The organism is Enterobacter sp. UPMP2060, from assembly GCF_053709655.1.
Genome location: NZ_JBSKJQ010000002.1, coordinates 171,302 through 228,972 on the forward strand (window position 1 = coordinate 171,302; position 57,671 = coordinate 228,972).

Genomic DNA, 57,671 nt, shown 5'->3' on the forward strand with positions numbered 1-57,671 from the left:
CTTACGCTGATGCAAAAAGAGGTGGCGTCCGAGATTTGTGCGCTCTTTGAACGCTACGGCGTTGCGCCTCAGTCCGTCGTGATTGAGATTACCGAAGAGCAGGCCTTCTCAAATTCAGGCAGCAGCATCCACAATATTCAGCAACTGCGGGATTACGGTTTCCGGATTGCCATAGATGATTTTGGTACCGGCTACGCCAACTACGAGCGCCTCAGACGCCTGCAGGCAGACATCATTAAAATTGACGGCTGCTTTATTAAAGACATTTGTACCGATGATATGGATGCGATGATCGTGCAGTCGATGTGTAATCTGGCGAAGACGAAATCGCTGTGCGTCGTAGCGGAATACGTCGAAACACCGGCGCAGCGCGAGATGCTGCTTCGCTTCGGCGTGGATTACCTGCAGGGCTACCTGATAGGCAAACCCAAACCGCTGGAAGAATTGCGGGCATAAAAAAACCGGGAGCCAGGCTCCCGGTTTTTGTTTAACGCTAAACGTTAGAGTACCAGTGCCGCGATAGAAGCAGACAGGACGCTCACCAGCGTAGAGCCGTAAACCAGCTTCAGGCCAAAGCGAGAAACCACGTTGCCCTGTTCTTCGTTCAGACCTTTAATCGCGCCCGCGATAATCCCGATGGACGAGAAGTTCGCGAAGGAGACCAGGAACACGGACAGAATGCCTTCCGCGCGCGGAGAAAGCGTGCTGGCAATTTTCTGCAGATCCATCATCGCAACGAATTCGTTAGAAACCAGTTTGGTTGCCATGATACTGCCCACCTGCAGCGCTTCGTGAGCCGGCACACCCATCACCCAGGCAACCGGGTAGAAGATGTAGCCCAGAATACCCTGGAAGGAGATACCCAGCACCGCGGCGAACAGGGCGTTCAGTGCAGAAATCAGCGCAATGAAGCCGATCAGCATGGCGGCAACGATAATCGCTACTTTGAAGCCCGCCAGAATGTACTCACCCAGCATTTCGAAGAAGCTCTGGCCTTCGTGCAGGTTTGACATCTGAATGTTCTCTTCGCTTGCGTCAACGCGGTACGGGTTGATCAGCGACAGAACGATAAAGGTGCTGAACATGTTCAGAACCAGCGCCGCAACAACATACTTTGGCTCCAGCATGGTCATATACGCGCCCACAATAGACATGGAAACGGTAGACATTGCGGTTGCCGCCATGGTGTACATGCGGTTGCGGGACATTTTGCCGAGAATATCTTTATACGCGATGAAGTTCTCAGACTGACCGAGGATCAGGGAACTGACGGCGTTGAAGGATTCCAGCTTGCCCATGCCGTTCACTTTGGATAACAGGAAACCAATTCCACGAATAACGAACGGCAGAACGCGGATGTGCTGCAGGATACCGATCAGCGCGGAGATGAAGACGATAGGGCAGAGAACCTTCAGGAAGAAGAACGCCAGACCTTCGTCGTTCATTTTACCGAAGACAAAGTTGGTCCCTTCATTGGCGAATCCGAGCAGTTTTTCGAACATTTCGGAGAAGCCTTTCACGAAGCCGAGGCCTACATTGGAGTTCAGGAAGAACCACGCAAGTAAAACTTCAATGACCAGCAGCTGGACAACATAACGGATACGAATTTTTTTGCGGTCTGTGCTGACCAGCAATGCAAGTGCAGTAACGACAACAAGTGCCAGGACAAAATGAAGGACGCGGTCCATATTTGCTCCAAATATGAGGCAGGTTTAATTTTCGTGCACATTCTATGTAACAAGCGAAAAGAAAACGAGATCGAGGACACACTATAGTTACATCCTGTGACGAGTCTCAAAAATAGTGATCCACAATACATTTTTGTTATGTTAGGTAAATGAGTGAAAAGTTAAGTTTGTGTGCTAGTCTTCACAAAAGCGCGCGCGATTTTAGTTTCTGTTAGATCGCCCCACTTACCCGCCCGTCTATCGTTCAAAGCTATCAGAGAAATCACTGTAAACATCACAAATGATCTTGATAATCATTCTCATTTTGATAGCATTAAACATAGCAAAGGCTATATTTCAGAGGCAGAAATGACAAACAGTCGCGTAGAGGGTAGCAGTGGCAGAGCCGCGCGCAAGTTGCGGTTCGCATTAATGGGACCTGCGTTCATCGCTGCCATTGGCTATATCGATCCAGGTAACTTTGCGACCAATATTCAGGCCGGGGCCAGCTTCGGCTATAAGCTGCTGTGGGTGGTCGTCTGGGCTAACCTGATGGCGATGCTAATTCAGATGCTCTCCGCAAAGCTGGGGATTGCCACAGGTAAAAACCTGGCAGAGCAAATTCGCGACCATTATCCGCGTCCGGCCGTCTGGCTCTACTGGGTCCAGGCGGAAATCATCGCCATGGCCACTGACCTCGCTGAATTTATCGGCGCAGCGATCGGCTTTAAGCTGATTCTGGGCGTGTCGCTGTTGCAGGGGGCGGTACTGACCGGGATTGCCACTTTCCTGATCCTGATGCTGCAGCGTCGGGGTCAAAAGCCGCTGGAGAAGGTTATCGGCGGTCTGCTGCTGTTTGTCGCGGCGGCCTATATCGTCGAGCTGATTTTCTCACAGCCGAATCTGGTGCAGCTCGGTAAAGGTATGGCAATACCAAGCCTGCCAACCTCGGAAGCGGTGTTCCTGGCCGCCGGGGTATTGGGGGCGACCATCATGCCGCATGTGATTTACCTGCACTCCTCGCTGACCCAGCATCTCCACGGTGGGACGCGCAAAGAGCGTTACTCCGCCACCAAATGGGACGTGGCGATTGCCATGACCATCGCGGGGTTTGTCAATCTGGCGATGATGGCTACCGCAGCCGCCGCTTTCCACTTTAACGGCCACACCGGTATTGCCGATCTCGACCAGGCCTATCTCACGCTGGAGCCCTTACTGAGCCATGCTGCCGCCACGATATTTGGTCTCAGCCTGGTGGCTGCCGGTCTCTCTTCTACGGTGGTGGGCACGCTGGCAGGCCAGGTGGTGATGCAGGGGTTTGTCCGCTTCCATATTCCGCTGTGGGTTCGTCGCTCCGTCACCATGCTCCCGTCATTTATCGTGATTCTGATGGGGCTTGATCCTACGAGAATTCTGGTCATGAGCCAGGTGCTGCTGAGCTTTGGTATCGCGCTGGCGCTGGTGCCGCTGCTGATCTTTACCAGCAACAAAACCCTGATGGGCGAACTGGTTAACTCAACGCTGGTGAAACGGACCGGGTGGGCAATCGTGGTGGTGGTAGTGGCACTGAACCTGTGGCTGCTTATTGGCACCGCATTGGGGCTCTAAAAGAAAAAGGAGCCGGGAGGCTCCTTTTTGCATTAATGGTGACCGTGGCCATGACCGTGGCCGCGTCCTTTCCCGCCGCGATCCCAGCCGCCGCGACGGTCGTCACGATCGTTCCAGCCTTCACGGTAGCCGCGCTCATACGCGTTGTCTTTATACCAGCCGCGGTGTCTGCCGTTATCATGTTTCCACCAGCGGTCTCCGCGCCACTCATAGTGACGGTTCCAGTAGTCACGGTCGCGCCAGTAGCCACCGTCCCAGTATCTGCCGTAGTCGTCACGATCGCCAATTTGTAATTTTACTGATGGCAACAGGGTGATTTCGCCCGCATTGGCGATCAGCGGGGCTGAAGCCAGTAATACCGCTGCAAGAATCAGTGACCTGAACATACTCTTTCTCCTTCACGATCGGGGCCCTTGTAGGGCCTGTTAACGCAATATTACGAGTTGGTAAAGCCTCGTTTCATCGCCTCAACTCCGAATTCCTGAGCGAGAGCACTTTTTGCTAAAAGTGATTCTATTTTGAGCTGTTCAGAATCGTGTCAATACGGACAAGTTCTTCCGCAGAGAAATGGCGGTTTTCCAGCATCCCCACGGCATCATCAATCTGGGCCGTTTTACTTGCCCCAATCAGCACTGACGTCACGTTCTCATGGCGTAATACCCAGGCCAGCGCCATCTGCGACAGCTTCTGACCGCGCTCTTCCGCCATGGCGTTCAGCTTTCTTACCTTCTCCAGCTTCTCTTCGGTGATCTGGTCAGGGTTCAGGAACTGACTGCCGCTTGCCGCGCGTGAGTCTGCCGGAATGCCGTTGAGATAGCGGTTAGTCAGTTGTCCACCGGCCAGCGGCGAGAAGGGAATGCAGCCGACCCCTTTTTCCTGCAGCACGTTTAGCAGTCCCTCTTCCGGCGCACGTTCAAAAAGGGAGTATTTCGGCTGGTGGATCAGGCAGGGCGTACCGAGATCGTCAAGGATATCAATCGCCTTGCGGGCCAGTTCTGCAGGGTAGTTGGATAACCCGACATACAGGGCTTTTCCTTGGCGCACCGCATGGTCAAGCGCTTTCATGGTTTCCAGCAGCGGCGTTTGTGGGTCAGGACGGTGATGATAGAAGATATCCACATACTCCAGCCCCATGCGCTTCAGGCTCTGATCGAGGCTTGCCAGCAGATATTTGCGTGACCCCCAGTCGCCGTAAGGGCCATCCCACATGGTATAACCTGCTTTGGTAGAGACGATCAGCTCATCGCGCCAGGGCAGGAAATCCTCCTGCAAAATACGACCGAAATTACGTTCGGCCGATCCCGGTGGCGGGCCATAGTTGTTGGCAAGGTCGAAATGCGTAATGCCCAGATCGAACGCGCGCTGTAAAAGTTGACGGCTGTTTTCGATAAGCGTGGTGTCGCCAAAGTTATGCCACAGCCCAAGCGAGATGGCGGGCAACCTGAGTCCGCTTTGCCCGCAGCGACGATACTCCATTGTCCGATAACGATTTTTGTCCGGCTGATAACCCATTCTAATGACCTCTGGCGCTGAAGAAAAAATCAGTGTATGCGTTTACATTAACGCGAAAAAAAGCAGCATAGCGCAGCCTTTTTTGTAAAGCATTCTTTCCATGCTCTTCTTATCGCCAATTCTGGACAGTCATCACGCTTATTTAATACTCAAGGTGAGGTCAACATTAGAAGGATACCTGTTCATGCGTACCCCATACTGCGTCGCCGATTACCTGCTGGACCGTCTTACGGATTGTGGAGCCGATCATCTGTTTGGCGTGCCGGGCGACTATAACCTGCAGTTTCTCGACCATGTGATAGACAGCCCGGATATCTGTTGGGTGGGCTGTGCCAACGAGTTAAACGCCTCCTATGCCGCGGACGGATACGCCCGATGTAAGGGCTTTGCCGCGCTGCTGACGACATTTGGCGTAGGAGAGTTAAGTGCGATGAACGGCATTGCGGGCAGCTACGCTGAGCACGTTCCGGTACTGCATATTGTGGGCGCGCCGGGTACGGCGTCACAGCAAAGAGGGGAGCTGCTGCACCATACGCTGGGCGACGGTGAGTTTCGTCATTTTTACCATATGAGCGAACCGATCACCGTTGCACAGGCGATCCTGACCGAACAAAACGCCTGTTATGAGATTGACCGGGTATTAACTACCATGCTCCGGGAGCGTCGCCCCGGCTATCTGATGCTGCCTGCGGATGTGGCAAAAAAAGCCGCCACGCCTCCTGTAAACGTTCTCACTCTCAAACACGCGCATGCCGATAGCGCCTGCCTGAAGGCGTTCCGGGATGCCGCTGAGAACAGGCTGGCCATGAGCAAGCGTACTGCGCTGCTGGCCGATTTCCTTGTCCTGCGCCATGGCCTGAAGCATGCCCTACAGAAATGGGTCAAGGACGTGCCGATGGCACACGCCACCATGCTGATGGGTAAAGGCATATTTGACGAGCGTCACGCCGGTTTTTACGGCACCTACAGCGGTTCGGCGAGCGCCGGTGCGGTAAAAGAGGCGATTGAAGGGGCAGACACGGTGCTGTGCATCGGGACGCGATTTACCGATACCCTGACCGCCGGCTTCACGCATCAGCTAACCCCGTCACAAACAATTGAAGTTCAGCCTCATGCCTCACGCGTCGGTGACGTCTGGTTTACCGGCATCCCCATGCTTCAGGCAATCGAAACGCTGGTAGAGCTGTGTAAACAGCACGTGCACGATGCGCCGGTACCGTCGTCTCAAAGCGCGATGGAATATCCGCAGCCGGATGGCTCGCTGACGCAGGACAATTTCTGGAAAACGTTGCAAACGTTTATCCGCCCTGGAGACATCATCCTTGCGGATCAAGGCACCTCGGCCTTCGGCGCGATCGACCTTCGTCTTCCGGCTGATGTGAATTTTATCGTCCAGCCGCTGTGGGGATCGATCGGCTACACCCTGGCCGCAGCGTTTGGCGCGCAAACCGCCTGCCCAAACCGGCGCGTGATTGTGCTGACGGGGGATGGCGCGGCGCAGCTCACCATCCAGGAGCTTGGCTCGATGCTGCGGGATAAACAACACCCGATCATTCTGGTCCTTAACAACGAAGGGTACACGGTGGAAAGAGCGATTCACGGGCCGGAACAGCGATATAACGACATTGCGCTATGGAACTGGACGCAAATCCCGCAGGCCCTGAGCCTTGATCCTCAGGCCCAGTGCTGGCGGGTCAGTGAAGCGGAGCAGCTGGCGGATGTCCTTGAGAAAGTGGCGCACCACGAGCGGCTCTCGCTAATTGAGGTGATGCTGCCGAAAGCCGATATCCCGCCGCTGCTGGGGGCGATTACTAAAGCGCTGGAAGCGCGCAATAGCGCCTGATTACTTGTCGTTTCGCCAGGCCATCATCATCGGTTTGCCCGCCAGCAGGAGCCAGGCGGGCAACATCACGATACAGAGCAGGGGGAAAAGCGTCGAATCGGGTACCACTACCGCCGCCATAAACAGGCTGAGCCAGGCGTCGCGCGTGACCACCAGAACCAGCCCCAGAATAGAGCAGGAGACGGTAATGGCCGCAGGCACCGCATCGACGTGTTCGTGCAACATCAGCCCCAGCGCTACACCGACAAAGACCACCGGGAAGATGCGTCCACCGCGAAAACCGCAGGCTGCAGCCACCACCAGCGCGGCCAGCTTAATCACGGCAAACAGCAGATAGTCGGAGACGCTAAACACCTGGCTGAAGGCCAGCTGCTGCATCTCATCCAGACCTTTGAACAACGTCACCGTCCCGCCGATTGCCCCTAAAATACCGAGGATCAAACCACCAGCCCCCAGAACTAACACCGGGTGTTTGAGTTTATGCATCAGCCGGTGCAGGCGAGGAAGACACCATACCGCTACCATTCCCAGCGCGATGGCGATCGCGACGACGATGGCGCCGCTGAAAATATCGGCTATCTGCATTTGCCCATAGTGGGGGAGGGTGAGTGAGAAGTGGGGATGGAAAAACAGGCTGGTCGTCAGCGCGCCGGCGGCTGCTGCCATCAGCGGAGCAAAGAGTTTATCCCACATCGGGACGTCGTTATTGCCGCTGAGCGTCTGAGAAAAGATCAGTGCGGCAGCGACGGGCGTGCCGAAAAGTGCCCCGATGGTGCCTGCGGAGGCGAGGATGGTCCAGTCCAGCGCGCCGACGCGGGGCAAAATGCGTGAACCGAGGAAAACCGCCAGGCCAATATTCACCGCCATAATCGGATGCTCCGGCCCCAGGCTGACGCCGCCGGCCAGACCGATAATCAACGCAATGAGCAGTCCGGGCAGTGCCGAAGGGGGAACCGGGGCGCCAATCAGCGGTTCCTGCGCCGGATCGGGGCCGGCATGGCCGGGACTGAAACGGATCACCAGGCCTACCGCAATACCGGTTAACGTCAGCATCACAACGATCCAGGCAGGGGAATCAGCATTGACCCCCAGTTTTGTCGGAAGCGCTGTCCACAACATGGCTTGCAGCACCGACGCGACTTTCATCACGACAATGAGCACCAGACTTGAAGCCACGCCAATAATTAGCGCCGGAATTGCCAGCAACAGCATGGTTCTGGCTCGCGGGTGGAGCATGATGATTTCCTTGTACAAAACGGTATTACGTTACTTTGCACATTAAGCTTTATGGCAATAGTGCAAAAGGTGCTGAAACGGTAAAGTTATTCTGTGACGAAGATCGATAATCCATGGGCATTCACCTTATGGCCGTTGTTGTTATCACGCCTTGAATTTACAGTGTCCCAAAGATTTATTCTGACTTTAGCGGAGCAGTAGAAGAATGACAAAGTATGCTTTGGTAGGTGATGTGGGCGGCACGAACGCGCGCCTCGCATTGTGCGATGTTAGTAGCGGTGAGATTTCCCGGGCGAAAACCTATTCCGGGCTGGATTATCCAAGCCTTGAGGCCGTTGTCCGCGTCTATCTGGAAGAGCATCAGGTGAGCGTTGAAGACGGCTGCATCGCGATTGCCTGCCCGATAACCGGCGACTGGGTCGCAATGACCAACCATACCTGGGCATTCTCCATCGCCGAGATGAAAAAAAAACTCGGTTTTTCGCATCTTGAAATCATCAATGATTTCACCGCGGTGTCCATGGCGATCCCAATGCTGAAGCCAGAGCATCTGATCCAGTTTGGCGGCGCTGAACCGGTCGAAGGCAAGCCGATTGCGGTGTATGGGGCCGGTACCGGCCTCGGCGTGTCGCATCTGGTGCATGTTGCTCAACGCTGGGTGAGCCTGCCGGGTGAAGGCGGCCACGTAGACTTTGCGCCAAACAGCGAAGAAGAGGGCATTATCCTTGAAGAGTTACGCGCTGAGATCGGCCACGTCTCCGCCGAGCGCGTCCTTTCAGGTCCGGGGCTGGTGAATCTGTACCGCGCGATTGTGAAATCAGACGGTCGTCTGCCGGAAAACCTGCAGCCGAAAGACGTCACCGAACGCGCGCTGGCGGACAGCTGCATTGACTGCCGTCGTGCCCTGTCGCTGTTCTGCGTGATCATGGGACGTTTCGGCGGCAACCTGGCGCTGACGCTGGGCACCTTCGGTGGGGTCTATATCGCGGGCGGGATCGTACCGCGCTTCCTCGACTTCTTTAAAGCCTCGGGCTTCCGCGGCGGGTTTGAAGATAAAGGGCGCTTCAGAAGCTACGTGCAGGACATTCCGGTTTATCTGATCGTGCATGATAACCCGGGACTGCTGGGTTCCGGGGCCCATCTGCGTCAGGTTCTCGGTCAAATCCTCTGATGCAGAGCCCTCTCCCGCAGGAGAGGGCCTTTTCTTTACAGGTGCATCAGCTGACGAAACTCTTTCACCTTGCTGCGGCTTACCGGCACCTGAAAATCCAGATCCTTCAGACGCAAAATGTAGGTGTTGTTAAACCACGGTTCGATCTCGCGGATCTTATTTAAATTCACGCAAAACGACCGGTGGCAGCGGAAAAAGTGGGCAGCCGGGAGCTTGCTGCAGAATTCGGTAATGTTCATCGCCATCACGTACGATTCCCGCCGCGTATAGACAAATGTCATCTTTTCGTGCGCTTCGGCGTAATAGATATCGTTGACCGGCGTCACGATGATGCGCTCGTCTTTGACCAGATTAATGGTGTCGTTTTCGCGTACCGTTGGGGTGGCGCTAGCGGGAGCGGTCTGCTGCTGCCATGCGGCCTCCAGCTTTTGCAGCATGCTGACAATCCGCGACTCCTGATAAGGCTTAAGAATATAGTCAAACGCCTCCAGCTCGAAGGCCTCTACGGCGTGCTCTTTCCAGGCGGTAACGAAAACGATAAACGGCTTATGGGCAAACTGATTGATGTTTTGCGCCAGCAATACGCCATCCAGCGACGGGATATTGATATCCAGGAAAATCGCATCGACCCGGTTATGCTGCAAAAATTTCAGTACGTCCAGACCATCATCAAACGTGCCTACAATCTCCATCTGGCTGTGGGTTTTGATAAGCCAGGTGAGCTCCTGCTGAGCCAGGAATTCATCTTCTACGATGATAACTTTCATGGGTTACTCCACCTGGGGCAACAGTGATGTCGTCGTATGCGCGCGCGAGCGCTCATTCGGGACGTAAAAAGCAATTTCGGTGCCCGGCTCAAGACGTTGAATATGCAGACCGTCGCCGTAAAGCAGCTTGACCCGGTGGTGCACGTTCAGCAGACCGATTTTATTCCCCGGCATCTCGTTAGACTCCACACGCTCAATGACTTTTGGATCAATCCCGTGGCCGGTATCGCGCACGGCAATCCGCACCCGGTTGCCGCTTTCGGTGACGCTAATGGTGACGACGCCTTTGCCTTTACAGGGCTGAATACCGTGAACAATCGCGTTTTCAACCAGCGGCTGGATAAGCAGGCTCGGGATCTCGCAGTTGACCTCTTCATCAATATCGTAAATGACCGTGAGCTTATCGCCAAAGCGCGCCTGCTCAATCGCGATGTAGTCCTTGATCTGATAAAGCTCTTTTTTGATGTCGATCTGCTCGTCATCTTTCAGCTCGATGTTGTAGCGCAGATAGCGCGACAGGTTAAAAATCAGCTGGCGCGCGGTGTCCGGATTAAGGCGAATGGACGAGGAGATAGCGTTCAGCGCGTTAAACAGGAAATGGGGATTAATTTTACTCTGCAGCGCGCGCAGTTCTGCCTTATTTGCCATCTCGCGCAGCTGTTCCGCCCGCGAAACCTCAAGCTGGGTGGAGATAATCTGCGACAGGCCGATGGCCATCTCCTGCAGCGTCGAGGTGATCTGATGCGCGTGGCAGTAATAAATTTTCAGCGTGCCCGTCACGACGCCTTTCTCCCACAGCGGGATGACCAGCATCGAGTGGATTTCCGGCGTTCGGTGGGCTTCATCATTGTTTTTAATAATGATTTTACCGTAGTTAATCGCCTGTCTGGTGGTCGGGCTTATGGTGTCATCGTTGTCGCGATAGTTGTGCTCCCCGACGCCAACGTAGGCCAGCACGTGGTCAATATTGGTGATGGCGACGGCGTCAGCGTGGATGTCATGGCGAATGATCTCGCAGACCTGACGCAACGATTCCGCGTTAACGTGGCGGAAGAGAGGCAGCGTTTTGTTGGCGATATCCAGCGCCAGCTTGGCCTGACGGGCGGCGCTGGCCTCTTTTTCCCCTTCAACGCTTTGCACCAGCAGCACGATAAAACCGATGCACACGCTGCCCAGGATCATCGGAATACCGATTTTCGAGACGATATCCAGCCCCAACTCGGTGGTGGGAGCCCAGACGACGACCAGGATCATGGTCAGCGTTTCGCACACCATGCCTGCGACGATCCCGGCGCGCCAGCGCTGTTTTTTCGGGATTTTGCGGCTGATCCAGCCGGAAAGCACCCCGGCGATAATGCTGGTGATAAAGCACGGCACCGCCGTTACGCCACCGATATCAATCAGATAGCGGTGCGTCCCGGCAATCAGGCCGGTGATAACGCCCACCCACGGACCAAACAAAATCCCGCCGGACATGACGGCGATAATGCGCACGTTAACCAGCGAACCCTCTACCGGCACGCCGGACCAGGTGCTGAACAGGGCGAACAGCGAAAAGATGGCGGTAACGGCCAGCAGCTCTTTTGGCGAGTGGGCTGATTTGTGCAGCAGCTCGCGAAACAGGCGAATGCGAATGAGGAAGAACAGGCAAATCAGCATTAATGCCGCACGGTCAAAAACCGCCAGCAGCATAGTGAATATTTCGTGCACGAGTAGACCTGGGAAAACGGGAAAGAACCATGATAAAAAACCTGGCGCGTATTGACCAGCTATCCGTCAGGTTTATCAAATGAGGAAAAACCATAATTTTGAAAGGGGATTATCTGGCGATGACCGAGGCGTCCTGTTTTTTTCTTACCGGCGCATCGTCAGGTAACTGGTTTGATATCATCCTGTTAAATAACAGCTATCAGACAGCCGTTCCCGAAACAGGGGCTTCCGCTTTTAGGCGCAGCCGAGTTCCGGTTTTTAGTCGATCGCTTTTTTTTTATTTCCCTCTCGACAGCATGATTTTTTTCAGGTTATTTTCTAGTCATGCCACATCGGTGGCAGCGTCGCTCGGACGGTCCGGGCGCTAACGTTAATCTGAGGAATCTATGGCTGAATTCAGTCCTGAACGCCGTTTTACGCGTATCGATCGTCTCCCCCCTTATGTTTTCAATATCACTGCTGAACTGAAAATGGCTGCGCGTCGGCGCGGCGAAGATATTATCGATTTCAGCATGGGTAACCCTGACGGCCCAACGCCACCGCATATCGTTGAAAAGCTCTGCACGGTTGCCCAGCGCCCGGATACGCACGGCTACTCGACCTCTCGCGGTATTCCCAGGTTACGTCGCGCGATCTCGCGCTGGTATCAGGATCGCTATCAGGTTGATATCGATCCGGAAAGTGAAGCGATTGTCACCATCGGCTCGAAAGAGGGGCTGGCACACCTGATGCTGGCCACGCTGGATCATGGCGACACGGTGCTGGTGCCTAATCCAAGCTACCCGATCCATATCTACGGCGCGGTGATTGCCGGTGCGCAGGTCCGTTCTGTGCCGCTGGTGGAAGGTGTCGATTTCTTTAACGAACTGGAACGCGCGATTCGCGAAAGCTACCCGAAACCCAAGATGATGATCCTCGGTTTCCCGTCGAACCCAACGGCGCAGTGCGTGGAGCTTGATTTCTTCGAGAAAGTTGTCGCGCTGGCCAAGCGTTATGACGTGCTGGTGGTTCACGATTTAGCCTATGCAGATATCGTCTATGACGGCTGGAAAGCCCCGTCGATTATGCAGGTCCCGGGCGCGCGTGATGTGGCGGTAGAGTTCTTTACCCTGTCGAAAAGCTACAACATGGCGGGCTGGCGTATTGGCTTTATGGTGGGTAACAAAACGCTGGTGAGTGCCCTGGCGCGCATTAAGAGTTACCACGACTACGGTACCTTCACGCCGCTGCAGGTCGCCGCTATCGCTGCCCTGGAAGGCGACCAGCAGTGCGTCCACGAGATTGCCGCCCAGTATAAGCGCCGCCGCGACGTGCTGGTAAAAGGGTTGCATGAAGCGGGCTGGATGGTGGAAATGCCGAAGGCGTCTATGTACGTCTGGGCAAAAATTCCAGAGCCCTATGCGGCGATGGGATCGCTGGAGTTTGCTAAAAAGCTGCTTCAGGATGCAAAGGTGTGTGTCTCGCCTGGCATTGGATTCGGTGATTATGGCGACACCCATGTGCGATTTGCCCTGATTGAAAACAGCGACCGTATTCGTCAGGCGGTGAGGGGTATTAAGAGTATGTTCCGGGCCGACGGCCTTCTGACCTCAAAGAGCGTCGCTGAACATCCCGCGTCGTCATGACATAAAAAAACAGGAGCCGATGGCTCCTGTTTTTTTGACTGCATGTTCTTCACTAGATCATCAGGGCAAAGGTTCCGGCCCAGACTAAAACAATCACCGAAATGCCCATAAAGAAATATTTCACGTTTCATCGCTCCGCGTATCTTGTGGTACGCATTTAAAAACAGAGTCCACCTGATTATAGAGAACTGAAATCCGGTCAAAACGGAAATGAGAATTTTCCCGTTATGCCGTTAACTCCAGCTCAGAATTCTGTGCTTTCCTGTTGCCAGACGGCGCTAATGTACGCTTAAAAATGAGGGGTGACAAGAGGGATTTTTTTAAATAATTTCCGTCACTTACGAGTGTCGTGGAACGGCGACAGTTTGATTTCACTTCGCAATAAATTCACTTTGGGCGACGCATTAAAAGATAGTTACTCAGCGGGAAGACAGGTGATTGAAAAGGTTAGTTTCTTAGCGAAACTAACCTTCATGAAGGGCTAAATATAGAGCGAGGCTTCGCCAAGAGGGCGGGTTTTGAAACGACGATGCATCCACAGATACTGCTCTGGCGCGCGCATGATTTCAGTTTCGATGACTTTATTGATAAACGCGGCCGCTTCGCACTCGTTTTCCGGATAGTTAGCCATTTCAGGGGAGATGTGCAGGCGGTAGCCTGACTTATCTGCTTTTCTCACCATCGTCACGGTCAGCATAGAGGCACCAGACAGACGCGAAATGACAAAGGTGCCGTTAGTCGTAGCAACGTCTTTCACCGCAAAGAAAGGCGCAAAGCTGCTGCCTTTACGTCCATAATCCTGATCGGGGGCAAACCAGACGGCCTCTCCTTTCTTGAGAGCACCGACCATACCGCGCAGGTTATTACGGCTGATCATCGCCTTATTGGAACGCATACGGCCTCGCGTCTGCACCCATTCCATAAGCGCACTGTTGTGCGGTCTGTAGGTTGCCATCATTGGCTGGCAAAGCCCCATCACGCGGCCGCCCAGCTCCAGCGACATAAAGTGAACGCCGACGACCATCACGCCGCGTTTTTGCATCTGCGCGCGTTTAAGGTTATCCAGGCCTTCCACGTCAAACCATTTGCGGACACGTTCATCTGGCCAAAACCATGCCATGCCGGTTTCAAGCAGCGCCATGCCGATAGACTTGAAGTTTTCAGCGATGAGTTTCTCACGCTCCTCTGCATTGTACTGCGGAAAACAAAGCTCAATATTTTTACGCGCGATGGATTCGCGACGTTTCAGGAAAACGCGGGAAGCGCTGCCCAGTTTTGACCCCAGCAAGCGCAGGACAGGGTACGGAAGTTGAACCAGCAACCAGAGTACGCCAAGGCCAAACCATGTAAACCAGTAACGCGGGTGTAAAAACGCACGTTGAAATTTGGATTGAGACAAAATAGTAGAACCTATGTGAAGCCTGTAAAGGTAGCGCAGAGTTTGCGATACGACGTGCCGATAAGACCGTTCTTCAAGGTGATGGTTGCAGGCTTTACCGAACTTTACGGCGGCGTTGCCTGGCCACTGCTGATTTGGGCGGGCGGCGTAATGTAGCACCGTTATACGATATGTGCTATTACTCGTTTTTGATTAAAAAAGCGGCGATCCGGGAGGTGTTTGATTTTACACTGTATAAACTCCAGAAGGGAGAGCAGTTCTCATGCCTGAGGGGAGAACTGAAGTCTTTGCGCAAGGAGGAGTGGGCCGACAAAAGAGCAGCAGTGTTTATTTTCGGACCCGCATCTACATTTTATTTTCCTTCGAATAATAAATAAGAATTTTCTTTGTGAAAATTCTTATTTATTATTCATGTTATCAATCAATTCGTCACTCTTCTTCATTCATTAACCTCTGTCATTTATCTGCTTGCAATAACCTGTTGCCGTTCCTTCATCTTTTTTTAATATCATGTTGTGATGCAAATCAAAACAAGATGGTTTTATTAGCATCTCTCTGGCTGCGATCCTTTTTACGGTGCAAATATTCGCTTTGTGTGAAAAAAGCAGTGTCTTTCCCTGAGCTGAACGGATAATCCGTAATAATATCTTAGTGGAAAATTCTTAATAAATTTCTCATTGCGGATAAATGATCTGTGTATTTGATTTTGCATCGATCATTATTCTAATATTGCGCATCAAGAACGATACCGTGAAGTTGGCGTAGCAAAAAAAAAGAGGGATGATGAGATGGCTGACAGTTTTCAGAATGAGGTGCCTAAGGCACGTATTAACCTGAAGCTTGACCTGCATACAGGCGGGGCAAGCAAGAAAATGGAATTACCGCTGAAATTACTGGTTGCGGGTGATTTCAGTAATGGGCAAGAGTCTGCTCAAATATCTGAGCGTGAGAAAGTTAACATCACGAAAAATAATTTCGACAGTGTTCTTTCTGAATACTCCCCAAAACTTAATCTAACCGTTAAAAATACGCTCTCTGATGATGGTGGTGAGGAAAATGTTCAGCTGACTTTCCAGAGCATGAAAGATTTCACGCCAGAGCAGGTGGCTGCTCAGATATCCGCATCAGCAGCAGCGAAGGCAGGCTGGTCATCAGCGCGAAGCAGGAAATTATTCTCACCAGCGGAGGCGGTTATATCCGGATAGCGGACGGAACGGTGGAGTGTGCGGCGCCGGACAAAATCATCGAGCGCGGGGCGGTGTGGCAGAAGTTTGGTGGACAGAGTATAAGCCAGGCAATGCAGAGCTGGGAAAACACTGATTTTGCCATAACGCCTGAAGTCAGAAGGTTATCGGATGACTCGCCGGTGGCCGGTCTGAAGCTGGGTTTAACAGGCGGGGATGGCACGCAGCAAAGTTTAGCGACCTTCGCTTCAGGGACCACAGCGGTGCAGAATAATGTAAATGTCGATTCTCTCAACGCCTCTTTGCTGGATAAAACATAAGGCGCTCTGTTATTTCGGAATATATCTTCAGGGAAAGCACAAGGTTGATTGCCCCGAATGTCTTTCTGAAAAGTATTTTCCTGAACGGAAAAAGGACGGAATTTATGGCGAATGAAAATACCACAGGTAATAACAGCAGCCTCTCTATGACCCGTATAAAACCAGAATGGGATGACAGTGGAAAGGTCTACTGGCCCGGCATACAGAATCAAAAAAAATCAGAGAATGCTAAAGCCGTTTTGCTTCAGCCGCCTGTCAAAGCGATCCCCGTTATCTTCCTGCCTGGGATGATGGGGACTAATTTGATGGGTACTGACGAAGGAAAGGAAAATGATATCTGGCGTGGCGATAGTTTGGGAGGAGTATTTCTTAAATGGGCACGCAAGGATGGTACTGAACGAAGAGAGTTGCTTAATCCCGACACCACAAAGGTGGATGACCGTGGGGATATTAACCAGACCATCTATTCTCCGATTTCCGATGATGGGAAATTATTTACAACCCGCCGGGAGCGGGGCTGGGGGGAGGTTTTATCCTTCAGCTACGGTAAGTTTTTAAGTGTTTTACAAGGTGCGCTGTTGGATGACTGGCAGCAGGATCTTGTTAACTACGGCAAATCAGCGCCTGATAAAAAGGGGGTACTAAGCCAGCTGGTCGGCAAATCTCTGTCTGGGGGAAAAGATGCCGAAATTACCGGTGAATCTGTCCTGACCCAGGAAGAACTGAACCATTTTCAGAACTTTTTATTCCCGGTTCACGTTTATGGCTATAACTGGCTGCAGGATAATAAAACCTCGGCGGAAGGGCTGGTCGCCTTTATCGACAGGACGATAAGGCTCTATAAAAATCACTGCGGCCACGGCATGCCTTTTCCTCCCGGGCAGGAAAAAGTTATTATCGTCACCCATTCCATGGGCGGGCTGGTGGCGCGCTACGCGTCCCAGGTCAGCGGAGCAAAAGATAAAATTTTGGGGATAGTGCATGGGGTGATCCCCGACCTTGGCTCACCGGCGGCGTACCGCCGCATGAAGGTTGGCGCGAAACAGGAAGGCATGGCCGGGGCCGTGCTGGGCAATACGGCAGAAGAGCTGATGCCGGTCCTGGCCAGGGCTCCCGCACCGCTTCAGCTCTTGCCCTCGGCGAAATACCTTGCCGGGGCTCCCTGGCTGACCGTGGAAGGGGCTGGCGAAGACGGTTGTGATGTAAAACTGCCGCAGACCCGCGATCCTTTCGGTGAAATATATCTGAATAAAACTCTCTGGTACCGTCTGTATGAATCCGACATTATCGATAAGGATGAGGCAGTTAATCAGAGTAACTGGACTAACTATGTACGTTTAGTTGATAAGCCTGTCCGCAAGTTTATTTCTCTAATGGATAGTAAAGGCTATCACCCTAATACTTACGCTTTTTACGGCCATAAAATCGACTCCGACGGTACTTTAGCGTGGCGGAAAACCTCTATCACCTATCCGAAAAATATGCATGAAAATGACAATAGGCTACCCAACAACTATCGGGACATCCCCCTGCCATTTAATCGTTCCCAGCTTTATGTGGTCACCTCGTCAAAAACGCCGGGTGATGGCACGGTGCCAGTGGAGTCGCTGAGTGCCATATGCCGCAACAGCGAAATCAAAAGTGTTATGGCAACCGGCGTTGACCATCAGGGAGCCTACGACGTCAGCAGCCTGAAGGATATTAAAGACAGGCCAGCCCTGCAGTTTACCCTAAGGGCCATTGTGAAAATGGTTCAGGAGATCCCTATCCCATGAATGCGATTCGGCAGCTTACAGCGCTATCTCTTATGGCGGGCAGTATATTTTTCATTGCCCAGGCTACGGCAACCACGCCAGTGCAGAAGGACAGTCCAGTGATAAATACTTTGTTTGCGCAAACCAAACCACAGTGCATCGGGCGCTATGTGATTGACGTTCCCGAGTCGTTTAACAACCGGCTTCACGATATGATTTTTATCGATGATTTTAAAATTGAAAGTAAACCTCTCTATCCGCCTGCATTTAAACAGCGGGTGCAATTAAGAGAGCAGGAACTGCGTGATGCTATAAATAAGCATGAAAATGAGTCTGTAAATGCACCGTTTATAAAAGAAAAAATTGAGTTGCCTGATGGTAAGGGGGTTATTTTTGACAGAAATATTTCAGGAGAAGATGACCTCGGAAGAGTTTTAGAGTCACATGTATTTGTAAATGCAACAGCTTTTATTATTACGACGGAAATAGTTGATTTATCCAGTCCTAAATATAGTGAAAGAAAAAAACATACACTAAAGCTGGTTTTACCGAGGCTCAAATGAATGAGAAGCCAGCCAAGCTGGCGGCCATGCAGTCTTTGATATCACGGTTAAGCGGCAGAAAAGATGAGGATATTCCATCTGCTAAAGGTGTGTGTATACCGAATGGGTTTATCCGGGATGATGGCGGAAAGCATAAAGAAAGTCTCACATTTCGGTATGAAAATAATGATTTTGTTTTTGGTGTCGATATGGATAACACAATTAAGGGTTCGGGAGACACCCTGTTTAACCGTGGTGCGCAAATTAATGAGGCACTTAAAACATCAAATCAGTACACCATAAAGAAAGTGGCACTCTCACCGAACGGTATTCCGGCGGAGTCATGGCTATTTGGTGGTGCCCAAATCATCATAAATCCGGCAACGGGAAAAGATGAAAAGAACACATTCTATAATTTTATGCTTTATGCTAATGAGCGCGATGCCACACCGGATAAGCCGAATCTTAACATTGGGTTCGGCAGTGAGTATAAAAAACGCGCTACAGCGAAGCGCAGATGATTGAAATCTGGGACAGGCTAGTGAATTCCCTTCGTTATAAGTAGCGCTGGTAAAATTAGTCATGCTTTCCGTATACATTCACAATATTTGAAAATAGAGGATGCGCAATGAGTGTCGGTTACTTTTTACGAGTCGGTGATAGCACCACCTGTGGTGGGAAGATCCTTACCGGCGATCCAACATTTCAATGGTATGGCGTTTCTGCTGCAAGAGAAGGAGATATGGTTAACTGCGGTAAGCACCCGGGAACATACAAAATCTTAGGCGGAGTTGCAGATACATTCGATGGAGGCTCGGTTCTGGCGGGGTCACTCGATAGCTTTAGTTCCTGCCCATGTCACGCGAAATTTATCCCTGGTATTCCGGATAGCTATTCTAAGGCCTAAGGAAGGTATGGGGAATTAGAAAAAACATCGCCACTGAAAAAATTAAAACAATGCATCCCTCTAAGGTAGAAGATAAAAAGGAATGATTAATGAAGGATAAATCTCAATGTGGCTTATTGCTTGCCGGCCTGATGTCTCTGATTTTCATTACTGCTTGTCAAACGAAAGCGGTCACCGTTGAACGTAATAAAAACATTCAGATAGTTAATCCATTCTCGGGTTCAAGCCCTGATGGGCAATGCTATAAAATAACTGCTGAAAATAAAGATTATTATGGACGTCTGGATAAAGATGGTCATCCATTACGAATTTCCGAAATTGAAAATAAGGATATCAAAATTAGCCTGAAATTATTAAACGATAGAGATTGCAAAGAAAAAGGAATCTAATGTTCACTGGCAGTCAAGTAATGAGCAGGGCAGAGATCCGTACTGAGCGGCAGGCAGTCCGTTGAAGGAAAATGAGAAGTTTACAACGTGGAATATAAACTAGTTTACTTCGATTTATGTGGCGCACTATCAGGTACATTTTTAGATAACAAAGTTGATTTCAAATACATTTCCTCAATGGCGAAAAATTTCCCTGTTACTATAATTGAAGAGCTTTTATTTGAATAAGTTGCCCCATTTTTTTCACGAATCTTATGATCCCAGCACCTTCGGTATGGAGTGGGTTTGAAAAAAAAAGCGTTATGGATTGATATTTGCGACTATAGAAATAAAACGGTTTTGCCGAAAAGTGTAAGCATAAGCTTCTCGTGTATATTCTCAAAATAACTTACAGAAAAGAATGGCTTACTCTGAAAAATGAAGCGCTACAGCGCTAGCTCTAAAATAACGTATGGTTAATATTTTATTTGATTTTTTAATGAATGGCATGACATTCAGTTAATCTGGATCGTTGTGCATGATTTTTTAATTTCTTTTTTAGTCTTTAATAACACATACAAATATCGAGTTTTACTATGGCATGGCCTATACCTGATATTCCTGATAAAAAATCTCTTCCACCACCAAAGTTCTGGTTCTGGATAATAGTATTGGTACTGATGTTGATAGTGGGGGCTATTTCCAGCTTATGGATCTGGAATAAGGCAACTTATGCTGAAGTTCTCTTCTACGGTGCTCTCCCCGCATTGTTGATTTGGTTATGCTTATTCGGGGTGCTGTTTAATCGCTACGAGCAGTCTGTCGAAGCTAGTCGGGCCTGGGATTTCGAAAGAGAACAAACCAAAGCTGAATGGCGCAACTGGAGTCGACAGCAGCTTGCCGTGGTTGGTAATGTTTTGTTTTCTCCGGAAGAGAAAGGAATGGAGGCACTACTGGACGAGTTGGAAAAGGTTCCTGCATTTCCTAAAAAAGCTCGCCCATTATTCAACTCCCAGCATAGCTTTCAAGATTTTATGAAGGAAACAGACAGAAAGCTGGAGTTACAACATCCCGGATATCGTTATTCCCTGCACTCTGTTTATGTTTACCAGTCGCCAGATAGGATTGATGAAAAACGCATTGAGTTAATTTCTCAACAATGGGATCTCATTCCCAATTTAATCTATTCCATGAAGACTCTAGATTCTTTCTATGATGAAAAGAATTTTGATGGGCTGGTATTAATGATTTGTCTTCAGGACTGGCCTCATCGGCGCAGCGGGCAGTCAAGTGAGTTTATTTCTGCTCAGCTCCTTACGTCATCTGCTTATGCTCATCAGCATTCATTGCCTGTTATCGCTGGCATAACTCGTACGATGCCACTGGAAGAGGGTAAGCTTAACAATGAGTTAGATATGTTATTCGAATATGTTCAGCCCGATAAGCAGAGTCTGGAATACGTTTGGCTGTTGGGAGCGGCTCAAAAAGCTGCTACAGAAATAATGCAATATGCAACTCTTCATCACTGGCCGCTGCCGGAGAAAAGACCTCTGCATTCTATCGATCTCTCCTTTGGACCTCCCGGAGAGATGGCCTTGCCACTTTCCCTCGCGATGCTGGCTCCGTTACCTGAAGTGCTCACGCCTGTGCAGCAAGACGCGTTAACACTGCGAGGTACTTTACCGTCCACGTTTATCACAGACACGCAGCAGCAGCTTGCCCGCCTGGATAAACTGCCTCCTGACTGGAATCTTTCCTACAGCCTTCAGCTGTTAAAGCAGCTCCAGACATTATGGCCGGAGGAGGCGAAACCGCTCACAATGCAGTGGCAGCAAAAATTTAACGCGGCAGCGTTACCTGTCGACGCAATGAACAGCTGGTATCAGGGAATGATGACGCTTCAGCAACTGAGTCATCGGCTGAGTAGTCTGGACGAGCAAAAAGGAAAATACATCACGGTAAGCGAGCTTAAATCGGTAGTTTTTTCGACTATACAGTCATTTAACCAGACGATACCGGCTGAAGAACAACTCAGGCGCCTGTCACAGCATCCAGCAGGAGATGCGCTTCCTGAAGCAGAAAAGACTCAACTGGAGTTGCGTCTTAAACAGCTGGCAACGCGTTACGCTCAAATAAAACAGGATTCTTCTGCTCAGTGAATTCTGGCGGTAGACAGACGAATGTGCTGGAAAAAGCGGGAGGGTAAAGTGTCCCCTGCAGACTTCGAATTTTCGTTTTAATTTATTGATAATAATATAATTTAGTTTGTTCGATTAATTCATGTGCCCCCAATAAGGCCCCCATCTGTAGTAAGTCAAAACTAGAAAGTTGAAGGGGAATTTTTACGTCCATCTGAAGTGTTTTGGATTGCACGGTAACCTGGCTGTTTACGGAATCGTAGTGAGCACCATCAGCGTTTGAAAATGATACCATAACCTGGCTCCTTAGAGTTTATTGGGCAAAGCCCCTAGATAGTGTCGGGCGATGGTATCGTTCAGTTTATCGACTAGTTCAGGTCTCTTGAATACGATGTGCGCTGTTCCCTTCTGAAAATATTTGATTGCAAACATCTCATCCTCATAGTGATTACTGTGCCTGTTTTCATGGATATGATCGCCGAGACGATGGGTAACATCAGCTCGATTGTCAGGAACAGGCTTTCCGTCTAGGCTCATCAGCATGCGTTCAAGATCCGCCAGACGATCACGTTGCCATCCCCAGCTAAGCCCAAATCCCCAAAGATCATATTTCACCAGCCCTGTAACGATGATCTTTTTCCCAAACTTACACGGGCTGTTACTCTTGTAGTCCCAGCTCAGACCTTTAAACACATTTATCGCCCCGCGTTCAAATACGTCACCTTTACTAAGATGCAGCTGCTCGAATGTGTTGAGAATATTCTCTTCGCTGATAGCCGGAATATCATCCTTCTCCAAGCTGTTGTACCACTGGTTACGGGCCTTGGCATCCATTAGTGAGAGTATCCCGGACTTCTTCATCAGCTCTCGCCATATGCTGCGATCTAGATTGCGGGTAATGGCCTTCATTGCTGTTTCTCTTTTTTCCATCAACCAGCCGCCGCAGCGGAAGTCCTGCTTCATGGCCCAGTCCAGAGCGGTTTTCCCCCCGATACTGCGGGTCAGCATTGAAATATCGTCAAGCTGCTGTATCAACGTTTCAATCTCCGCCAGTGCGGCATTACGTCCGGTAACAATGCGCTCAATACTGGTGGAGCAAATCACGTCGGTATGGTCGGTTAGTACTTCGGGGTCGGTGAGAGTCAGTTGTGACATCATTTCTGTCCTCTATATAAAAGCAAAGCGCCAGTCGGTGAGGACTGGCGCTTATGTGCGTGTGATAAGTCTGGCTCGGGGCTAATCTGTTCTGGCCTGTTGCAGAAGCTGCAGATGGCGGAGATCGCGAACGTCCTGTAATGCCTGTTCAATCCAGGGCAGCAGGGCTGCTGAGTCAGTGTTGTCTTCGTCGTTATCGAAGATAATCTCGCTGCCACAATCAATATTGTCCTGCAGCCAGCCAGTCAGAATGTTGAGACGACCTCAGTGGTTAATTCTGGCATAAGAACTCCTTGTTGTGACTGATGTTGAGTTACCAGTCAAAGGTGGTAAAGCCTGGCAGCACTTCGCCACAGGCATCAAAATGAACAATGCCGATGGCGTAACGACGCATAAGAGTTACCACCAGACGACGAAGGGATTTTGACAAACCCAGGCGTTTTAGCCGCAACACCGGAAATGACCACGCCCCCAGGTGGAGCAGATAGCCCGACCCCGTGTACAGGATCCACTCGCTGTCGCCAAAGTCTTCGTTCTGGTGTGAAAGGGTAAACAGCAGAGTGTTATCGGCTTCGGTGATGTGCGCGGTACTGCACTGGATACCGTTAACGCGGGCTATGGTCGGAAGCGGATCTTCCACGACCAGCTTTCCGGGGGTATCAGCAATACGAAGCGAGTAACCGTTATCACAGACCACATCTATTAGATTGGCCAGTTCAATACCGTCGATATCAACGGCGATCCGGCCCATGTTTAGGGCCTGTACGTTGACAGCATCGGCTTCCACTGTAAGGGACAGTTTCATTGTGGCCCTCCGGAAGACCGTCCACTGATGGCGCAAGTCACCGCTTTATATCCAGTACGTTGCATCATGCCGGTGGGTTTTCTGGCCCGGAGTATGTCAATAGCGCTGATGAACGGAGACTGATGTTGAATGGAGAAACCAGGGCGATCAATTCGTACCAGTTCAGATTTTTCAACGAGAAAATTGAGTGCATCTGCCAGTGAAATCCCGGCGTCAATATGCTGCTGAATGACACCGTCGTTGCCAAACTGTGTGTCGTTAAGCGAAAGGCCGTAATGCCTTTCCAGCAGATACGTAAGAAGTTGCTGCCAGATTTCAACGGGCGTCGGGCGTGACTGTGCCTTCCGCGTCGGGATGGTGGGTAAGGTTTGCATAAAGGTGATCTCTGTTAAATAAGGCGCTGGTGACAGGGGACGTATTACGATGACGGTGGCCGGTGAGTTACGGTGTTTTTCAGGGAAAGCACTTACTGTCGGATGGCGTCAGGTGCGGCCTCCAGTGTGAACCAGTTAATACTCTGTTCTGCGTCGTGATGGCTGGCAGCATGGCGTAATGCCGCTCTGGCCGCTTTTGTCGTAACAGAGTCATCCACATTGTGTACATCGTCTTCGTACCAGAGTGAACATAATACGAAGTCGTCATGTTGATGCTGTTGCAACAGTTCAATAACCTCGCTGATTTTACAGGCGTGCGGCATGGCTATTAGTCTCCGGGCTGTGCTTCAGGTGGGGTCGGGAAAATCGCAATATAGACATAACCGCAACTGCCGAGGGTATCTGCGTCGAGGGTCAGACCTTTTGCATACAGCGTGACGCGGTGCTGATGGCGTGGATTGAGTTCACCGGAAACCAGCATTAACTCGAGCTGTTTGAGAAGTACCGGAAACGACTGATCGAGATGGCGTAAATCCTCATTGCTGAATGTTCCGGTGAAACTGGCCCGGTCAGCCAGATAATGCAGCCGGTTGCCTTCCTGTACCAGCCGTACGCCAAAGCACGGCCTGACGGTAGGTTTAAGTCCCCACCAGGGCTCAGAAATATCATGGTTTACTACAGGTGTTGTGTTCTGCATTGAAGTAATCCTTAACTGTGCGTTAATTCAGGGTAACGCTACGCAATACGACATACGGGCCATTGCGGTCCTGACGACGCTCAGCGAATACGGCCAGCACGCCTGCGATATCCTGTACTTCCCGGCCGGCATAGTGGCAGATACTGCCTGACCACTGGTATTTCCCGGTACAGAAGCGAAACAGGCGGGAATGAGGATGCTGACGGTAAATCGTCATTGCCTAGCGTTTGCTGATGATTTTCATCGCTATTCTCCTTACAGCCAGCCGCGTTCGGCAAAAGAGACAATATCCATCCCGCCGACCACCAGATGGTCCAGCAGGCGAATATCAACCAGGTCCAGTGCCTGTTTCAGGCGTTCGGTGATCCGTCTGTCTGCGTCGCTGGGTTCAGCGAGACCAGACGGGTGGCTGTGCGCCACGAGAATGGCGGCAGCGTTATGTTTCAGCGCAGCCTTCACCACTTCTCTTGGATGTACCTGCGTATGGTTGATGGTGCCGGTGAACAACGTGTCGTGCGCAATAAGCCGGTGCTGGTTATCGAGAAATAGCGCGGTAAATTCTTCGCGCTCCAGTGTGGCAAGCTGCAGGCGCAGCCAGTCACGGACGGCATGGCTGGAGGTGAATGACGCCCCGGGTTCACGTAACTGTCGCTCCAGCAGGGTCAGCGCCGTCCTGACCGTCTGCTGTTCTGTGGGGGCAAGTTCACAGGCAAACAGCGGGAGTTGTTGTTCCATAATTTTGACCTCAGTCAATGATGTGCATAATGGCGTTACACTCCGCGTGGTTCAGCGCGTAGTCCCGCAGGAGGTAGTAGTGCTCCGTCATGGCATCGCATTCGGTGCGCATGGCGTGGTGGCTGTAAGTCATCAGGCAGACGGCTATCCCGGCAGCTTCGCCGCTGAGCTCACCGCCGTTGCCGTTCAGGGGATTGAACAGCGACCAGAGTTCATCGCTCTCCGTTTCCGGGGTCATAAGCGCGCCGCCGTTGCTGAGGGTGTAAAAATTCCAGATGCCGCCGTGGTAGTCCGTGCAGAAGCGGTCCATCCATGCGAAGACAGTCGGCTCAAGAATTATCCACTGCGGTATGTTGCCAAAATGCTGCGGCCAGAAGCTGATGCGCTGCTCGTCCTGTACGCGGGTGGCGGTCAGCGCTGGCGAAGAACTGGCAGGTTGCGGTGGTAACGGGAGTGTATCGTTAAGGTTAATCGTGTTGGTCATGTTAGTTTTTCCTTGTTTATTTATCGGGTTGGGGATGTCGATTCAGCCGGAGTGACGGACAGGACTGCGCATAGCCATCCTCATCACAGCGTGATGGCCAGTGCCCCTCCGGGAGGCTTAAGCTGCACAGGCTGAGTTCACCGGGACGATAAAGAAGGTGAGAGCACCAGGCGCAGAGGTCGTCGTCAGAGATGGAGCGGCAGCCGGGATTGTTCTCCAGGGGGCTCGGATATGGGAGGGCCTGGTGAGCGTTATCAGGCAGCGGTGGCATCAGCTCAGCGCCTGCTGCAGTTCTTCCGCCATCACCCAGAGGGCGCGGTTGAGCTTAACGTCGCCGTCTATGCCATTAACCGCGCGGGTGTGGCTGCGTTTTCCCTTCGCAGTGCGTCCGGGCAGACCCCCTTTCAGCAGGTTCTCCTGGCAACGATTGAAAACTGACCACAGGTCGTCCTGACGGTCTTCATGGCGGCGGGGCGTTAATATCTGTGCCGCAGTGACCGGCTGGTGCTCTTCACCAAAGCGGTACGTCAGCGCGGCTCTGGCAAAAGCCTGTTGTGCCGGAGGCGGGAGTAACAGCGACTGCATGGCATCGCGCTTCTCTTCCACCCAGTCAAATATCCCCAGTACTTCGTAAGCCCCTTCAATGACTTTCTCCACGACGTTGCCTTTATGCGGCACGCGCACCTCGCCAAAACTCTCACCGCAAATCAGCCCGTTCTGGCAGACTGCACGAAATAGCCCCGGCAACATCTGGTATGAGCTGGAGCCGTCATGGCTGTTAAGCAGAATGATTTCCGGTACCTGTTTGCCGGTAATCTGGCCTTCGCGGCGCAGGCGCAACATGTGTTTGGTATGCTCGCGCTTGCTCTGGTCGCGCACTCGGGTCTGGCAGGCAAAGAACGGCTCGAAACCTTCCTGCTTCAGGCTATCAAGCAATGTGATGGTCGGAATATAGGTGTAGCGGTCCGAGCGGGATTCGTGCTTGTCGGTACCAAATACACTGGGTACATGGGTCATCAACTCGTCTTTTGTCAATGGACGGTCGCGGCGTATCTGGTTAATCTGTCCGAAGCGGCTGGCTAATTTCATAGTAAAACTCCTTTGTGGCTAACGGCATAAACGCAGACAGGCCGCACTTCCCGTAAAGAAGTGCGGCCTTTCTGCATGGATTGGATGTTGCTGGGATAATAGGGGAAAAATCTTTGTCGTCGATGAAAGCAAAACTAGCTAATGTCTGTTATGAGCTGTGAGTTCAACTGATGGACGCAACACACTTATTGAACCGTTCTGCAGGTGATTCATAGTCTAGCGTCTTTCTCGGCCTTTCGTTGAGCTGTCTGGCAACACTGTTAAGTCTTTGCTGGCTGTGAACCGATAAGTCAGTTCCATTTGGATAATATTGTCTGAGCAATCTGTTCGTATTTTCATTTGAGCCACGTTGCCAGGGAGATTGAGGATCACAAAAATAAATCTGAATGTCTGTCGCTACAGTAAATCGTGTGTGGCTGGTCATTTCAGCGCCACGATCCCAGGTTAATGTTTTATAAAGCTCAGCAGGTAATTCCCGTGCTTGTCTGATGAGTGCAGATATAACTGTTATGGTCTTGTTGTCTCTGATCTTCGCCAGCATAACAAAACGGGAATGACGTTCTACGAGGGTGATGATATAGAAGTTTTTCGAGCCCTGAATCAGGTCACCTTCCCAGTGACCTGGAATGGCTCTGTCAGCGGCCTCTGGTGGCCTTTCGCTGATAGGTACCGTGTGCGGGATTGACCCTAATCCTTTCCCTTTAAGCGATGACGCCCTGGATCTACGCACTGCTCTTCCGCTTCTGAGGCATTGCTGCAATTCTTTTTTTAATGCTCCCCGGGTTTGTATAAAAAGCGTTTTATAAATCGTTTCGTGTGACACATGCATTTCCTGATTATCCGGATAACAGCGTTTCAGCCAACCGGCGATCTGTTCCGGCGACCAGTCCTGATGCATCTTCTCTGCAATGATTTTACACAATGCGGGGCTTTCAATTATCTTGCAAGGTTTTGGTCTCAGCGCATTTTCCCACGCAGTAGCATCGGCTTTTGCTGCACGGTATTGTTTTGCACCACCGTGCCTCCTGACCTCGCGGCTAATCGTTGAGGGCGCTCTTGATAATTTGGCGGCGATGTCCCTGATACTGAGTTTTGCTACCAGCCCTCTGGATATCTCCTCTCTTTCATCAAGCGAAAGCGCTAATCGGTGCCGTTTTCGCACGGGAGGACGGTAGCCGCCTGTCTGGTGGATAGTGGGCATAATGGAAGAATGATATCTGTCGAACATTCTGGCGATATCATGTAGAGAATCACCTTGCTTATATCTGTCCCAGATAATTGCCTTCTGCTCTGGCGTGTAGTTAATCCGAGTTCTTCGTTTCATGGCAACGTCCCCCTTGATTAAGGATAGCGTTGCATCGACCCATTGAACTCACAGCACAAAGCAGTCAGACAAGCAGTGGCAGGACGCTAACATAATGAGATATATAGTATGGCGAATCCTTCAGAAGGGGAGGGACCTTACGGGGGAGGGGTTTATAATGGCTATTAATACGCAGTATTAATACCTGATTTCTTTGATATTACGATTGATAGCACAACAGGGTCTGACAATCAGTTGTCAGACCAGATATTGTTCAATCGAAATCAGTACTTCATCAGCCAGTCCCCCTGACTGGTGATGATGTTAATCTCTGCCACACTGCACGGGCCTTTAATGTAGACGGCAATCTCTTTGCCGTAAGACAGCGTTGACGGTACCAGCGGGACCGGCTTACTGCCTGCGTAGACGGTGGGCATCTTCTGAATCGGGCAGTTCCCCCGGTTAACGACAATATCCTTAATGGTGATGCTGTCAGCCAGTGACTGAACATGAACACGCTGCTGATGCAGATTCGGATAGTACGGGTTCCTGACCTGCTCAAGACCAATCCTGACCGGAGCCTCTGCGGCATGCGCCAGAGAGGTAATCATCAAGGGAATGGCAAGAGCGCTAATTGCTGTTTTCATTATTTTTTCCTTATATTTTCTAGCGTTGTAAAGGTTTACATGCGGGTCAGACAGCCTGATTTTTCAAACGCAGGCAGGGTCCGGGCGGCATTGCTGAAGGTGAAAGTTGTGGAGGTCAGGCCGGTCGCGGTGATATGAATTCGGTGTGACCGACGGGCAGCGTCCCAGAAGGCTTCGAAGTTACTCCCCCCGGCATCAGACAGAGTGTCGTTAATCAGAAAGATGTCGCCGCTGTCGGTTTGTGCCTGAACGCTGCTCCCATCATCATTGCCGCTGGTGAGCGTTTTGCCATCGGGTGATGTGTACTGGACGAACGCATTGTCCTCCGGCGAGCAGGTCAGAAGCAGTTCAGCGCCATTTTTCCCCTGTATGCGGTATTCCATAACGCCCTGAACCCAGGTACGGGTCCACTGGTTTACGGCTGCGCTGGCCTGCGCTGAAGAAAGCAGCGCCAGCAAAAATGCGATTTTTTTCATGATTATCCTTAATTTTCCGTTTCTGCCAGTACCGTGCGGATGTACTGGAAGTGCGGCAGTGAGTGAATGAAATGTGGGTCGTCGGTCAGGGCATCGATGTGTTTTCTGCGCAGAAACTGCCTCGGCGTCAGGCAGATATCGGTAATGCTTTCCAGCAGAAAGACCTGCAGTTGTCGGGCGTACTCTCCGACCAGATACCAGCCGTTCTCGAAATAAATCAGGCGATAAGGTGCGAACCAGCGGTACTGCTGCCCTTCTGCGGTCAGATCCAGCAGAGTTCGCTCCAGAATGGCCTGTGTGATACGCCAGAAACTGCCGAAGGGACCGGGCTTGCGCTCCGGTGGAGACTGCCAGACGATAAAAGGTGGCTCTACGGAGCTGTCAGTCAGAACCGATATCAGACGGTTATCCATCGCCGGGAACAGCTGCTCCGTGCGGGTTACTCGTGCAAAGTGCTGAATATGCCGGTTGGTGCGCAGGCCTTCATGCTGGTGGGCCAATGACCAGCAACCCTGCTGGTATGTCAGTTCGAGGCAGCTCAGGCGTTCACGAAAATCCCGGCGCAGAGTGCGCTCCGAGATATGAAACTCCTGAGACAACCCACTAACTGACAACCGTTCCCCCATCAGCAGGCGACTGATGATGATCGCCAGCCGTGATGCCATGCGATCGTGCTGTTTTTCTTCCGCAGACATAGTGAAGGGTTTCCGTTGATTACATTGATTTGTACAGATACTGCTGACGCAGACAAGAAACCAGCAGGCAGGCCGGAACCGTAACCCGCCGTGCCGGGCCTGCCATATCGGCAATCAGCCAGCCGGTGCTCAGGGCGATACCAACCGGCCCGGCCAGTACGCTGATAGAGCGGGTCAGGGTCAGATAAGTCACGATGGGGAGCGTGCGCCCCAGTACAACCTTCGCAAGCGTACTGAGCATCACGACCGACAGACGATAGGCTGCAAAACCAGAAGACCGGACTGCAGTCTGTATCGCCATCAGTATCAGCGGCACCGTTGGCGCGGACAGTTCCGTGCCCATGCTGTCAGCAAACTCCCGCAGCTCAGCCGGGGACATTTCGCTGAGGCTTTTTTCGAGCATCTTCATCAGCAGGGAGAGCTCGATGGTTTCGGTTGCCTCCTCTTTTTTGTATTTCACGCCAGTATGGTCACAGACATCGCATAACACTTCCCGGTACAACACGCCTTGCCCGCCCCTGAACATACTGGCAATACTGCTGGCACCAAAGGTCTGGATTTCAGCGGCAATCTCCTGCCAGTAATTACGGTGCGCCGGGTGAAAACGTTTGTAGTTGTCGCTGCTGGACAGCGTTTCCGTCCAGCGCAGGGTTTTATCCCTTGGGTCATGGGTAATGAGACTGACCAGTAAATCCAGGTCCTCATTATCACAACACCCCAGAAACCGCAGGTCAGCATCTTCGCGATAAACGGCCATTACCCCTCCATTCAGGTCTGTATCGTCAGGGTAAAACGATAACAAACCCGCCTGTAAGGACATGGCCGATGTGTCAGGAAAATCAGCGTGTTATACGAGTAATGACGGACAGGTGATGTCCGAAAATGAAATACAGAAGATTATGCTGTGCAGGGCGGAGTTACCGGTGGAATAAACAAACGGATGGCGAGTTGCCCCGTCAGGCGGGTGACGAGCCAGGCGGCACCACCGTTGATTACCCCGCCCAGTAACGGGAGCAGCAGGCTTTCCCTGAGTAACACGTGGCTGCTTTTCAGCAGTAACGCGTCGCGAACCACCGTCAGCAGAGCGATCTCGGCCTGAGGCAGGCTCAGTGTGCGGGTCAATAACCGGGTGATGATGCCACTGATGGCATCCGAGCAGGCATCCCCGGCCAGCGCGCCCCAGCAAAGCAGGCGTACCCGTGGATCTACTGTGTCATGGCCTCCGATGATGGCAACGGCGGCACACAGCCGCATCTGAATGAACAGCGAAGAGCAGACATCGGCGGTGACGGTCAGTGGCAGCAGAGCACCTCCGGCGAGCCCGCAGGAAAAGCCGGAGCCGCAGGCTTTCAGGGACTCGTACAGCACAAGTGATTCAGCCGCATCCACGCGACTCGTTTCGTTCTGCAGGTAACTGTCTGCCAGTACTATGGCAGAGTCCGTGACGGCGGTACCTTCCACCGCCAGGGCATACATCCCCTCAAAGAGATGCTGTAATACAGTAATATCCAGACTATCCTCCTTATCGACAACGCCGGATGGTTGTCGGTAAGGTGATATATATCTGTATTTATTTCATTTGTGTTTTTCTAATCAGAATCATGCGCATTGATTATCAGTCGTTCAATCATTACCCCCATTGTGGTACTGTTTTTTTTCGCCAGATTGGCCAGCTTGCGCTTTGCATCATCAGAAATGCTGATATTGATTGGCTTACGTTTTTCTCTCTTTTGTTTCTCTCTGAGTTTGTGCTGATGCCAGGCTTTCTGCGCTCTGATTATAAACAGTTTTCTGTTACTTTCAGGAAGCGAACAATAATCTAGGGCTGCTATAAATGACGTGCAGCTTTCATTGTCTGTATGAGGCATGGTGAAATAATACGGAAGCGCAAGCATCAGTTCACCGTCTTTTTTGAGATAGCGCCACAAAAACTCTCCCATCTCTTTGTTTTTCTGGTCTATCCACCTGATGCTAGGCTGTTTAGCAATAAAATCATTCCAAAGTTTCTTAAAATAAATGAGGAGGTGTTTTTTATCTTCAACAGGCATAATAACCGAATGAAAACACTCCATGACCATATTGAGACGTTCATCTTCTGAAGGGTAAACATTATCATTTATTATGGTGAAGACTGTTTTCAGCAAAGATATGTTCTCATTATCCAGCGCAAAGATATTGTCATGCAGCAGATGCAACCAAAGCCAGTAACACGCTCTTTTATCCTCGATAAGCCATGTTAAATCCTTTTTTGTCAGTGTAAGAATATCTGCTGACCGATACATGTCTCTGAAGAGGTTCTTTTTTTTGTCGTCGGACATGCCGAGCGATTTAATTGCGTTGTGGAGTGAGTCTCTCAGCGAACCGGTATGAATGTATTTCTCATCGGCCTTAATACCGACAGGCATTTTCTCCATATCTTTGTTGGGATAAATCAGGAAAGGCCTAAAGCAATTGGAAAGTTCAGGGTGATTAATCAGTAAATAATACAAGCAAGCCTTTAAATGTGTCATTCCCAGAGTAGGAAAACTTCCCAGCACAGGATCACTGTCCCGTATAGCCATAAAACCACCACTAAGTAGTTACTATTAGTGGTAATTAAAGTGGCTATACGCGTGATTGTCAAGTGTTATTCAGGTGATGCATTTATCCTCTGCGTGTACTCAGGGCGTACGGTATACAAGAAAAAACACCCCAAAAACCCTCTGTAGCTCTAGTGGGCTCCTTTGTGAGTATCTCACGGCTTTCTAAATGCGCATTCCCCTTATCTACATCACTCCGGGGCTCCATACAATCACATGCCAGCATCAACAGAAATGAGTTGGATCCCCTCCGTCTTTACGACCTTACCCTGTACATGATTTTGGTATAAGTCTTTCACTGACGTGATAAACCCGGCTGGCATCAGCTGGTTTCTGCGTTTTAGTTTACAACGTAGTTTCAGTCTTTTGATTAACGAAAATTAATTTGGGTTAATTAAAATAATTAACAAGTACTCCATAAACACAATCCCCCGTAAACACGAGGTAAACCAACAAGATGAAATCTCTTCAAATCTGATCCTGACCCGTCATTTCAACAGTCTCATTTCTGTCCTGTCGGTAGATAACCTCCCGTTTAGCGTAACCGTCATTCCTCTCAGTAAGTTTATACACATTTCACTAATATTACACCCAGTAGCCCGGGAGGCTTCTGGGATAAGAAACGTCGTTCTGCTAATAACCTATACCATGAGATTTAGCCATGATGATTACCCCTCCGTCAATTCCTCGTTACACAATGGACTGGTATCTCCTATCACATATTAATCATCATATCGATATGATGATTAACCGATATTCCTGCCTGTGTGCATTACGCGTTGACTTATGCTATCGCAGAGACTCTTATCGGTATATGAACAGTACCCCCAGAACAATGGAATACGAGGTCCGTGTATTAATGGCCGAGATGGAGAAGCACCCTGCTGTCGTTGGATATTTCTGTGTAATGGAATGGACCCAGGACCATGGCTTTCATGTGCATGCCGTTTTATGGCTTGACGGGCATATTACTCAGAAACCTTTTGTCTGGGCTGAAAAAGCGAATGCCGCGTGGGCCTGGATTACAAAGGGGGAAGGGCATTTATATCGTTGTGAGAAAAAAGAATCCTATGTAGCGGACATCAGCATTCCGGTCCGGTATAACGATGCGGCGAGCATTGCCAATATTCGCTATATCCTGAGCTATCTGGCGAAGGCAGAGCAAAAAGAGGGGCTTTGCTGGCATTACTGCAACGAGGTTCCTGCCCGGCCATCTGCTGGTCGTCCCAGGCAGCCAGCATTCACCTCTGGTTGATGTATGGGCAGGCAGGAATTTTCCCTGCCTGGCCTTCTCACACCTCTCAGAAAGCATTTCGCTGCTGTTGCGTAGTGCAACGCAGAAAAGAATTCATTGCATCGCTGATCGCGAAACGCTTTTTGTGAATGATGTCTGCGTACTCTGAATGTTCAATATGGTCATGCAGGGTCCGGTGCAATCGGCCTGTATCAGGCATTAATTCATTTTCATGCAGATGTTTATTTCCGATGTAGTAGGCCGTCACCAGTGCCATCTGATCGGAGAGTTCAAAGTTTTGCAGAAATGACTTAGCTTGTGCCTCACTGTTAATCGCTGGAAGCGCTTCCCGCAAGCGTTGTATCAATGTGTCAATATGCATTGTCTGTGTCCTGGAGATAAAGGGATCACAGAGATGGAGCCATTTATCTTCATTTCAAGCTGTTATTCACTCCGTCCGATAGCACACATGATCAGCTCACCCACGATATTGCATGGTTCCTGAATATACGCTGCTGATATGGAAATGGAGGTATTAATGAGCACCAGAATGACGGTTGCCCTGACCGGGAAGGGGCATTTCATCAGTGCTGAGAGCGCCAGACAATATCCCTCAGACCAGTATCGCTGCCTGTATTGCCAGTGTCCCCTGCTCGTTTGTGGCGTTTCGCGATACCTGAGCGCGTATTTTCTTCATGACCCTTTGCATATGACGCCGGAGAGTCTGGAACACTGCACCGATGCAGATATTCCCGTAAGGCGAGAAAGTAGACCTAAGACGTCTGCAAGCTAGTGGCATTGTCTGCTCTGCGATCGCCATTATTATGGTAATAAACGTTGTTCTGTGTGTCATTCGGGCGACCACAGCATTCCGCCTTGGTCTGCTTTCCCCGGGAGCATGCGATGGACCAGACCGGTAAATTTTTACACGGTTTCCTTATCCTCTGAGGGAGTACCGGCGTGCCACTGAATTCAACCACGCCGGGAATCTCCCGTCATGCATTACTCAGAGGGAGAGACAGAATGACCGTCACAACACCGGCAGCGCAGCCATTATTTAATTCCGAAGACCCACTAATCGACATGGCCTTCATCACCACGTACACCGGAATGACGGACAAGTGGTTCTATAAACTGATTGGCGACGGGTTGTTCCCGAAACCGATTAAATTAGGGCGCAGTTCCCGCTGGTTCAAAAGCGAGGTGGAATCCTGGATGCGTCAGCGCATTACTGATTCCCGTGGCGTCTGAGCAGAGGGAATATCTGAATGGAAAAACAACGCCGTACTAAACCACAGAACATCCCTGCACACTGGAAGTGTCCCCATTGCCGGAGGCAGTATTGTGGTGCCAAGCCTGCCCCGTTTGTTTTCGAAGCCCCGTTACATCTGCACAACCATAATCGTGGTGATCTGCAGAGACTAAATACAACGAATTATCTTCCGCTAACGCATAACTGACCCGCCATTCATCTCCTGCCACGTTGCCCATACCGGGACGGCTTACGCCTGCGTGTCATCTGGCGGTAAGGAGCACAACGATGTATGCCAAATCTTTCCTAGCCCTTGACGGTAATGGTCGTCTCACCGGAGCCAGAACGGCACAACAGTATCCGTATGACCGCTACACCTGCCACCTTTGCGGCAGTGCGCTGCAGTATCACCCTAATTACGACTCAGGACGACCATGGTTTGAACACCGGTCCGGGATGCTGACATATAACGGGCGACAGCATTGTCCGTATGTCAGACCAGAGCCGGGGGAGACCCGTCATATCCGGCAACTTAAATGTTATGTACCGCATGCCGGCCGGCTGGTTTACCGGGATGACTGGTACTGCAGTGGCTGCGGCAGCAATTACCATGGTGAGCGCTACTGCCTGAGCTGCCGTACTGGTGAGAACAGCGAAGAGCGTACTGACGATGTCGTCTGTGTACCGGAGGTGACGATATGCGCATGCTGAAATGTTACCTTGCAAATGACCGTCAGGGTCACTTTGTCACGGCCGGTGAGGCCATTAGCACACCGGGGCAGATATGGAGCTGTAACTCCTGTGGCTGCCGTCTGGTGTTACATGCCGGGGCGCCGGAAGAGTCAGCCTGGTTTGAACACGATACGCAGAGCGTGGCCCGGGATGTGCTGATGAACTGCGCTCATCTCGACCCAGAAGTAAAAGCCGAGGCCCGGCATAGGAAGCTGCGCAATATGCTCAACGGACTGGATGCAACGGTAATGACGCTGTCCTGGTACTGTGCGTGGTGCGGTGGCCATTATCAGGGCGTGAAGCATTGTCACAGGTGTCAGACCGGTATATACAGCATCGAAGAAGTGAACTGGCAGAGAAACTACGGATGCAGTACCAGGTAGTCTCCCCCATCTTTATGAACCAGATACCGCTGTAGAGGCTGTGTCCTACCTGATTTAATCCAAAGAGAGTTGCATTGTGAATTATTCTTATACAGGGCTTCTAATGCTTTCAGTGCGGACGCTGCCAGCACGCGTGCATTTCAGTAACAGGCTGTTGACTATTACCAGCGACTGGCGGAATTCAGCTTTACTCTGAAATTGCCGTATCGTGAAGCCATGAGCGAATACCGGGTGTTCCTATGTATGGCGATGCCGCAGGAATGGAACGGCAGACATCAGCGCGGAATGGAATCCCAGCGGAAACAGGTACGTCTACTATGGGTCAAAATGCAGGAGCAGTTCGGCTTCAGCTTCCAGCCAAGTATCGATCGTAAGGTCGTCAGGGAGCAGGACGGTCTGGCGTTCGTTGAGTGATGCGAGAACGTGATCCTGTTTGGGCCTCCCGGCGTGGGGAAAACCCACCTAGCCCTCGGTGTGAAAGCGGCTGATGCGGGTCACTGGATGTTGTTCATGCCGCTTGACAGTCTGGTAGTGATGCTGTTGAAAGCGAAACAGGAAAACCGGCAGGATCGTCAGCTACAACAGCTGAGCTATTCGCGGGTATTAATCTTGGATGAAATAGGCTATCTGCCGATGAGCAGAGAGGAAGCCAGCCTGTTCTTCCGCCTGCTGAATCGCCGGTATGAAAAAGCGAGCATAATCCTGACATCAAACAAAGGCTTCGAAGACTGGGGATAGAGGTTCTGTGATAACGCACAGGCAAAGGCGATCTTAGATCGGTTGCTGCACCACTCAACCACAGTGAATATAAAAGGAGAAAGTTACCGGCTGAATGAAAAACGCAACGCCAATCAGTGATGATGAAATGGCGGACATTAAAAATGGCGAAAAACGTTCATAAATCTTGGCGTTGACATCCGTGATGACTGCCAGAACTGGTGTGTTTTGTTCATAAAGATAATGGTTTCTGTACGCAAAGGAGATGGCAGTTATTTCAGACCTGAAAATACGCACCTTATCCCGGTTTTCCCCGATCTCTGCTGCTCCGGTATAATTTCTGAATGAAAAAAAAATCACGAGACCTTACCCCCGGAAAAAACCGTTACGGCACTGGCATATTGTGCATGATGCGCCCTTGTCGCCACTCAGCACGCATGCATTATTACTGTGGCGTTGAATCTGAACGCTTTTCAACCTAAGCAATAGAACAAACTTTCTCGGCGCATTAGTCAGTCTAATCACTGTCCATTCCCTGAAGGGCAGGTGACCAGGACGTTCTTACTTCCGGTATGGAAGAATGTTTTAAGGGACGTCGTGAAATTTTCTCTCTTCTGACGAAAACAAATAATCCCTGCTTAAATGAATAATAAGGAATGATGATAATTCGATAATGTCATCAATTTTTAACATGCTCAGTCACATCCTACTGCTCATGTTTTGATAAAGATACAAAATCAGATATTTCGTGTGATTGGTTGTGTTTTGCACAATTGTGCTCCCTGCGCTAAATTGATTATTTGCTACACATCCGTATTCCATATGATTTGAATGGTGTTTATAAGAAAATTCTTATAAATAAGAAAGTTGATATATGAATATTAAAATCTGCGCTTGTAGTTTTTTGTTACACTTTTCCATTTCCGGTCGGGTAGATAATATTTCTACACTACTGCCATTGGGTTCTTATCCGAATTTTTTATGTTCAGATAATATTTAAAAATACAGTGTTGGTATGGTAGTGGATGGCTTGTGCCTGCTTTTTAGTTCTGCGGTTTTATTGTCGTCGGATGATGCGAACCGGAAAGTTGTTTTAGCAGGTTTTTTCTTATTTATCACTGGAATTGTCCGTTTCTATTAGTCCATAGAACAGGGACGGCCATGCCAAACTCTATCTTTCGGTCCGAAATATCCAAAGTAGGTATTAATTTAAAAATTCATCTATTTTCGTAGATCGCGAGCTAGGAATTTATCCGTCACTTTTAAAGCCGACAACCAGGCCATTTGTAGTAGGGCTGATGGCGGAGATAGATATTCGCCTGGACCAGGGGGGAATAGTCAATATGCCAATAAAGGAAAGCTCACAGTATATGGAGGTGGCCGGGGTGTATATGTCTCCGGACCGAGAGAACCACACCTAGCGTGTGGTACTCAGTTGCAATGACCTTGATCCAGACGAGGCTAAGATGATTGATGCAGGTAACAACCGGTTGGCCCTGCAGATGTTTAAATAAGCGTCAGAAATCCCGTCCTTCACGGTATAAACTTTTAACGACAACTTTACCGGTGAACTCGAGTTGTAACAGGTCATAGAGCTGAACCAGTTTAGTTTATCAGTCTTGGACAATATGCAGAGTAGCCTTAACTCCCGTACAGGAACGCAGAGGCATCTGACGTTCTATGGCCTGCCCGATATGACTAAAATTCTCAAGTGCATTCTCGGAACGGCCCATAAACAGATGGGCAAATTGTTTGCCTTCCTGTTCAAAAATGAGCAACGCTGAAAAAATAACTGTTAACCAACAGGAGCAGAACATCACCGGTGAATTGTGCTATGTCATTAATGCCGAATTCGGGGGAATTGCCTTTTACGTTACGGCACAGATGTACGCCATAACGGAAGGTTACCCTGCGACATTTTAAACAACAATATCTTGACTCAACAATCCGCATGTAAGGATAGTTAACAACATGACAATAAAGTCACAGCTTATCAATCAACTGCAGGTAACACATACTGCGCCCGTATTTTTTGCCAGTAATCCTCAGGTTGATATCCAAGAATTTTGCCTGAGAATGACTCAACTTCAGGAGCGGATGAATGATTGGTTGATGGGTGTTGGAATGTGTGTTGAGACGCTCACCGTATCGGTTACGAACATTCTTGAGGGGGGAGGGGTTTTTGATATCACCGCTCTCATCATCAACCGCAATGGTCGGTCATTAACATTTACACCGGTATTTTTACCCTGTCAGGGCATGACCTGGAGCGTGGAAACTACTCTTCATGTGGGAGGGCTCATGACTTCGCAGGGACGTCTGTTCATTCGGGGAGGACATCACAACGACTGGATGTTTAGTCTGCCTGGTGCATTATCCCGGCAAGGACAGCATTTTGATGAAGGTACGTTTTTTTGCCTGATTTTAGCGCTTCTGCCGTAGCTGAACCCAAATGGATAAAAGTTTTACTTGCCTGTTGATTATTTCGATCTAATTGGAACAGAACCCTGCAATAATGAAATATGTCGCGGATATGGAAATTAGAAAATTAAAATTTATTCGTAAGCGTAAATCCAGCGCCGTATGTAGCCATTAAGCCAGTGCTGGTAACGTAGACGCCCACCTCTACTGACGGACATCTAAGTATAGAATCCAAACTTGGCGAAAAGAACCTCGTAAAAATTATTCGAATGATTTCAAGCTACGCATGGTCGAGCTAGCTTCCCGACTCTGAGCCTGCATTACTCAGGTTGCCCGCGAAAACGGCATCATTGATAACGTCATCTATAAAAGGCCGCGGATCTGGCAGGATGAAGACCGAATATCGCGTCGTCTTCTGGCAACAGTTGAATCTTCACAAAACGACTGGGAGATTACCAGTTCCTCTGGACTGCCATTCGCGACGTAAAGGTAGGTATTAGCCGTTCACAACTCTATGCTCCCCAATAAGCTGGACTGGCGTTAACAAAAGCAGCCTATTTTAACTCAATGATAATCTTGTAAAAAGAACATGACCGTATCATAAATGGAGTCATAAGCTAGGGCTATCTCGACCATATCGTCGTGCTGGAAGATGCTCAACACCAGAATGACAATCAGCTCTGCTTTGTTGCAGAGACGGAGTCGTTCATGCGTCCGGCGCTGCGCGCGCAGAAGATAAAATAGAGAACGAAGAGCGCGAAATAGAGCATCAGCAGGCACTGATAGAAAAACTTCGGCGGATTTGTTCGGTACCAGTCGTTTCGGGCTAGGTTCTGGATAGGCTGTGCGCATGATTGCGGCGTTCCGATAGGGCTGCTGGTTTCTCAGTTAACCATCACCTCCATCTTACTGGATGTGCTAGCCAACACGTGCGGTAATGACCTGCTCCCCGTTGATTGGACGGTGTTCATTTACTATGTAATTACTTTATGCTGTTTCTGGGGTACATCCATATGGTACGCAAACAGCCAAATAAGAAACGTAACTTTAGTATTCCTGGCGGCAAAGGAGTTAAGCTGGCAGTAGCCGTTGCGGGATTACTGACTTCAGTGATGGCCTTCGTTGTCTCATACTTTCCGCCCACCGGCCTGCTATGCTGTGATGCGAATGAGGTTTATGCGGGTCTGCTGGTAGTCTGCTTCCTGGTTGTACTGGCTATTCCGTTAATCATCAATTCTTAGAATGATATACGTCCGAAAGTTACTAATCTGATGCTCACGTGTGAGATAAGCGAATCCGCGCCGGAAGGTCAATTCTTCTTCCATCCACGCGCTCGTGCTACCCAGCACATTATTGTTGACTGGAAAAAGGTACATTAATCAATAAGAGCGTAAAGACCGGTCAAGCGAATCCAGTCTTCACGCTGGACAAATTTAGTAAAAGAGAGCAGATAACTTCGTTAACTTTTTCCGGTTAATACAGATATACCGGTTATGTATGGAGCACTATTCTATGGGGCACAACAGCTTAAGTCATCAGTACTACCCTGAACATTATGAAGCCTGTCTTTGCCACAGTCCGGCGTTTATCCGCATTAATACCATACTAAGCCGGGAGGCCGCAAAAGCGCCGCCTATTACTGCGGCAACGGTTGCCTCAGCCATTCCCGGAGCTAATTCACAGCACAGCACAGCAACCACCAACGCCGTACATATGAAAGCATTCATCAATGTGCGTTTGTTTGACGGTGTATCAGATAAACTGCACGACAATTTGCAGGTCATCGTTGAAGGCAACAAAATCAAAGCCATTGAACCACAAGACAGTGGTTTACCGGAGGATGTACAAATCATCGATGGCAAGGGCGGCGTGCTGATGCCGGGCCTGATTGACGCGCACTGGCATGCGATTATGGCCCGTCCCACAATCATGACTGCCATGACCTCTGATTTTAACTATATACAGGCACTTGCAATTGCGGAGGCGCAGGCAACTTTACTGCGCGGTTTTACCACTGTACGCGATATGGGGGGGCCAGTTTTCGGGCTCAAGCGCGCCATAGATGAGCGTGTAACCTCCGGTCCACGCATTTATCCGTCCGGCGCGTTTATCTCGCAAACAGGCGGCCATGGCGATTTCCGAATGCTGAGCGATATTCCCCGTGCGCCAGCGGATCACCTGAGTTATATCGAGCGGGTAGGGATTACCGCCATTGCCGATGGCCCGGATCAGGTGTTGCAGCGAGCCAGAGAACAATTGATGCGTGGCGCATCGCAGATCAAGTTTATGGCTGGTGGCGGCGTGGCGTCGTTATATGACGGGATTGACGTCACTGAAGGCTCAGTTGCTGAAATCAGAGCGGCGGTGATGGCGGCTCAAAACTGGGGGACCTATGTCACTGTTCACGCCTATACCGCACGCGCTGTGACCATGGCAATTGAAGGAGGCGTGAAGTGTATTGAACACGGTCAACTGGTCGACGAAGCCACGGTGCAATTGATGGCCGAAAAAAAACTCTGGTGGTGCTTACAACCTTTTCTTGATGATGAAGATGCGGTGCCAATGGCGACGCAAGCATCCCGCACAAAGCAACTATTAATGTCGGCGGGTACGGATACGGCCTACTTCCTAGCGAAAAAATACAATATCAAAACTGCTTGGGGTACTGATACGCTGTTTGATGCGCATCTGGCTACCCGTCAGGGCGCACAACTGGCGAAACTGGTCCGCTGGTACACACCGTTGGAAATCTTGAAAATGGCGACCAGTGTTAACGCTGAACTATGTACCATGTCCGGCCCACGCAACCCGTACCCACACAAACTAGGTGTAATCGAAGCTGATGCGCTGGCAGACCTGATTCTTGTTGATGGGGATCCTCTGACCGATATTAAGTTAATTGCCACCCCAGGGGAGTCTTTCAAGATCATTATGAAAGATGGCGTAATTTACAAGAACACCTTGTGAGGATGATTAATCTTCAGAAAAGAAAGCACCTCTTTTTCAAGTGTCGGTGTTACTCTTTGGCTAAGAATCCGGTCATTGACCGGAACTCAGTTTTTATATGATATTTGATCGTCTGGATAGTTCGTGTCGTACTGGTTTTTCTCACGCCATTCTTTGTTAGAAAAATATCCTCTATATGAGGGTTGAAAGATTACATGTGAATAAATTTAAATTAAATAAATAAAAATGCGCCTTGTAAAAGGCGCATGAAAGTGGAAGGGTGGAGCAGGAATCTAAATTAAAAAATTATACGCTGCATTATGCATCACTTATGAAACTAAACTTCAAAAAAAACAACTTTTCCACCAAGGAGATGATACATGCTACCTATTATTTTAATTTTACCCTGGTCTTCTAGTTGTTTCAATATAGGACTTTTTTGACGGATGTTTTCGATAGTAAGTTCAACATTTTTCTTAGCAACAGCATCAACAAAATCGTAATTACTGCCTTTACGTTCGCCAATATATTCTGTTTTTTCAATCGCGGGCTTTATTTCATCTAATAGATGAGTCAAATTACCCAGCTCTACATTATCGATAGCACCGCGTACTGCTCCACAACGGGTATGTCCCATTACTAACACCACTTTAGCGCCAGCAATAGCACAAGCAAATTCCATACTCCCGAGTATATCAGTATTGCTTATATTGCCGGCGACACGTGAATTAAATGTTTCGCCTATACCTGTATCCAAAACAATTTCGGCTGGCGCACGTGAATCAATACAGCTTAAGATAACAGCTGCAGGGTACTGACCAGTAAGACTGTTGCGTTTTTGCGCCAAGTAATCATGTTTCATAGGCCTGTTTTCACGAAATCGTAGATTTCCCTGTTTGAAATGTTCTATGACAGCCTCTGGTGTCATATTGTCACGTTCTTCTTTGCTAAGCGAAGCAGCAAAAGAAATGGAGGGTAAGGTTAAAGCAGCCATTCCGCTGATAGAAAGAGCGGAAACAGCTAACGTTTGTTTCAGAATGCTCCGACGTGATAATTGGATAGATTTATTCTTTTCCATGATCTTTTCCTTTAATTGCAATCGCTGGAAGTGAGTTCAAATAGATTTTTGAAACAATTTGATGCTTAATATATTAACTTTTGCGTAGCCCACACAACTCATCGCATTATCTTTGTAAATCATCAGTAATAAAAACATGTTCATACATTGGCTTTACACATTATGAATTTAGTCTGTTAAGAGTAAAAAAAATTTGACATCCGTCATATTTCTAACCAAAAAGTATTGTACCTCCTTTTTAAAGTTTTCATTTATACTGTAAATACAGATTCACGAATTTTTTCATTTCCATTGGTTTGGCCAGGTAGTATCCCTGCATTGCGTTAACTCCCGCTTTCTTTAGAAGATCTAATTGTAATTCATTCTCAACACCTTCAGCAGTAACCGTAAAGCCAAGCGGTATCGATAACGTCACAATCGCTTCAATAGTTTTATTGTTTATCAATCTGTTATCTGATGTTTGAGTGAGTTCTCGATCAATCTTAATAGTAGAGAAACCTATATGCTCTATATATTTTAGTGAAGATGTTCCTGCACCAAAATCGTCAATTGCAAAGCGAATGCCTTTTCTTATCAGTGTATTCATGATATTGCTGGTTTCTTCATTAAGCTGTAATGTTCCACGTTCAACAATCTCAAGCACAAGGGAAGCTTTACCCTTAAATTTATCGCTAAAAATTATTAGTTCTTGAATTATTTCTTCTGAGTGCAATTGTTCCGGATAGATATTAAAAGAAAAATAGAATTTATTAGGAATATCATTTACATATGCTAGAAAATAGTCGGAAACATCTTTTAATAATTTTGAAGTGATGTAATTCATCTGATGACTACATTCAAGAAAATTTATATAAGAGGCTGGTGATGTGAAACCTTCATCAGTTTTGACTCGCAAAAGCACTTCACATCCTACCATTTTGTCACCACTAGAGTTAAAAATTGGTTGCAGAAAGGGGTGAAAGTCAACTTTGTTAACGAAAATTTCAACTTGTTTTTCTTGAATGGAGTTTTTCTTCGTATTAAGAATTTTTATGATAAATTCAAGTGCTTTAGTGATTTTTGTACTGAATTTCATTTCTAATTTCATGTTAGTCCAAGGCTTCTATTTCTCTTCGATTAATGGTTAGTCATGTTTCGAAGAAGATGTTTAAGGTAGTAAGTGCTTAACGCTATAATGTAATTGGTTTTTCTAATGAATTTACATTAATATAACTCTTCCTTTTCACTAATTGAGTGCGTTAGTTGAGCTTTGATATTTCACGATGATATTTGAGTTAAGGTTTCATCATGTATTGAAGTGCAATCATATAATTAATATTAAAGCATGAAAAACATATCCAGCGTATTACAGTTTGCAATATTGGCTTGGGGGTTATGTTAAATTTAACAAGTAATAAATTATTAAAGTAATGTAAATTCCTCTGTAGAATTTAGTTATAACTGATAGTGAATATTACCTTCCCATCTGCTCTCCCAGGGGATACTACATTTTCGGTTTGGTAATATCTCGCTGCTATCGGTATTGTAATGTTTTTCGTACCGTCAGTGGGTGGAGAAAAAGTTTGTTGCTGTGAAAGATTCCAAACTAGTGGGTTTGATTTATCACCCCATGCTAACTGAATACCCAGACCTGACGCAGAATCTGACTGATTCTCATTAATAGAAATAATTCCAGCGGCTGTGTCTATCACTCCGGTATTTGCCGTGATTGATATAATTAATTTATTTTCTGTAGGCGTACCACCTGCGGGAGTTTCACCATCAATAGATGTTTGATAATTTGAAGAATAAAACCCAACAAATGCAGGGCAATTTATTAACTCAATTGATGAATCAATCCAAGGTGTTACAGAACCTTTCCCTCTAAAATTTTTCCTGAGTTCATACTCACCTAGAAAAACAGTCCTGTCTTGAGTTTGGCAAGTAGAACTTTGGACATTAACTGCCCCTGAAAAACTTAGTTTCAATAAATCTAGTGGGAGGCCAGTTAACCCCGGTGTTGGTTCTACTGTTATACCAAGAGGGGGAATGGAGTTTCCTGAAACGGATGAACCATTTAAAATATTGCCAGTTTTAACAAGCGCTATATATACAACTGGATTGCGAGTAAGCACTGATGCAGAGCCAGCTGTTGTGCCATCCCACACATAGTTCATAGGCACATACATGGGAGTATTTGTTGTTATTGTTGGATTTGAGTTTGCCGTGTATATGGCTACTCCAATTCCTGTAATATTTGTTGGGTAAACAGGTCCGTTAAATGTATTCCCGGCAAAATTAAATGCAGGCCCTAGAGGTTCTGAAATAACTTTATAGTATACATTAGCAGTCCAAGGGTCTTTCGTATCACATCGTAAGGCAACTTTATTTTCAGAACCTGTAGCCTTAAATCTGTACAAAGTTGTTCCATTGGGTAGGTCATTACCAGCATAAATGGAGCCGCTTAAGGGAACTGTTATGTCGCGATAAGGGTATCTTGCATCTATACTACATTGAATGTCAGCGTGAGCATGTATTGATAAAAACATTAGTAATAAAAAATATATGGTTCGTGAGGTGTTGTTTGTTATTGAATTAATGGTTTTCATGTTTTTTTAAGATCTGGTTATACAGGTTGAAGGCAGGCGGATAATATTTTCACTATTAATCTGCTTATCTGTTAGAGCATAGTGGACAGTGCAATTTTCGTTGCCAGAATCTCCCCATTGAATGCGTAATGTATCGCTTCGAGCTTCAACACGGGCGTATACTTCTCCACCTTGACCAACTATTCCAACACTTTTACCTTGTGTATTGATGACCTCTGCTCCAAATGGTATAGGGATACTGCTTTTATTAAGCTTCAATAAAAGTGACTGTCCTTTTAAAGTTTTAAATTTCATGTGAACCACTGAGCCAGCATATGGGGTAACCTTTTGACTTGTATTTTCAAGTTCGATTTTTTGTGATATACCTTTAGGATCAAGTGTTATTTCATTTGTTTCATATGGGTTAAGATTAGGTACTGCTGCATGACCAAATCGGTCTACTTTCACTCCTGTATAATTACCTACGACTGCCCCTGAGGCACCTTTCGCCTCAACAATAGCAAACGTATCACTAGTATATGGCGTTGCTACAACACCGCCAGAATAAGCAAGAAGGGTACCACTGGCACCAGCTGATAAACTATTATAATTCTGTCCCTTGCTTAGAGCTCCATTCAGATTGGCGAACGGTGAAAGGTATTGACCGTTCAGGCTACTACTACTAGGGCTCTCCTTAAAATGTGAGACTGTTGCACCATAACTATACTGATGTTCTTGCCCTGCCGTACCGGATACCCCTACTTGCTGACCGTAGTTGCCACGACCGTCACGATTAAGTGATACGGTCATGTTTGGTGTATTTGAATAATTCAATCCATTCAGTGGAATACTCATGTTGAACATTAAAGTTGTCTCCATGTCTCCCTGACCGTTACGGTTACGAGCTGCATTTAAGCCATACGTAACTGATTTAAAATTGTTGTTATGCCCCATCTGGTATTGTAGTTCTGAACCAGTGCGTTTGTTCCAGTAGTCTTGGGTATAGCCTGAAATATAAAATTGCCCATAACCACTTGGTAAACTTTGGTTAAAAGTAGTAGTAATACGGCTTTTCGGGCGGTATATTGTATCAGGGGTACGACCACGTTCTATTCCATCAATCATCAGCATAGCCGTTTGATAGTCTAAATAACCTGAATTAGAATAACGATATGTAGCTACGGATAAATTAGTCTTCGTATCCGAAAGATATTTATTATAGGTAACACGATAACTCTGGCCAGTAAAAGAATTATCTTTTTTAATAAAATCATTGGATTGGGTTCTTGCATGGCTTACATCAAAAGCCAGTGCACCAGCAAAAGTATTCATTGCAGTACCTAACTGCAGATTATAGTAATCATTCCTGCTACTTTGCACGCCACCGTAACCGGTAAACATGTTGGTTAGCCCGCGCTGATAAGTTGCTTGGTAAATTGCACGACGATTTAAGGCCCGGGTATCATTAAACTCACCAATAACAATATCGTAGCGTTGACTTCCAGGGCGTAATAGCTGACTGACAGCGGTATATGGAACAGTAAAGCGCTGCACAGTACCATCTGCTTCTGTTACAGTAACTTCTAAATCACCACCGTAATTATTTGGATACATGTCATCAATATTGAACGCCCCGGGAACAACCGTCGTTTCATGAATAATATGTCCATTTTGACGAATTGTTACTGTGGCATTTGTTCGGGCAATCCCTCGCACCTCTGGTGCATAGCCGCGTTTGGTCTGAGGCTGCATGCGTTCCACATCCTTTAGTTCAACACCGCGATAGGCTACGGAATCAAAGATGTTGCCACTGGTATTATTCTCACCGATTATTAGCCTTCCACTAATGTCGGGAATATCACGCTCAACATATGTGTTAATACGTTGATAGCCTCCACCTAAACCCTGCAACCAATTATAGTTACCGTTGTGACGTAGTTTCCATGCCTTGATATTCAATCCACTATTCAGACCTACATAAGCAGAGTCAACACTCCTGCTATCTGACGAAAAAGAGTTAAAGTTGCTCTGATATCCTAACATCATTGCGTTTATACCTTCATCCCAATATTCTGGGCTGACATAATCCTGATTAGCACTTTGTAAATAAACCTGCGGAATGATTAGATTAAGTTGCCCTGCCTCTGAATCATAATCGAAAGATGCCGCCGGCAAAATAGAGTTTAAAAAAATACACGCATTATCTTTTTTCATTATTAGTTTGGCTGCGAGTGGAGATAGTTCTCTCGTGTTCAAATTTATTTTTTGTAATACTACCCGTTGCAAACAAAGACTAACATTGCCATTATCATCTTCATGAAAGGTTACCTTTTCATTACCTAGTTCTTTACCATTTATGAAAATAGATGTAGAATATGTTCCCGCTACTATAATTGGTCCTTTTTCAAAACGACTGATATTCACTTTTTTATCAGTCCATGGACTTAGGAAAATGGGATCGAACGTTATACTATCACCGGAATTAACCAGTTCATTTGCCGAACCGGTTTCAGGGATGACAACATAAATTACGGAAATGAACCCCATTAACACATTCAGTTGAAATAATTGCTTTCGTTTCATTTTTTAAATCTGAAGATCAATGTTAAAATTAAATGGTTGCACTCGTTTTTTTTATGGCCCCCCAATCGTTAATGTAACTCCAAGAAATTGTATGACCATGTATGAAAGGTCCTTTATTACTTTTAATTTCAAATTGGCTAAATGGGGAAATCATTTCGCCGACACTTTCAGTTTTACCATTTTCATCTCTTACATTAAGCAAGGTAACATGATACGGTGAATTATTTATAGCTGTTAGCTTACCGTTGTCAATTTTCCATTTGATTGATTCTGCCGCTTCTGCACTGTTTTTTTTTAATTGTGCAGGTCGATAAAATAATTTTATTCTCGAGCGGAAGGCGACCTGTAATTTATTTGAATCTTTTCCTTTGATATTATTTGGCGGAATTTCTAACACGTTCAGCCAAAAGACACTTTCACGGTCCTGTGGCAAGGTTTCCCCACCGGTATATGATATGCGAAGGGTTTGTCCTTTTCCTGCATTCACACGATTCATTGGTGGGTTTATAAAGAAAGGGACATTTCCATCGTCAGGGTTTATATTTTGATCTCCTTTATCAATCCATGCTTGGATTAAAATAGGAGTTGTACCTTTATTATTCAGTTTTACGGAGATCTCCTTTTCTTCCGCTGGATAAACTACTCGTGTTCCATTTATGACAATGTTTGCATGCGTTGTACATGATAATGCCAAGGTGAAAATTAAAAACACGCCTTTACTAATTATAGACTTCATTATTGCACTTTTTTCCTCAAGAATTAATACCTGGCATTATTAACCAGGTGGTGTCACTAAATGATATTTGTTTACTTGTATTGAAGGTTATAAACAACACTGGATGTAACAATTCCAGAAGTTACAGGACCTTCGGCATAATATCGAACTGAATATGGAAGCTTAATAACTTCATTTCCGTTTATGTTTGAGAAGTAATTTTTTTCATTCTGATTCGGGTTGCCCACAAATATAACGTTGCCGTTAGTACCATCAAGCAACTGCAACGAAACATTCTCTGCACCTGCAATAGAAGTTTGTTTCAAACGCCCACTGATGTTATCGACTGTTGCCCCTGCCTGAAAAAATGCAGAAACAGTATTTTCACCTTGGTTGCCTAAAACGCAATTTTCTAAAGTCATAGTAAAGCTAGTTTGACCGGTTGTTTTACCAACTGAAGCCAACTCACTTGTTGGAACTATTGGCAGAGAAACTGTAGCATCACCTTTCTGTCCATTAATAGCCACGTCACAGGTTGTATCAGTAACCTTCCCGCTGAAGTTAATTGTACCGCTGGTTGCTGCATTAGTTGTGAAACTTAGACCAATCAGCATCGACATAATGGTCAGTGGAGCAATCTTTTGCATCTAATCCTCAAAAACTTGTGTTTATGTAGTTTTATACTTTTGAAGTAATCAAACTGAAAAGCTGATCTACCTCATATACGTTAAATTTTTTCTTCGTATTGTAGTTGGCGAACTTGGTTGTTCTCAACGCCGGATATACTATGCCAAAAGAAAAAAAATAGTAATTGATATCGCGAAATTGTATAAATACAGAATAAAGTGCTGATTTAATGAGTTGATATCAATTTTTAAAAAATAAAACACTATTTTATTGGGGTTATACTAAATGGGTATGAACTGAGAAAAATGCTTAAAAATACGTTGGCTTTTTTACTGCTTGCGTTCTGGAAAAAAATCTATAAAACGTCATTTTTTTTCACATATGGAGTTCATAATGCTTTATATCATTAGTGGCGAAATACATTTTCAGAATAGCGATGGTGCAATCTGGAAGGAAGCGCATACTCAGGAAGAATCAGTAACTCTTACGGCAACTACCAGTCGATTGCTGTCATACTTGCTTGACCATCATGGCAAGGTTTGCACAAGAGATGAAATTCTCGACGCGGTTTGGTCAACTTATGGGTTACGTTCGTCGAATAATAGCCTCAATAAATATATTGCTGATTTACGGAGGGTTTTTAATAATTTTGAATTGACAGGCGATGTTATAATTACAGTGCCTAAAGTAGGTTTTATGTTTGCTAAGGAAGTCGATGTCAAGAAACTGCAGCACAGCTTTAATGATGAAAATTATATTCCTGATACTACTGTTGTTTCACTTACGACTGGAGCGCATGATCAAGAGATACAGTTAAAATCTCATTTGAACTTAACAGTTTTATTTTTCGCAATTATTTTTTTTGGTTTGTCACCAATTGTTTTTTCAATGTTTATACAAAATCTAAAGTTATTAGATGTTCATTCTATTAAACAAAGTAATCCATACTTGTTAGAAAACATGAATAATTGTAAAATATATACATTACAGCAAACTTCTACTGACATAACAGCAATTCAACTTACGATTGTAAAAAAATTAATGCAAAAAACAGGTTTCAAGTGTCAGGAGAATACTTCTATTTTTTTTCAGCCTTCGGACCCTGTGATTTATGGGTACCCAGGCCGAGTGTTTTTATCACGCTGTACATATAATAATGACAAGCAAGCTAAGCTTGCTGCGTGCGATAACTATTATGGAGTTAATTATACAAGTGAAGAATAAATTTAAAATGTCAACCTTTTATTTATCGGTTGTTTTTGTTCTTATTGTATTTTGCAATATTTTATATTTTTCTTACGATCGAGGCACCATACTTAATGATACATGTGTATCAGTGTTTAGAATACAGGAATTCAATAATGAATTTTCTACAACAGCAACTTCTAAACTCGTTATGAAAGCTGATAAAAGTGGATATGTGGCTTTTTCAGGAAATGCAACCTATGAAGGTAAATCAATGATTCTCTCTAGGGATATAAGATTCAAATATGAAAAGGAATCAAATGATATTTATAAGATTTTTGATTATGAAACTGTGAAATACTCAAGTGATAATACACCGGATGCTCTAATGGATAGTGTATTCTTTAGCACTAGGAATCAAAAACCACGCTATATAATTGTGAGCAAAATCATGAATAGTTATGTTATAGGGAATTTATATTCTCCTATTTTCATGTGTGTGGTTAAGTAATATTTGGGTATATTAAATATATCCGTTATTTAACTCTTGATTGTCAAAAGAAGTCAACTCAAACTCAATTTGAGTTGCTTTATTATTGCTGCAAATCATTTATCAAGCATAAATAATTGCTCTAAATAGCCAATCATTCAGGGTAACTCAGTCCGGTTTATGTGATCTGGTCAATCACTGAATATTCCATATCACCAGCCGGACTGAGTAATGCCGATCATAGCACCAATATCCATAACCTAACGAGGCCTGATGCAAAAAACTATTCATAAATTAAAGAACAGATACCACGCACCGCGGCTCACCGCCTTCTTATTCCACTGTCAGTCTTGGTGCCGGAACGGTTAGCTGTGCCAGCTCATCGATTTGTCGCTGGATTAAATGATACAAACTATCTGGTTCTGAAGGCCTGAAAACTTTACCGTCAGGAAGTGGGAGACGCTGGCCATTAGATTTTATTTGCACTTTGCTGCTGGAGTTTGTTAAGCATTCTCCCAGTAGATTTCGATCTGCGTTCGAGCTGGAGTACCGAACTGCTGGCGATAAAAACTCGTGATATCACTGGTTGTCTGCTTCATGCTTCAACTTTCTGGTAATGGTTTCCTTTTGACGGACAGATTTGGCGAAGAGCCTCGCCAAAACTGCTTTAGCGTGACCCATATAAAGAAGAAACCAATGGTCGTTACCCAAAAGTATTGACTGATCCTGACCCCGAATCACCTTGAGCGAAAGTTCGCTGGAACAGAGCCAAACCTGGTGTAGTGCGGCGATGTGACCTATATCTGGACAGGTAAGCGCTGGGCGTACCTCGCCGTTTTTCTCGACCTGTTCGCAAAGAAACCAGTGGGCTGGGCAATGTCGTTCTCAACAGATAGCAGACTCACCATGAAAGTGCTGGTAATGGCATGGGAAATGCGCGGCAAGCACGTTGGAGTAATGTTCTACAGCGATAGTAATAATGCCGGTATCAGTCTTTACCACCACTCAGTTTGCCGTTTAACCCGATTGGTGCGATTACTGATGCATTGAATACCTTCCTCCATCCTGACTCACACAGCGATCGACCTTTTGTGTCCTGCCCTTGACCCGTCAGTTGTCGGAAGCGCCTTCATGCGAGGCATCTCCACCGATGCGCGTGGCTCAAGAAGGGCCTGACGGCTTGTCTCGTTACTGTCCAGTCCGGGTTATCTGTCTCGAGATTCAACTCTGTTTCCTCACAGGAGTTCTGTCATGGCTGATAAAGTTACCGAAGCCGCCGTTGTGGGTGGCGTGGATAGACATAAAAATCTGCACGTTGCCGCTGTCGTTGATCAGAACAATAAAGTCCTGGGGACCCAGATTTTCGCCACAACACGACAAGGTTACCGGCAGATGCTGGCATGGATAACCACATTTGGGTCAATAAAGCGAATTGGTGTTGAGTGCACAGGCAACTATGGATCGGGTCTGCTTCACTATTTTCATAATGCCGGGTTAGAAGTTCTTGAAGTCACCGCCCCAGACCGGATGGAACGATGAAAGCGGGGTAAAAGTGACACGATTGATGCTGAGTGTGCTGCTCATGCCGCATTCTCCGGAATAAGAACCGTCACACCCAAAACGCGCAATGGCATGATTGAGTCTCTTCGTGTTAAAAACCTGCCGAAAAACAGCGATGTCCGCCCGCAGAGTCGCTCTCCGGATTATCCATTCCAATATTATCTCTGCGCCGGATGAATTACGCGAACAGCTCAGAAATATGACGCGCATGCAGCTCATCAGGCCCCTGGGTTCCTGGAGACCTGATGCCAGTGAATTCCGTAATGTTACCAACGTTTATTGCATTACATTAAAGTCCCTTGCCCCGCGCTATCTCGAATTAAATGACGAAATCACTGATCTGGATGTCATGATTGTGGCAATTGTCGATGAGCTGGTACCTGAACTGATTAAACATAATGCTATTGGATACGAAAGCGCTTCACAGTTGCTGATCACTGCCTGAGACAATCCCCAACTGTTAAGATCCGAATCAGGTTTTGCTGCACTGTGTGGTGTCAGCCCGGTTCCTGTCTCTTCTGGAAAAACGAACCGTTATCGACTTAATCGGGGGGGGGGGGGGAGAGCGTGCTGCAAATAGTGCACTTCACATCATCGCTATCTGACGTGTACGAACAGATGATAAAACGAAAGAATATGTTGCCAGGCGAGTAGCCGAAGGACATACAAAAATGGAAGCAATACGCCGTCTTAAGCCCTATACCTCACACGAAGTCTATACATTATTGCGAAATCAAAATAAGCAGGTCAACAGCATCCCGATAATGGCTTTACTCTTAGAAGGGCGTCCAGGTCAGTCATTATACAAGCAGGCAGTTCCGGCAGTTACTATGGCGATACCGGATCAGGCAGAGTATGAGTCGGTGAGGAAACTGCTGGGATAATAGCCCAATGGAACGCTTCTTCCGGAGTCTGAAGAGCGAATGGGTGCCAGTGACGGGTTACGTAAGCTTCAGCGCTGCAGCCCATGCAATAACGGACTATCAGACTGCACGAATATAACGTTGGGTTGCCACCAGACGAATCAGAAAATAGATACTGGAAAAACTCTAACGCGGTGGCCAGTTTTAGTTGGCTACTTCAGTTTTATATTAATAAGTAATCCCATTGAATATGGTGTTTTAATCTATATTTTGCTGATATATTTTTTTATTGTAGTCTTTTGTTCTGTTTTTTGGTGTCTTATGAATACAAGTAGCTATTCAAATTGAAGGGTATAAAATTATGTTACTTCTTTATATTTGCCTAATTGGAAATAAACGGACACTTATGAAATTAACTTCGGCAATCGTAGCGAGAGAAACATCCCTAGGAAAATTCCATAATAAAGGATGTACCTATCATAATTCCGGTTAACTATAAAAAAAACCAATATACAGATAAGTGTATTATTTTATAACTTTAATGTTTTAATGTTGCTAAATTGCGGTTTGTGATTTTTTTCTAGTTTATATTGCTGGATTTGTATTCAATTGTGAGATTTTATTCTTTTGGTTTTTTTTGGGTTTGTAGTAGGGTTCAGATGTTGCATACTTTATTAGGCATTGAACACAAGTAGTGCTTGAGGGAAGAAGGAATATCGTCGAGTGCCGTGTTTTTTTATCGAATGGAATTGATGTGTTAAAAATATGACTGTTTCAAATTCTTTTTTTTCAGATGATTCTTTTTTTGTTTATGGACTTTGTGGCTTGTTAAGCCGAGAGTTCTTAAATGACTTTTTTATCATTTTCGATTTTGATTGCCGAAATTTATACGAAGATCGTATTCCTTTTTCTGAAGATAAAAAGGTGGTCGCGTTCGTTTCTAATGATATTGCATTTTATAAAGCTGAAAATTTTGGTCTGCACCATGTTTTAGATAAGAAAAGTAGCTTGAAAGATATCCTCGACTTTTTTTTACTAGAACGTAACTCGGGTGCCTATAAAACAAAAAGATCGTTAAGCAAACGCGAAAAAGAAATTCTAATGTTAATGTCTGATGGTACAACGCATAAGGAAATGGTGGATAAATTAGGGATTAATTACAAAACACTCTATACCCATCGCAGAAATTTAATGCTAAAGCTGGGGTGTGAAAATAGAATTTGTTTGCAAAATCTTTTTTTGAAATGATGGCTGAACTCAGTATTAATATTTTCGTGAACACAAGTTAGATAAAAATCTTAATTTAATATTGAGCTGCTTGGTTTTTGGGTTGATATGGTGTTTTTAATAATCCAGAACGTGAGGGGATCTATGCGTTTCTGCATAAAAATATACGGAAAATGGAATCATTAAATAATGAATATCTTACAAAGCTAATATTAAAAATGAGAGTTTATAAATTAATCATTTTTATGCAAAGATATTTATTCAAAGATCATTGAATTTGATGGAAGTATCATTGCTTTTTCTTGAAGAAATAAACTGTCTTAACAAAAGTCATTTACATCGTTTTTTTAGGATTTTCATTACAAAGATTAGGGGAGTTCCCGATTGAAACAATGTGGTTATTTAATTTACAATATATTCATTAATTGTAAGGTAAATAAGGTTGGTATTAATGATTCTAGCCAATTGACTAATGGAGCGCACTATTGAGTTCCATACTGGTTTTAAGTGACGACTTTATTTTTAAAAAGGCAATAACATTACTTTTGACTGCTGAGAAAGAAGAACTCGCCCAGGTGGAAAAGGGAAGCGAGGTGATAAATATTTTTTACTCTAACCACCAGGAAAATATTGAGCACGTGTTGATTGTTAACAACTGTAGTGCCCTGATTGTAGATATCCAAGATGAACTGTGTGCGCAGACGATTAGTGTTCTTAGTGGAATTAAAAGAGAATATCCTAAAATTCGTATGATGTTCATCGTTAACGAATTTTTTGACTACCAAAATCCATTTGCTAGAGTATTAATTTCAATATTGGATATGCTGGTTACTCGCTATGAAAGTATTATAGGGATAAAGCAAAAGTTGAATCGTTTTTCACGCTCAAAACATTTTATGTTCAATGGCTCTGAATCAGCTTTTTCGGGTCTTTCGAAACGAGAGCAAGAAGTAATAAACCGTCTTGTGCAGGGGAAAAACACGAACGAAATTGCCGAAGAATTATATATAAGTACAAAAACGGTATACACCCATAGATACAGAGTTTATGCCAAATTAGGTGTGAGGAATATTTTTGAACTGCATAAGGTTATGCGGAATTCATTAATGCTCCCTTCGCCTTAGTTGTGAATTAAAATCATCAACAGCACCTCCATCAACGGCATAAAAAGCCAAGGAGGTTTTTAATTTAAAAGGATTATTCAATGAAAAAAACTACGTCTTTAGCTTTTTTATTCTTTAGTGCTAGTACCTTTGCGAGCGATGGTACAATAAATTTCACTGGTAATATTACCGATACCTCGTGCACGATCTCTACCTCTGATGTTACCGTCGATTTTGGCACAATTGCTGCTAGTTCCTTTACTGCAAAAGGAGATACAGCTGCTGGTCGTTCTTTTCAACTGACCTTGACGAATTGCCCTTACGAAAGTGCCACCGTTCGCTTTGATGGCAATGCTGACCCGGAAGGTAAGCTGTTCCTGATAGACAGCGGTACGGGTAAAGCTAGTGCTGTAGGGATTGCGCTTTATGATGTTAACAACCAGCAGGTATTGCCGAATACTCCATCTAGCGCTTATGTACTTTCAAAGACAGCGGCAAATACACTGAATTTCACCGCCAAACTGCAATCTACCGCAGCGACCGTTAACAGCGGGAATATTTCCGCAACATCTAATTTTACTATTGTCTATCCATAATTAACTTGGAGCTGGCGGGCAGCCAGCTCTTTTATTCCAGTTGGTCGGGTTTGGAGAAGAATGTGAAATTAATAGCCTCGCTATTTATAATTATTTGTAGTGTGCACTCTGTTTGGGCAGGAATTACACTAAACGCAACTCGTGTTATTTATAATGAATCCCAAAAAGAGGCGGCAATAACGATAAGCACCTCCGGAGAAAATCGACCTTATCTGGTTCAGTCATGGCTAGAAAATGGCGAGCGTGGTGAGACATCACCGCCTTTCGTTATTACGCCACCGCTCTTTAAATTAATGCCAGATACCACTTGGCAAATTCGCATTACTCGGATTCGCGAAGGGCTGGCGAACGATCGTGAATCGCTATTCTGGCTTAATGTGAAAGCGATTCCCGCATCTGATAATCGCGAGCGTAACCGTATGCTGATTGCCACTAAAAATGTCATGAAACTCATCTGGCGTCCGGATTCGCTTAATGCGGCGGCGGCTGGTGATGCAGTGAAGCAGGTGAGCGTTCTGGGCGATGGAAAGGCTATCACGTTTCGCAATCCTACCCCTTATTTTGTCAATATTGGTTCGCTACGGGTGAACGGTCTTCCGGTG

The 57,671-nt window shown here is 47.2% G+C and carries 55 protein-coding genes and 9 pseudogenes (2 of these 64 running past the window's edge); 32 read left to right on the forward strand and 32 right to left on the reverse strand.

What is annotated here, in order from left to right:
- Window positions 1-456 carry the end of a sensor domain-containing phosphodiesterase gene (locus ACWKXN_RS06240; protein WP_211438337.1) on the forward strand. 1,737 nt of this gene lie to the left of the window's left edge, so only the last 456 of its 2,193 coding nucleotides appear in the window; its start codon lies off the left edge, out of view; its stop codon occupies window positions 454-456.
- Between the two features lie 44 nt (window positions 457-500).
- Here ACWKXN_RS06240 and ACWKXN_RS06245 read toward each other — a convergent pair whose 3' ends face one another.
- On the reverse strand, window positions 501-1,688 hold the full coding sequence (locus tag ACWKXN_RS06245; protein ID WP_008501591.1) for a NupC/NupG family nucleoside CNT transporter: 1,188 nt from the start codon (window positions 1,686-1,688) through the stop codon (window positions 501-503).
- A gap of 348 nt (window positions 1,689-2,036) precedes the next feature.
- Between ACWKXN_RS06245 and ACWKXN_RS06250 the strand changes: the two genes are divergently transcribed.
- Window positions 2,037-3,275 (forward strand): Nramp family divalent metal transporter, encoded by a 1,239-nt coding sequence (locus ACWKXN_RS06250; protein WP_033146141.1) that lies wholly within the window; start codon window positions 2,037-2,039, stop codon window positions 3,273-3,275.
- 32 nt (window positions 3,276-3,307) lie between these two features.
- Here ACWKXN_RS06250 and ACWKXN_RS06255 read toward each other — a convergent pair whose 3' ends face one another.
- Both ACWKXN_RS06255 and mgrA read right to left on the reverse strand, forming a co-directional pair.
- Window positions 3,308-3,661 (reverse strand): DUF2502 domain-containing protein, encoded by a 354-nt coding sequence (locus ACWKXN_RS06255; protein WP_023308717.1) that lies wholly within the window; start codon window positions 3,659-3,661, stop codon window positions 3,308-3,310.
- A 127-nt stretch (window positions 3,662-3,788) separates the two neighbouring features.
- Window positions 3,789-4,787, reverse strand: coding sequence for an L-glyceraldehyde 3-phosphate reductase (mgrA, locus tag ACWKXN_RS06260; RefSeq protein ID WP_039263691.1), 999 nt, complete (start codon window positions 4,785-4,787; stop codon window positions 3,789-3,791).
- 184 nt (window positions 4,788-4,971) lie between these two features.
- On the opposite strand from mgrA, the gene ipdC reads away from it, so the two are divergent.
- Window positions 4,972-6,630 (forward strand): indolepyruvate decarboxylase, encoded by a 1,659-nt coding sequence (gene ipdC, locus ACWKXN_RS06265; protein WP_454543486.1) that lies wholly within the window; start codon window positions 4,972-4,974, stop codon window positions 6,628-6,630.
- Here ipdC and ACWKXN_RS06270 read toward each other — a convergent pair whose 3' ends face one another.
- Window positions 6,631-7,866 (reverse strand): ion channel protein, encoded by a 1,236-nt coding sequence (locus tag ACWKXN_RS06270; protein WP_454543487.1) that lies wholly within the window; start codon window positions 7,864-7,866, stop codon window positions 6,631-6,633.
- 205 nt (window positions 7,867-8,071) lie between these two features.
- On the opposite strand from ACWKXN_RS06270, the gene glk reads away from it, so the two are divergent.
- Window positions 8,072-9,037 carry a glucokinase gene (gene glk / locus ACWKXN_RS06275; RefSeq protein WP_454543488.1) on the forward strand — a complete coding sequence of 322 codons (966 nt, stop codon included), beginning with the start codon at window positions 8,072-8,074 and terminating at the stop codon, window positions 9,035-9,037.
- Between the two features lie 35 nt (window positions 9,038-9,072).
- On the opposite strand, the gene ACWKXN_RS06280 is transcribed toward glk, so the two are convergent.
- Window positions 9,073-9,804: a LytR/AlgR family response regulator transcription factor gene (locus tag ACWKXN_RS06280; protein WP_033146137.1), complete on the reverse strand. Its 732-nt coding sequence runs from the start codon at window positions 9,802-9,804 to the stop codon at window positions 9,073-9,075.
- Between the two features lie 3 nt (window positions 9,805-9,807).
- Window positions 9,808-11,514: a sensor histidine kinase gene (locus ACWKXN_RS06285; RefSeq protein WP_096151156.1), complete on the reverse strand. Its 1,707-nt coding sequence runs from the start codon at window positions 11,512-11,514 to the stop codon at window positions 9,808-9,810.
- A 386-nt stretch (window positions 11,515-11,900) separates the two neighbouring features.
- Between ACWKXN_RS06285 and alaC the strand changes: the two genes are divergently transcribed.
- Complete coding sequence (gene alaC, locus ACWKXN_RS06290) at window positions 11,901-13,139, forward strand: alanine transaminase (protein WP_023308710.1); 1,239 nt, start codon at window positions 11,901-11,903, stop codon at window positions 13,137-13,139.
- A gap of 52 nt (window positions 13,140-13,191) precedes the next feature.
- On the opposite strand, the gene ypdK is transcribed toward alaC, so the two are convergent.
- Both ypdK and lpxP read right to left on the reverse strand, forming a co-directional pair.
- Window positions 13,192-13,263: a membrane protein YpdK gene (gene ypdK / locus ACWKXN_RS06295; RefSeq protein WP_099458937.1), complete on the reverse strand. Its 72-nt coding sequence runs from the start codon at window positions 13,261-13,263 to the stop codon at window positions 13,192-13,194.
- Between the two features lie 357 nt (window positions 13,264-13,620).
- Window positions 13,621-14,541: a kdo(2)-lipid IV(A) palmitoleoyltransferase gene (lpxP, locus tag ACWKXN_RS06300; protein WP_024907634.1), complete on the reverse strand. Its 921-nt coding sequence runs from the start codon at window positions 14,539-14,541 to the stop codon at window positions 13,621-13,623.
- A gap of 12 nt (window positions 14,542-14,553) precedes the next feature.
- Here lpxP and ACWKXN_RS06305 point away from each other — a divergent pair, with 12 nt between their 5' ends.
- The 8 genes and pseudogenes from ACWKXN_RS06305 to ACWKXN_RS06340 all read left to right on the forward strand — a co-directional run bounded on the left by ACWKXN_RS06305 (window position 14,554) and on the right by ACWKXN_RS06340 (window position 21,772).
- Complete coding sequence (locus tag ACWKXN_RS06305) at window positions 14,554-14,694, forward strand: hypothetical protein (RefSeq protein ID WP_162531704.1); 141 nt, start codon at window positions 14,554-14,556, stop codon at window positions 14,692-14,694.
- 632 nt (window positions 14,695-15,326) lie between these two features.
- A pseudogene (gene tssB, locus ACWKXN_RS06310) lies at window positions 15,327-15,656 on the forward strand (type VI secretion system contractile sheath small subunit); the annotation flags it as partial.
- A pseudogene (locus ACWKXN_RS06315) lies at window positions 15,653-16,042 on the forward strand (DUF2345 domain-containing protein); the annotation flags it as partial. The pseudogenes tssB and ACWKXN_RS06315, both read left to right, overlap by 4 nt.
- 104 nt (window positions 16,043-16,146) lie before the next feature.
- Window positions 16,147-17,817, forward strand: a complete 1,671-nt coding sequence (locus ACWKXN_RS06320; protein WP_454543489.1) for an acetyltransferase — start codon at window positions 16,147-16,149, stop codon at window positions 17,815-17,817.
- Window positions 17,814-18,903 (forward strand): annotated as a pseudogene (locus ACWKXN_RS06325) (T6SS immunity protein Tli4 family protein). The gene ACWKXN_RS06320 and the pseudogene ACWKXN_RS06325 overlap by 4 nt, the downstream one beginning before the upstream one ends.
- Before the next feature lie 63 nt (window positions 18,904-18,966).
- On the forward strand, window positions 18,967-19,245 hold the full coding sequence (locus ACWKXN_RS06330; protein ID WP_072015550.1) for a PAAR domain-containing protein: 279 nt from the start codon (window positions 18,967-18,969) through the stop codon (window positions 19,243-19,245).
- Between the two features lie 89 nt (window positions 19,246-19,334).
- Complete coding sequence (locus tag ACWKXN_RS06335; RefSeq protein WP_320710069.1) at window positions 19,335-19,634, forward strand: hypothetical protein; 300 nt, start codon at window positions 19,335-19,337, stop codon at window positions 19,632-19,634.
- A 575-nt stretch (window positions 19,635-20,209) separates the two neighbouring features.
- Complete coding sequence (locus tag ACWKXN_RS06340; RefSeq protein ID WP_454543490.1) at window positions 20,210-21,772, forward strand: VasL domain-containing protein; 1,563 nt, start codon at window positions 20,210-20,212, stop codon at window positions 21,770-21,772.
- A 285-nt stretch (window positions 21,773-22,057) separates the two neighbouring features.
- On the opposite strand, the gene ACWKXN_RS06345 is transcribed toward ACWKXN_RS06340, so the two are convergent.
- From ACWKXN_RS06345 to ACWKXN_RS06425, 17 genes and pseudogenes are all read right to left on the reverse strand, one after another.
- On the reverse strand, window positions 22,058-22,906 hold the full coding sequence (locus ACWKXN_RS06345) for a DUF4942 domain-containing protein (protein ID WP_454543652.1): 849 nt from the start codon (window positions 22,904-22,906) through the stop codon (window positions 22,058-22,060).
- A gap of 81 nt (window positions 22,907-22,987) precedes the next feature.
- Window positions 22,988-23,190, reverse strand: a pseudogene (locus tag ACWKXN_RS06350) (hypothetical protein).
- Window positions 23,191-23,219: 29 nt separating this feature from the next.
- Window positions 23,220-23,711, reverse strand: coding sequence for a DUF5983 family protein (locus ACWKXN_RS06355; RefSeq protein WP_454543491.1), 492 nt, complete (start codon window positions 23,709-23,711; stop codon window positions 23,220-23,222).
- The gene (locus ACWKXN_RS06360; protein ID WP_454543492.1) at window positions 23,708-24,085 is read right to left on the reverse strand and encodes a TA system toxin CbtA family protein; all 378 of its coding nucleotides are present in this window, start codon (window positions 24,083-24,085) and stop codon (window positions 23,708-23,710) included. The genes ACWKXN_RS06355 and ACWKXN_RS06360 overlap by 4 nt, the downstream gene beginning before the upstream one ends.
- A gap of 92 nt (window positions 24,086-24,177) precedes the next feature.
- Window positions 24,178-24,408 carry a hypothetical protein gene (locus tag ACWKXN_RS06365; RefSeq protein ID WP_454543493.1) on the reverse strand — a complete coding sequence of 77 codons (231 nt, stop codon included), beginning with the start codon at window positions 24,406-24,408 and terminating at the stop codon, window positions 24,178-24,180.
- A 5-nt stretch (window positions 24,409-24,413) separates the two neighbouring features.
- Window positions 24,414-24,782, reverse strand: a complete 369-nt coding sequence (locus ACWKXN_RS06370) for a type IV toxin-antitoxin system YeeU family antitoxin (RefSeq protein ID WP_454543494.1) — start codon at window positions 24,780-24,782, stop codon at window positions 24,414-24,416.
- 22 nt (window positions 24,783-24,804) lie between these two features.
- Window positions 24,805-24,999, reverse strand: a complete 195-nt coding sequence (locus tag ACWKXN_RS06375; protein ID WP_454543495.1) for a DUF987 family protein — start codon at window positions 24,997-24,999, stop codon at window positions 24,805-24,807.
- Between the two features lie 38 nt (window positions 25,000-25,037).
- On the reverse strand, window positions 25,038-25,517 hold the full coding sequence (gene radC / locus ACWKXN_RS06380) for a RadC family protein (RefSeq protein ID WP_223539776.1): 480 nt from the start codon (window positions 25,515-25,517) through the stop codon (window positions 25,038-25,040).
- 10 nt (window positions 25,518-25,527) lie between these two features.
- The gene (locus tag ACWKXN_RS06385) at window positions 25,528-26,001 is read right to left on the reverse strand and encodes an antirestriction protein (protein ID WP_454543496.1); all 474 of its coding nucleotides are present in this window, start codon (window positions 25,999-26,001) and stop codon (window positions 25,528-25,530) included.
- A 270-nt stretch (window positions 26,002-26,271) separates the two neighbouring features.
- The gene (locus ACWKXN_RS06390; RefSeq protein WP_454543497.1) at window positions 26,272-27,090 is read right to left on the reverse strand and encodes a DUF932 domain-containing protein; all 819 of its coding nucleotides are present in this window, start codon (window positions 27,088-27,090) and stop codon (window positions 26,272-26,274) included.
- A 163-nt stretch (window positions 27,091-27,253) separates the two neighbouring features.
- A complete protein-coding gene (locus ACWKXN_RS06395; RefSeq protein WP_454543498.1) occupies window positions 27,254-28,414 on the reverse strand; it encodes an IS30 family transposase in 1,161 nt (386 codons plus the stop codon).
- Between the two features lie 263 nt (window positions 28,415-28,677).
- Entirely contained in the window at window positions 28,678-29,040 is a 363-nt protein-coding gene (locus tag ACWKXN_RS06400) for a hypothetical protein (protein WP_454543499.1), read from the reverse strand.
- 35 nt (window positions 29,041-29,075) lie between these two features.
- A complete protein-coding gene (locus ACWKXN_RS06405; protein WP_454543500.1) occupies window positions 29,076-29,516 on the reverse strand; it encodes a hypothetical protein in 441 nt (146 codons plus the stop codon).
- 8 nt (window positions 29,517-29,524) lie between these two features.
- The gene (locus tag ACWKXN_RS06410) at window positions 29,525-30,211 is read right to left on the reverse strand and encodes a WYL domain-containing protein (protein ID WP_454543501.1); all 687 of its coding nucleotides are present in this window, start codon (window positions 30,209-30,211) and stop codon (window positions 29,525-29,527) included.
- 19 nt (window positions 30,212-30,230) lie between these two features.
- Window positions 30,231-30,968 (reverse strand): DUF3944 domain-containing protein, encoded by a 738-nt coding sequence (locus tag ACWKXN_RS06415; protein ID WP_454543502.1) that lies wholly within the window; start codon window positions 30,966-30,968, stop codon window positions 30,231-30,233.
- Between the two features lie 140 nt (window positions 30,969-31,108).
- Window positions 31,109-31,687, reverse strand: coding sequence for a hypothetical protein (locus ACWKXN_RS06420; RefSeq protein WP_454543503.1), 579 nt, complete (start codon window positions 31,685-31,687; stop codon window positions 31,109-31,111).
- A 113-nt stretch (window positions 31,688-31,800) separates the two neighbouring features.
- Window positions 31,801-32,772 (reverse strand): hypothetical protein, encoded by a 972-nt coding sequence (locus tag ACWKXN_RS06425; protein ID WP_454543504.1) that lies wholly within the window; start codon window positions 32,770-32,772, stop codon window positions 31,801-31,803.
- An 877-nt stretch (window positions 32,773-33,649) separates the two neighbouring features.
- Between ACWKXN_RS06425 and ACWKXN_RS06430 the strand changes: the two genes are divergently transcribed.
- The gene (locus tag ACWKXN_RS06430) at window positions 33,650-34,045 is read left to right on the forward strand and encodes a hypothetical protein (RefSeq protein ID WP_454543505.1); all 396 of its coding nucleotides are present in this window, start codon (window positions 33,650-33,652) and stop codon (window positions 34,043-34,045) included.
- A 46-nt stretch (window positions 34,046-34,091) separates the two neighbouring features.
- Here ACWKXN_RS06430 and ACWKXN_RS06435 read toward each other — a convergent pair whose 3' ends face one another.
- Complete coding sequence (locus ACWKXN_RS06435; protein ID WP_223539788.1) at window positions 34,092-34,406, reverse strand: hypothetical protein; 315 nt, start codon at window positions 34,404-34,406, stop codon at window positions 34,092-34,094.
- A 168-nt stretch (window positions 34,407-34,574) separates the two neighbouring features.
- Here ACWKXN_RS06435 and ACWKXN_RS06440 point away from each other — a divergent pair, with 168 nt between their 5' ends.
- From ACWKXN_RS06440 to ACWKXN_RS06480, 9 genes and pseudogenes are all read left to right on the forward strand, one after another.
- Window positions 34,575-34,817 (forward strand): DUF7828 domain-containing protein, encoded by a 243-nt coding sequence (locus ACWKXN_RS06440; RefSeq protein ID WP_454543653.1) that lies wholly within the window; start codon window positions 34,575-34,577, stop codon window positions 34,815-34,817.
- A gap of 9 nt (window positions 34,818-34,826) precedes the next feature.
- Window positions 34,827-34,994, forward strand: a complete 168-nt coding sequence (locus tag ACWKXN_RS06445) for a putative zinc ribbon protein (protein WP_454543654.1) — start codon at window positions 34,827-34,829, stop codon at window positions 34,992-34,994.
- A gap of 53 nt (window positions 34,995-35,047) precedes the next feature.
- Entirely contained in the window at window positions 35,048-35,275 is a 228-nt protein-coding gene (locus ACWKXN_RS06450) for a helix-turn-helix transcriptional regulator (RefSeq protein ID WP_454543506.1), read from the forward strand.
- A gap of 289 nt (window positions 35,276-35,564) precedes the next feature.
- Window positions 35,565-35,987: a putative zinc ribbon protein gene (locus tag ACWKXN_RS06455; protein WP_454543507.1), complete on the forward strand. Its 423-nt coding sequence runs from the start codon at window positions 35,565-35,567 to the stop codon at window positions 35,985-35,987.
- A complete protein-coding gene (locus ACWKXN_RS06460) occupies window positions 35,981-36,391 on the forward strand; it encodes a putative zinc ribbon protein (protein ID WP_454543508.1) in 411 nt (136 codons plus the stop codon). The genes ACWKXN_RS06455 and ACWKXN_RS06460 overlap by 7 nt, the downstream gene beginning before the upstream one ends.
- Before the next feature lie 225 nt (window positions 36,392-36,616).
- Window positions 36,617-37,292 (forward strand): annotated as a pseudogene (gene istB, locus ACWKXN_RS06465) (IS21-like element helper ATPase IstB); the annotation flags it as partial.
- Window positions 37,293-39,079: 1,787 nt separating this feature from the next.
- Complete coding sequence (locus ACWKXN_RS06470) at window positions 39,080-39,550, forward strand: hypothetical protein (RefSeq protein WP_454543509.1); 471 nt, start codon at window positions 39,080-39,082, stop codon at window positions 39,548-39,550.
- A gap of 615 nt (window positions 39,551-40,165) precedes the next feature.
- A pseudogene (locus tag ACWKXN_RS06475) lies at window positions 40,166-40,332 on the forward strand (IS66 family transposase); the annotation flags it as partial.
- A gap of 709 nt (window positions 40,333-41,041) precedes the next feature.
- On the forward strand, window positions 41,042-42,496 hold the full coding sequence (locus tag ACWKXN_RS06480; protein ID WP_454543510.1) for an amidohydrolase family protein: 1,455 nt from the start codon (window positions 41,042-41,044) through the stop codon (window positions 42,494-42,496).
- 316 nt (window positions 42,497-42,812) lie between these two features.
- Here the strand turns inward: ACWKXN_RS06480 and ACWKXN_RS06485 are convergent, their stop codons facing one another.
- The 6 genes from ACWKXN_RS06485 to ACWKXN_RS06510 form a co-directional block, all read right to left on the reverse strand.
- A complete protein-coding gene (locus ACWKXN_RS06485) occupies window positions 42,813-43,553 on the reverse strand; it encodes a carbonic anhydrase (protein ID WP_454543511.1) in 741 nt (246 codons plus the stop codon).
- Window positions 43,554-43,800: 247 nt separating this feature from the next.
- Window positions 43,801-44,628, reverse strand: coding sequence for an EAL domain-containing protein (locus ACWKXN_RS06490; protein WP_454543512.1), 828 nt, complete (start codon window positions 44,626-44,628; stop codon window positions 43,801-43,803).
- Window positions 44,629-44,983: 355 nt separating this feature from the next.
- The gene (locus tag ACWKXN_RS06495; protein ID WP_454543513.1) at window positions 44,984-46,141 is read right to left on the reverse strand and encodes a fimbrial protein; all 1,158 of its coding nucleotides are present in this window, start codon (window positions 46,139-46,141) and stop codon (window positions 44,984-44,986) included.
- 6 nt (window positions 46,142-46,147) lie between these two features.
- A complete protein-coding gene (locus ACWKXN_RS06500) occupies window positions 46,148-48,703 on the reverse strand; it encodes a fimbria/pilus outer membrane usher protein (protein ID WP_454543514.1) in 2,556 nt (851 codons plus the stop codon).
- 28 nt (window positions 48,704-48,731) lie between these two features.
- Window positions 48,732-49,439 carry a fimbrial biogenesis chaperone gene (locus ACWKXN_RS06505; RefSeq protein ID WP_454543515.1) on the reverse strand — a complete coding sequence of 236 codons (708 nt, stop codon included), beginning with the start codon at window positions 49,437-49,439 and terminating at the stop codon, window positions 48,732-48,734.
- A gap of 71 nt (window positions 49,440-49,510) precedes the next feature.
- Entirely contained in the window at window positions 49,511-50,065 is a 555-nt protein-coding gene (locus ACWKXN_RS06510) for a fimbrial protein (protein WP_454543516.1), read from the reverse strand.
- Window positions 50,066-50,438: 373 nt separating this feature from the next.
- On the opposite strand from ACWKXN_RS06510, the gene ACWKXN_RS06515 reads away from it, so the two are divergent.
- The 9 genes and pseudogenes from ACWKXN_RS06515 to ACWKXN_RS06555 form a co-directional block, all read left to right on the forward strand.
- Window positions 50,439-51,269, forward strand: a complete 831-nt coding sequence (locus tag ACWKXN_RS06515) for a winged helix-turn-helix domain-containing protein (RefSeq protein ID WP_454543517.1) — start codon at window positions 50,439-50,441, stop codon at window positions 51,267-51,269.
- Window positions 51,259-51,741: a FidL-like protein gene (locus tag ACWKXN_RS06520; RefSeq protein WP_454543518.1), complete on the forward strand. Its 483-nt coding sequence runs from the start codon at window positions 51,259-51,261 to the stop codon at window positions 51,739-51,741. Before ACWKXN_RS06515 ends, ACWKXN_RS06520 begins: the two co-directional genes overlap by 11 nt.
- A gap of 702 nt (window positions 51,742-52,443) precedes the next feature.
- Window positions 52,444-52,770, forward strand: a pseudogene (locus ACWKXN_RS06525) (DDE-type integrase/transposase/recombinase); the annotation flags it as partial.
- Window positions 52,771-52,971: 201 nt separating this feature from the next.
- Window positions 52,972-54,050, forward strand: a pseudogene (locus ACWKXN_RS06530) (IS110 family transposase); the annotation flags it as partial.
- Window positions 54,051-54,069: 19 nt separating this feature from the next.
- A pseudogene (locus ACWKXN_RS06535) lies at window positions 54,070-54,382 on the forward strand (integrase core domain-containing protein); the annotation flags it as partial.
- Between the two features lie 526 nt (window positions 54,383-54,908).
- Window positions 54,909-55,391, forward strand: a complete 483-nt coding sequence (locus ACWKXN_RS06540; RefSeq protein WP_454543519.1) for a response regulator transcription factor — start codon at window positions 54,909-54,911, stop codon at window positions 55,389-55,391.
- A gap of 464 nt (window positions 55,392-55,855) precedes the next feature.
- Complete coding sequence (locus tag ACWKXN_RS06545) at window positions 55,856-56,494, forward strand: LuxR C-terminal-related transcriptional regulator (protein WP_454543520.1); 639 nt, start codon at window positions 55,856-55,858, stop codon at window positions 56,492-56,494.
- A gap of 80 nt (window positions 56,495-56,574) precedes the next feature.
- Window positions 56,575-57,069, forward strand: coding sequence for a fimbrial protein (locus ACWKXN_RS06550; RefSeq protein ID WP_454543521.1), 495 nt, complete (start codon window positions 56,575-56,577; stop codon window positions 57,067-57,069).
- 62 nt (window positions 57,070-57,131) lie between these two features.
- Window positions 57,132-57,671: the 5' portion of a fimbrial biogenesis chaperone gene (locus ACWKXN_RS06555; protein WP_454543522.1), read on the forward strand. It continues 129 nt past the right edge of the window; only the first 540 of its 669 coding nucleotides appear in the window; its start codon is at window positions 57,132-57,134; the stop codon falls past the right edge of the window.

Coding starts and splice junctions, on each gene's coding strand:
- ACWKXN_RS06245 (WP_008501591.1), bottom strand. CDS start 1,688: ATGGACCGCGTCCTTCATTTTGTCCTGGCACTTGTTGTCGTTACTGCA.
- ACWKXN_RS06250 (WP_033146141.1), top strand. CDS start 2,037: ATGACAAACAGTCGCGTAGAGGGTAGCAGTGGCAGAGCCGCGCGCAAG.
- ACWKXN_RS06255 (WP_023308717.1), bottom strand. CDS start 3,661: ATGTTCAGGTCACTGATTCTTGCAGCGGTATTACTGGCTTCAGCCCCG.
- mgrA (WP_039263691.1), bottom strand. CDS start 4,787: ATGGGTTATCAGCCGGACAAAAATCGTTATCGGACAATGGAGTATCGT.
- ipdC (WP_454543486.1), top strand. CDS start 4,972: ATGCGTACCCCATACTGCGTCGCCGATTACCTGCTGGACCGTCTTACG.
- ACWKXN_RS06270 (WP_454543487.1), bottom strand. CDS start 7,866: ATGCTCCACCCGCGAGCCAGAACCATGCTGTTGCTGGCAATTCCGGCG.
- glk (WP_454543488.1), top strand. CDS start 8,072: ATGACAAAGTATGCTTTGGTAGGTGATGTGGGCGGCACGAACGCGCGC.
- ACWKXN_RS06280 (WP_033146137.1), bottom strand. CDS start 9,804: ATGAAAGTTATCATCGTAGAAGATGAATTCCTGGCTCAGCAGGAGCTC.
- alaC (WP_023308710.1), top strand. CDS start 11,901: ATGGCTGAATTCAGTCCTGAACGCCGTTTTACGCGTATCGATCGTCTC.
- ACWKXN_RS06320 (WP_454543489.1), top strand. CDS start 16,147: ATGGCGAATGAAAATACCACAGGTAATAACAGCAGCCTCTCTATGACC.
- ACWKXN_RS06330 (WP_072015550.1), top strand. CDS start 18,967: ATGAGTGTCGGTTACTTTTTACGAGTCGGTGATAGCACCACCTGTGGT.
- ACWKXN_RS06335 (WP_320710069.1), top strand. CDS start 19,335: ATGAAGGATAAATCTCAATGTGGCTTATTGCTTGCCGGCCTGATGTCT.
- ACWKXN_RS06340 (WP_454543490.1), top strand. CDS start 20,210: ATGGCATGGCCTATACCTGATATTCCTGATAAAAAATCTCTTCCACCA.
- ACWKXN_RS06345 (WP_454543652.1), bottom strand. CDS start 22,906: ATGTCACAACTGACTCTCACCGACCCCGAAGTACTAACCGACCATACC.
- ACWKXN_RS06355 (WP_454543491.1), bottom strand. CDS start 23,711: ATGAAACTGTCCCTTACAGTGGAAGCCGATGCTGTCAACGTACAGGCC.
- ACWKXN_RS06360 (WP_454543492.1), bottom strand. CDS start 24,085: ATGCAAACCTTACCCACCATCCCGACGCGGAAGGCACAGTCACGCCCG.
- ACWKXN_RS06365 (WP_454543493.1), bottom strand. CDS start 24,408: ATGCCGCACGCCTGTAAAATCAGCGAGGTTATTGAACTGTTGCAACAG.
- ACWKXN_RS06370 (WP_454543494.1), bottom strand. CDS start 24,782: ATGCAGAACACAACACCTGTAGTAAACCATGATATTTCTGAGCCCTGG.
- ACWKXN_RS06375 (WP_454543495.1), bottom strand. CDS start 24,999: ATGACGATTTACCGTCAGCATCCTCATTCCCGCCTGTTTCGCTTCTGT.
- radC (WP_223539776.1), bottom strand. CDS start 25,517: ATGGAACAACAACTCCCGCTGTTTGCCTGTGAACTTGCCCCCACAGAA.
- ACWKXN_RS06385 (WP_454543496.1), bottom strand. CDS start 26,001: ATGACCAACACGATTAACCTTAACGATACACTCCCGTTACCACCGCAA.
- ACWKXN_RS06390 (WP_454543497.1), bottom strand. CDS start 27,090: ATGAAATTAGCCAGCCGCTTCGGACAGATTAACCAGATACGCCGCGAC.
- ACWKXN_RS06395 (WP_454543498.1), bottom strand. CDS start 28,414: ATGAAACGAAGAACTCGGATTAACTACACGCCAGAGCAGAAGGCAATT.
- ACWKXN_RS06400 (WP_454543499.1), bottom strand. CDS start 29,040: ATGAAAACAGCAATTAGCGCTCTTGCCATTCCCTTGATGATTACCTCT.
- ACWKXN_RS06405 (WP_454543500.1), bottom strand. CDS start 29,516: ATGAAAAAAATCGCATTTTTGCTGGCGCTGCTTTCTTCAGCGCAGGCC.
- ACWKXN_RS06410 (WP_454543501.1), bottom strand. CDS start 30,211: ATGTCTGCGGAAGAAAAACAGCACGATCGCATGGCATCACGGCTGGCG.
- ACWKXN_RS06415 (WP_454543502.1), bottom strand. CDS start 30,968: ATGGCCGTTTATCGCGAAGATGCTGACCTGCGGTTTCTGGGGTGTTGT.
- ACWKXN_RS06420 (WP_454543503.1), bottom strand. CDS start 31,687: ATGTATGCCCTGGCGGTGGAAGGTACCGCCGTCACGGACTCTGCCATA.
- ACWKXN_RS06425 (WP_454543504.1), bottom strand. CDS start 32,772: ATGGCTATACGGGACAGTGATCCTGTGCTGGGAAGTTTTCCTACTCTG.
- ACWKXN_RS06430 (WP_454543505.1), top strand. CDS start 33,650: ATGGCCGAGATGGAGAAGCACCCTGCTGTCGTTGGATATTTCTGTGTA.
- ACWKXN_RS06435 (WP_223539788.1), bottom strand. CDS start 34,406: ATGCATATTGACACATTGATACAACGCTTGCGGGAAGCGCTTCCAGCG.
- ACWKXN_RS06440 (WP_454543653.1), top strand. CDS start 34,575: ATGACGGTTGCCCTGACCGGGAAGGGGCATTTCATCAGTGCTGAGAGC.
- ACWKXN_RS06450 (WP_454543506.1), top strand. CDS start 35,048: ATGACCGTCACAACACCGGCAGCGCAGCCATTATTTAATTCCGAAGAC.
- ACWKXN_RS06455 (WP_454543507.1), top strand. CDS start 35,565: ATGTATGCCAAATCTTTCCTAGCCCTTGACGGTAATGGTCGTCTCACC.
- ACWKXN_RS06460 (WP_454543508.1), top strand. CDS start 35,981: ATGCTGAAATGTTACCTTGCAAATGACCGTCAGGGTCACTTTGTCACG.
- ACWKXN_RS06470 (WP_454543509.1), top strand. CDS start 39,080: ATGACAATAAAGTCACAGCTTATCAATCAACTGCAGGTAACACATACT.
- ACWKXN_RS06480 (WP_454543510.1), top strand. CDS start 41,042: ATGGGGCACAACAGCTTAAGTCATCAGTACTACCCTGAACATTATGAA.
- ACWKXN_RS06485 (WP_454543511.1), bottom strand. CDS start 43,553: ATGGAAAAGAATAAATCTATCCAATTATCACGTCGGAGCATTCTGAAA.
- ACWKXN_RS06490 (WP_454543512.1), bottom strand. CDS start 44,628: ATGAAATTCAGTACAAAAATCACTAAAGCACTTGAATTTATCATAAAA.
- ACWKXN_RS06495 (WP_454543513.1), bottom strand. CDS start 46,141: ATGAAAACCATTAATTCAATAACAAACAACACCTCACGAACCATATAT.
- ACWKXN_RS06500 (WP_454543514.1), bottom strand. CDS start 48,703: ATGAAACGAAAGCAATTATTTCAACTGAATGTGTTAATGGGGTTCATT.
- ACWKXN_RS06505 (WP_454543515.1), bottom strand. CDS start 49,439: ATGAAGTCTATAATTAGTAAAGGCGTGTTTTTAATTTTCACCTTGGCA.
- ACWKXN_RS06510 (WP_454543516.1), bottom strand. CDS start 50,065: ATGCAAAAGATTGCTCCACTGACCATTATGTCGATGCTGATTGGTCTA.
- ACWKXN_RS06515 (WP_454543517.1), top strand. CDS start 50,439: ATGCTTTATATCATTAGTGGCGAAATACATTTTCAGAATAGCGATGGT.
- ACWKXN_RS06540 (WP_454543519.1), top strand. CDS start 54,909: ATGACTGTTTCAAATTCTTTTTTTTCAGATGATTCTTTTTTTGTTTAT.
- ACWKXN_RS06550 (WP_454543521.1), top strand. CDS start 56,575: ATGAAAAAAACTACGTCTTTAGCTTTTTTATTCTTTAGTGCTAGTACC.